60 protein-coding genes (1 of these 60 running past the window's edge) are annotated in these 56066 nt (G+C 70.8%); 23 read left to right on the top strand and 37 right to left on the bottom strand.

The window, feature by feature from the left end:
• The 9 genes from BKD30_RS12610 to BKD30_RS16970 form a co-directional block, all read right to left on the bottom strand.
• Positions 1–442, bottom strand: partial view of an NADH-quinone oxidoreductase subunit N gene (locus BKD30_RS12610; protein WP_235861689.1) — the start only. It extends 968 nt beyond the left edge of the window; the window shows 442 of its 1410 coding nt (coding positions 1–442); its start codon is at positions 440–442; its stop codon lies beyond the left edge, outside the window.
• Between the two features lie 4 nt (positions 443–446).
• The gene (locus BKD30_RS12605; protein ID WP_235861688.1) at positions 447–1943 is read right to left on the bottom strand and encodes a complex I subunit 4 family protein; all 1497 of its coding nucleotides are present in this window, start codon (positions 1941–1943) and stop codon (positions 447–449) included.
• Positions 1940–3841 carry a proton-conducting transporter transmembrane domain-containing protein gene (locus tag BKD30_RS12600; RefSeq protein WP_076705104.1) on the bottom strand — a complete coding sequence of 634 codons (1902 nt, stop codon included), beginning with the start codon at positions 3839–3841 and terminating at the stop codon, positions 1940–1942. Before BKD30_RS12600 ends, BKD30_RS12605 begins: the two co-directional genes overlap by 4 nt.
• A complete protein-coding gene (locus BKD30_RS12595) occupies positions 3838–4140 on the bottom strand; it encodes an NADH-quinone oxidoreductase subunit NuoK (RefSeq protein ID WP_076705102.1) in 303 nt (100 codons plus the stop codon). The genes BKD30_RS12600 and BKD30_RS12595 overlap by 4 nt, the downstream gene beginning before the upstream one ends.
• Positions 4137–4733: an NADH-quinone oxidoreductase subunit J gene (locus BKD30_RS12590; RefSeq protein ID WP_083956449.1), complete on the bottom strand. Its 597-nt coding sequence runs from the start codon at positions 4731–4733 to the stop codon at positions 4137–4139. The genes BKD30_RS12595 and BKD30_RS12590 overlap by 4 nt, the downstream gene beginning before the upstream one ends.
• Positions 4734–4779: 46 nt before the next feature.
• On the bottom strand, positions 4780–5781 hold the full coding sequence (locus BKD30_RS12585; RefSeq protein WP_083956447.1) for an NADH-quinone oxidoreductase subunit H: 1002 nt from the start codon (positions 5779–5781) through the stop codon (positions 4780–4782).
• A complete protein-coding gene (locus tag BKD30_RS12580; protein ID WP_076705100.1) occupies positions 5778–7064 on the bottom strand; it encodes a hypothetical protein in 1287 nt (428 codons plus the stop codon). Before BKD30_RS12580 ends, BKD30_RS12585 begins: the two co-directional genes overlap by 4 nt.
• Entirely contained in the window at positions 7055–7399 is a 345-nt protein-coding gene (locus BKD30_RS12575; protein ID WP_076705098.1) for an NADH-quinone oxidoreductase subunit A, read from the bottom strand. Before BKD30_RS12575 ends, BKD30_RS12580 begins: the two co-directional genes overlap by 10 nt.
• Before the next feature lie 126 nt (positions 7400–7525).
• Positions 7526–7945, bottom strand: coding sequence for a DUF305 domain-containing protein (locus tag BKD30_RS16970; protein WP_328586914.1), 420 nt, complete (start codon positions 7943–7945; stop codon positions 7526–7528).
• On the opposite strand from BKD30_RS16970, the gene BKD30_RS16965 reads away from it, so the two are divergent.
• Positions 7944–8258 (top strand): hypothetical protein, encoded by a 315-nt coding sequence (locus tag BKD30_RS16965; protein WP_328586913.1) that lies wholly within the window; start codon positions 7944–7946, stop codon positions 8256–8258. The two genes, BKD30_RS16970 and BKD30_RS16965, sit on opposite strands and share 2 nt — an antisense overlap.
• Positions 8259–8291: 33 nt before the next feature.
• On the opposite strand, the gene BKD30_RS12565 is transcribed toward BKD30_RS16965, so the two are convergent.
• From BKD30_RS12565 to BKD30_RS12520, 10 genes are all read right to left on the bottom strand, one after another.
• On the bottom strand, positions 8292–8810 hold the full coding sequence (locus BKD30_RS12565) for a hypothetical protein (RefSeq protein WP_143588192.1): 519 nt from the start codon (positions 8808–8810) through the stop codon (positions 8292–8294).
• 130 nt (positions 8811–8940) lie between these two features.
• On the bottom strand, positions 8941–9573 hold the full coding sequence (locus BKD30_RS12560) for a PadR family transcriptional regulator (RefSeq protein WP_076705092.1): 633 nt from the start codon (positions 9571–9573) through the stop codon (positions 8941–8943).
• 128 nt (positions 9574–9701) lie between these two features.
• Complete coding sequence (locus tag BKD30_RS12555) at positions 9702–10253, bottom strand: 8-oxo-dGTP diphosphatase (RefSeq protein ID WP_408033383.1); 552 nt, start codon at positions 10251–10253, stop codon at positions 9702–9704.
• Between the two features lie 34 nt (positions 10254–10287).
• The gene (xerD, locus tag BKD30_RS12550) at positions 10288–11319 is read right to left on the bottom strand and encodes a site-specific tyrosine recombinase XerD (protein ID WP_083956461.1); all 1032 of its coding nucleotides are present in this window, start codon (positions 11317–11319) and stop codon (positions 10288–10290) included.
• A 14-nt stretch (positions 11320–11333) separates the two neighbouring features.
• Positions 11334–11993 (bottom strand): NUDIX domain-containing protein, encoded by a 660-nt coding sequence (locus BKD30_RS12545; protein WP_076705088.1) that lies wholly within the window; start codon positions 11991–11993, stop codon positions 11334–11336.
• Between the two features lie 3 nt (positions 11994–11996).
• Entirely contained in the window at positions 11997–13718 is a 1722-nt protein-coding gene (locus BKD30_RS12540; RefSeq protein WP_076705086.1) for a CTP synthase, read from the bottom strand.
• Positions 13715–15433: a DNA repair protein RecN gene (gene recN, locus BKD30_RS12535; protein WP_076705084.1), complete on the bottom strand. Its 1719-nt coding sequence runs from the start codon at positions 15431–15433 to the stop codon at positions 13715–13717. Before recN ends, BKD30_RS12540 begins: the two co-directional genes overlap by 4 nt.
• Complete coding sequence (locus tag BKD30_RS12530) at positions 15430–16452, bottom strand: NAD kinase (protein WP_076705082.1); 1023 nt, start codon at positions 16450–16452, stop codon at positions 15430–15432. The genes recN and BKD30_RS12530 overlap by 4 nt, the downstream gene beginning before the upstream one ends.
• Positions 16453–16476: 24 nt before the next feature.
• Entirely contained in the window at positions 16477–17232 is a 756-nt protein-coding gene (locus BKD30_RS12525) for a TlyA family RNA methyltransferase (protein ID WP_076705146.1), read from the bottom strand.
• An 8-nt stretch (positions 17233–17240) separates the two neighbouring features.
• Complete coding sequence (locus BKD30_RS12520; RefSeq protein ID WP_076705080.1) at positions 17241–17459, bottom strand: hypothetical protein; 219 nt, start codon at positions 17457–17459, stop codon at positions 17241–17243.
• Positions 17460–17532: 73 nt separating this feature from the next.
• On the opposite strand from BKD30_RS12520, the gene BKD30_RS12515 reads away from it, so the two are divergent.
• The 3 genes from BKD30_RS12515 (at position 17533) to BKD30_RS12505 (ending at position 20338) form a co-directional block, all read left to right on the top strand.
• On the top strand, positions 17533–18291 hold the full coding sequence (locus BKD30_RS12515; RefSeq protein WP_235861687.1) for an EAL domain-containing protein: 759 nt from the start codon (positions 17533–17535) through the stop codon (positions 18289–18291).
• A 77-nt stretch (positions 18292–18368) separates the two neighbouring features.
• Positions 18369–19322, top strand: coding sequence for a carbohydrate ABC transporter permease (locus BKD30_RS12510; RefSeq protein ID WP_076705076.1), 954 nt, complete (start codon positions 18369–18371; stop codon positions 19320–19322).
• A gap of 113 nt (positions 19323–19435) precedes the next feature.
• Positions 19436–20338, top strand: a complete 903-nt coding sequence (locus BKD30_RS12505) for a carbohydrate ABC transporter permease (protein ID WP_076705143.1) — start codon at positions 19436–19438, stop codon at positions 20336–20338.
• 136 nt (positions 20339–20474) lie between these two features.
• On the opposite strand, the gene BKD30_RS12500 is transcribed toward BKD30_RS12505, so the two are convergent.
• The 6 genes from BKD30_RS12500 to BKD30_RS12480 form a co-directional block, all read right to left on the bottom strand.
• Complete coding sequence (locus BKD30_RS12500) at positions 20475–21851, bottom strand: ABC transporter substrate-binding protein (protein WP_076705074.1); 1377 nt, start codon at positions 21849–21851, stop codon at positions 20475–20477.
• A 379-nt stretch (positions 21852–22230) separates the two neighbouring features.
• A complete protein-coding gene (locus BKD30_RS12495) occupies positions 22231–23217 on the bottom strand; it encodes an HAD-IIA family hydrolase (RefSeq protein WP_173893130.1) in 987 nt (328 codons plus the stop codon).
• Positions 23214–24155, bottom strand: coding sequence for an ICP22 family protein (locus BKD30_RS12490; RefSeq protein WP_235861684.1), 942 nt, complete (start codon positions 24153–24155; stop codon positions 23214–23216). Before BKD30_RS12490 ends, BKD30_RS12495 begins: the two co-directional genes overlap by 4 nt.
• Positions 24089–24718: a hypothetical protein gene (locus BKD30_RS16770; protein WP_235861683.1), complete on the bottom strand. Its 630-nt coding sequence runs from the start codon at positions 24716–24718 to the stop codon at positions 24089–24091. The genes BKD30_RS12490 and BKD30_RS16770 overlap by 67 nt, the downstream gene beginning before the upstream one ends.
• 158 nt (positions 24719–24876) lie before the next feature.
• Positions 24877–25377, bottom strand: coding sequence for an SRPBCC family protein (locus tag BKD30_RS12485; protein WP_076705072.1), 501 nt, complete (start codon positions 25375–25377; stop codon positions 24877–24879).
• Between the two features lie 14 nt (positions 25378–25391).
• On the bottom strand, positions 25392–25637 hold the full coding sequence (locus BKD30_RS12480) for a DUF2630 family protein (RefSeq protein ID WP_076705070.1): 246 nt from the start codon (positions 25635–25637) through the stop codon (positions 25392–25394).
• 103 nt (positions 25638–25740) lie between these two features.
• Here BKD30_RS12480 and BKD30_RS12475 point away from each other — a divergent pair, with 103 nt between their 5' ends.
• The 4 genes from BKD30_RS12475 to BKD30_RS12460 all read left to right on the top strand — a co-directional run bounded on the left by BKD30_RS12475 (position 25741) and on the right by BKD30_RS12460 (position 28438).
• The gene (locus BKD30_RS12475) at positions 25741–26019 is read left to right on the top strand and encodes a mycoredoxin (RefSeq protein ID WP_076705068.1); all 279 of its coding nucleotides are present in this window, start codon (positions 25741–25743) and stop codon (positions 26017–26019) included.
• A gap of 51 nt (positions 26020–26070) precedes the next feature.
• Complete coding sequence (locus BKD30_RS16155) at positions 26071–26652, top strand: hypothetical protein (RefSeq protein WP_076705066.1); 582 nt, start codon at positions 26071–26073, stop codon at positions 26650–26652.
• Between the two features lie 74 nt (positions 26653–26726).
• Complete coding sequence (locus BKD30_RS12465; RefSeq protein WP_076705064.1) at positions 26727–27812, top strand: S-(hydroxymethyl)mycothiol dehydrogenase; 1086 nt, start codon at positions 26727–26729, stop codon at positions 27810–27812.
• A complete protein-coding gene (locus BKD30_RS12460; RefSeq protein WP_076705062.1) occupies positions 27809–28438 on the top strand; it encodes an MBL fold metallo-hydrolase in 630 nt (209 codons plus the stop codon). The genes BKD30_RS12465 and BKD30_RS12460 overlap by 4 nt, the downstream gene beginning before the upstream one ends.
• A 21-nt stretch (positions 28439–28459) precedes the next feature.
• Here BKD30_RS12460 and BKD30_RS12455 read toward each other — a convergent pair whose 3' ends face one another.
• Both BKD30_RS12455 and BKD30_RS12450 read right to left on the bottom strand, forming a co-directional pair.
• Positions 28460–29272: a thioesterase family protein gene (locus tag BKD30_RS12455; protein WP_235861682.1), complete on the bottom strand. Its 813-nt coding sequence runs from the start codon at positions 29270–29272 to the stop codon at positions 28460–28462.
• Between the two features lie 62 nt (positions 29273–29334).
• Positions 29335–30051 (bottom strand): lipoyl protein ligase domain-containing protein, encoded by a 717-nt coding sequence (locus BKD30_RS12450; RefSeq protein WP_235861680.1) that lies wholly within the window; start codon positions 30049–30051, stop codon positions 29335–29337.
• Positions 30052–30140: 89 nt separating this feature from the next.
• Between BKD30_RS12450 and BKD30_RS12445 the strand changes: the two genes are divergently transcribed.
• A complete protein-coding gene (locus BKD30_RS12445) occupies positions 30141–30782 on the top strand; it encodes an HhH-GDP family DNA glycosylase (RefSeq protein WP_076705056.1) in 642 nt (213 codons plus the stop codon).
• On the opposite strand, the gene BKD30_RS12440 is transcribed toward BKD30_RS12445, so the two are convergent.
• On the bottom strand, positions 30769–31767 hold the full coding sequence (locus BKD30_RS12440) for a DNA topoisomerase IB (RefSeq protein ID WP_076705054.1): 999 nt from the start codon (positions 31765–31767) through the stop codon (positions 30769–30771). The genes BKD30_RS12445 and BKD30_RS12440 overlap by 14 nt on opposite strands.
• A gap of 1 nt (position 31768) precedes the next feature.
• Positions 31769–32617 carry an SDR family oxidoreductase gene (locus tag BKD30_RS12435; protein WP_076705052.1) on the bottom strand — a complete coding sequence of 283 codons (849 nt, stop codon included), beginning with the start codon at positions 32615–32617 and terminating at the stop codon, positions 31769–31771.
• An 85-nt stretch (positions 32618–32702) separates the two neighbouring features.
• Between BKD30_RS12435 and BKD30_RS12430 the strand changes: the two genes are divergently transcribed.
• Positions 32703–32993, top strand: a complete 291-nt coding sequence (locus tag BKD30_RS12430; protein WP_076705050.1) for a DUF6480 family protein — start codon at positions 32703–32705, stop codon at positions 32991–32993.
• 8 nt (positions 32994–33001) lie between these two features.
• Here BKD30_RS12430 and BKD30_RS15665 read toward each other — a convergent pair whose 3' ends face one another.
• On the bottom strand, positions 33002–33808 hold the full coding sequence (locus BKD30_RS15665; RefSeq protein ID WP_083956445.1) for a hypothetical protein: 807 nt from the start codon (positions 33806–33808) through the stop codon (positions 33002–33004).
• 142 nt (positions 33809–33950) lie between these two features.
• The gene (locus tag BKD30_RS15965; protein ID WP_143588191.1) at positions 33951–34643 is read right to left on the bottom strand and encodes a DUF6318 family protein; all 693 of its coding nucleotides are present in this window, start codon (positions 34641–34643) and stop codon (positions 33951–33953) included.
• 312 nt (positions 34644–34955) lie between these two features.
• Between BKD30_RS15965 and BKD30_RS12420 the strand changes: the two genes are divergently transcribed.
• From BKD30_RS12420 to BKD30_RS12410, 3 genes are all read left to right on the top strand, one after another.
• Positions 34956–35129 carry a DUF1059 domain-containing protein gene (locus tag BKD30_RS12420; RefSeq protein WP_076705139.1) on the top strand — a complete coding sequence of 58 codons (174 nt, stop codon included), beginning with the start codon at positions 34956–34958 and terminating at the stop codon, positions 35127–35129.
• On the top strand, positions 35126–36301 hold the full coding sequence (locus tag BKD30_RS12415; protein ID WP_076705138.1) for an EAL domain-containing protein: 1176 nt from the start codon (positions 35126–35128) through the stop codon (positions 36299–36301). Before BKD30_RS12420 ends, BKD30_RS12415 begins: the two co-directional genes overlap by 4 nt.
• 63 nt (positions 36302–36364) lie before the next feature.
• A complete protein-coding gene (locus BKD30_RS12410) occupies positions 36365–36781 on the top strand; it encodes a pyridoxamine 5'-phosphate oxidase family protein (protein ID WP_076705049.1) in 417 nt (138 codons plus the stop codon).
• Positions 36782–36852: 71 nt separating this feature from the next.
• On the opposite strand, the gene BKD30_RS12405 is transcribed toward BKD30_RS12410, so the two are convergent.
• Both BKD30_RS12405 and BKD30_RS12400 read right to left on the bottom strand, forming a co-directional pair.
• Positions 36853–37224, bottom strand: coding sequence for an RNA-binding S4 domain-containing protein (locus BKD30_RS12405; RefSeq protein WP_235861678.1), 372 nt, complete (start codon positions 37222–37224; stop codon positions 36853–36855).
• Positions 37225–37226: 2 nt separating this feature from the next.
• The gene (locus BKD30_RS12400; RefSeq protein ID WP_076705047.1) at positions 37227–38624 is read right to left on the bottom strand and encodes an MFS transporter; all 1398 of its coding nucleotides are present in this window, start codon (positions 38622–38624) and stop codon (positions 37227–37229) included.
• A 112-nt stretch (positions 38625–38736) separates the two neighbouring features.
• Between BKD30_RS12400 and BKD30_RS17120 the strand changes: the two genes are divergently transcribed.
• Complete coding sequence (locus tag BKD30_RS17120) at positions 38737–38982, top strand: type II toxin-antitoxin system Phd/YefM family antitoxin (protein ID WP_076705135.1); 246 nt, start codon at positions 38737–38739, stop codon at positions 38980–38982.
• 115 nt (positions 38983–39097) lie between these two features.
• On the opposite strand, the gene BKD30_RS12390 is transcribed toward BKD30_RS17120, so the two are convergent.
• A complete protein-coding gene (locus BKD30_RS12390) occupies positions 39098–40975 on the bottom strand; it encodes an HNH endonuclease signature motif containing protein (protein ID WP_159440579.1) in 1878 nt (625 codons plus the stop codon).
• Between the two features lie 182 nt (positions 40976–41157).
• Between BKD30_RS12390 and BKD30_RS12385 the strand changes: the two genes are divergently transcribed.
• The 3 genes from BKD30_RS12385 to BKD30_RS12375 all read left to right on the top strand — a co-directional run bounded on the left by BKD30_RS12385 (position 41158) and on the right by BKD30_RS12375 (position 42840).
• Complete coding sequence (locus BKD30_RS12385) at positions 41158–42051, top strand: ribonuclease Z (protein ID WP_076705042.1); 894 nt, start codon at positions 41158–41160, stop codon at positions 42049–42051.
• Between the two features lie 151 nt (positions 42052–42202).
• A complete protein-coding gene (locus BKD30_RS12380; RefSeq protein WP_076705133.1) occupies positions 42203–42448 on the top strand; it encodes a type II toxin-antitoxin system Phd/YefM family antitoxin in 246 nt (81 codons plus the stop codon).
• Positions 42445–42840, top strand: a complete 396-nt coding sequence (locus BKD30_RS12375; protein ID WP_076705040.1) for a PIN domain-containing protein — start codon at positions 42445–42447, stop codon at positions 42838–42840. Before BKD30_RS12380 ends, BKD30_RS12375 begins: the two co-directional genes overlap by 4 nt.
• A 5-nt stretch (positions 42841–42845) precedes the next feature.
• Here BKD30_RS12375 and BKD30_RS12370 read toward each other — a convergent pair whose 3' ends face one another.
• The 3 genes from BKD30_RS12370 to BKD30_RS12360 are packed head-to-tail and all read right to left on the bottom strand — an operon-like array spanning position 42846 to position 44716.
• Positions 42846–43214 carry a DUF898 family protein gene (locus BKD30_RS12370; protein ID WP_083956440.1) on the bottom strand — a complete coding sequence of 123 codons (369 nt, stop codon included), beginning with the start codon at positions 43212–43214 and terminating at the stop codon, positions 42846–42848.
• Positions 43215–43274: 60 nt separating this feature from the next.
• The gene (locus BKD30_RS16345) at positions 43275–43916 is read right to left on the bottom strand and encodes a DUF4352 domain-containing protein (protein WP_076705036.1); all 642 of its coding nucleotides are present in this window, start codon (positions 43914–43916) and stop codon (positions 43275–43277) included.
• Positions 43913–44716 (bottom strand): hypothetical protein, encoded by an 804-nt coding sequence (locus BKD30_RS12360; RefSeq protein WP_076705033.1) that lies wholly within the window; start codon positions 44714–44716, stop codon positions 43913–43915. The genes BKD30_RS16345 and BKD30_RS12360 overlap by 4 nt, the downstream gene beginning before the upstream one ends.
• 284 nt (positions 44717–45000) lie before the next feature.
• Here BKD30_RS12360 and BKD30_RS16340 point away from each other — a divergent pair, with 284 nt between their 5' ends.
• The 6 genes from BKD30_RS16340 to BKD30_RS12330 form a co-directional block, all read left to right on the top strand.
• A complete protein-coding gene (locus BKD30_RS16340) occupies positions 45001–47496 on the top strand; it encodes a hypothetical protein (RefSeq protein ID WP_076705031.1) in 2496 nt (831 codons plus the stop codon).
• Positions 47497–47514: 18 nt separating this feature from the next.
• Positions 47515–49116 carry a class I SAM-dependent DNA methyltransferase gene (locus tag BKD30_RS12350; protein WP_218189303.1) on the top strand — a complete coding sequence of 534 codons (1602 nt, stop codon included), beginning with the start codon at positions 47515–47517 and terminating at the stop codon, positions 49114–49116.
• A complete protein-coding gene (locus BKD30_RS12345) occupies positions 49113–50294 on the top strand; it encodes a restriction endonuclease subunit S (RefSeq protein WP_143588190.1) in 1182 nt (393 codons plus the stop codon). The genes BKD30_RS12350 and BKD30_RS12345 overlap by 4 nt, the downstream gene beginning before the upstream one ends.
• Positions 50291–51403, top strand: coding sequence for a PDDEXK nuclease domain-containing protein (locus tag BKD30_RS12340; RefSeq protein WP_143588189.1), 1113 nt, complete (start codon positions 50291–50293; stop codon positions 51401–51403). Before BKD30_RS12345 ends, BKD30_RS12340 begins: the two co-directional genes overlap by 4 nt.
• Before the next feature lie 356 nt (positions 51404–51759).
• Positions 51760–54957 carry a type I restriction endonuclease subunit R gene (locus tag BKD30_RS12335; RefSeq protein ID WP_076705025.1) on the top strand — a complete coding sequence of 1066 codons (3198 nt, stop codon included), beginning with the start codon at positions 51760–51762 and terminating at the stop codon, positions 54955–54957.
• A gap of 192 nt (positions 54958–55149) precedes the next feature.
• A partial coding sequence (locus tag BKD30_RS12330; protein WP_076705022.1) for an IS1380 family transposase occupies positions 55150–56066 on the top strand: 917 nt, incomplete at its 3' end.

Here is a 56066-nt window from a genome sequence, read left to right as displayed (position 1 = left end):
GCATCCCGATCAGCGCGTACAACGGGATGCTGGCCAGCAGAAACCCGACCGCGAGCACCAGCAGGCTCGTGGTACCGGCCAGGACGACGGCGCCGAGGGAGGCCAGCAGGATGAGGGTGTAGGTCTCGCTCTCCCGCTCCGTACCGGCCAACTCGTCGACGCCGAGCCCGATCACCAGCAGCGCCGAGACCGCCACGATGATCCGCCCGGCCGCCGTCAGCCCGTCCGCGGCGTAACTGCCGGTGTACAGGGACAGCACGGGCCCGGCGAACGCCACCACCGCGGCGATTCCCGATCCCACCAGCGCGACGACGGCGATCAACCGGCTGACCCACTGCCGGTCCTGGGCCACGAACGAGCCGGTCAGCAGGCACGCCACCGCTCCGGCCAGCAGCAGCAGCTCCGGCAGCAGGCCGAGAGGATTCATGCTCGGATCGGTCACCGGCTCATCCCCGCAGCACCAGGGTGACGACGTCGGCTGCGGCGGGCGCGATGGTGTCCAGCACCGGCGCCGGGAACAGCCCGAGCGCCACCGAGAGGACCAGCAGGCCACCGGTGGGAACCGCCTCTCCCGGGCGCAGGTCGGCGAAGCCGGCCGAGACGCCCCGCACCGGTCCGGTGAACACCCGCTGGAAGGCGCGCAGGAACAGGGCGGCGGTGATCAGGATGCCGAGCAGGGCGAGCGCGCTGATCGGGACGACGCCGATGCTGCCGGCGAAGATCTGGAACTCGGCGATGAAGCCGCTGAAGCCGGGTAACCCCAGTGAGGCGAACGAGGCGACGGCGAAGAACCCGGCGAAGCGAGGCGCGGAGGCCGCAAGACCGCCGTACGCGGTCAGGTCGTAGGTGCCGGTCCGGCGGGCGAGCACCCCGGCCAGCAGGAACAGGGCCCCGGTGATCAGGCCGTGGCTGACCATCTGGGTGACGGCGCCGACGACGGCGGTCTGCCGGACGGTGTCGTCGGCGCCGCCCGCCGCCCCGGCCGCTCCTACCGCGAGGACGACGTAGCCCATGTGGTTGACCGAGGTGTAGGCGATCATCCGTTTGAGGTTGTTCTGGGCCAACGCCACCAGCGCGCCGTAGAGGACCGAGACGATGCCCACCGCGATGAGCACCGGTGCCCACGCCCGCCACGCCTCGGGCAGCAGCGGCATCGCGATCCGCACGAACCCGTAGGTGCCCATCTTCAGCAGCACGCCCGCGAGCACCGCGGACCCGGTGGCCGGGGCGTCGGTGTGCGCCGGCGGCAGCCAGGTGTGGAACGGCACCGTCGGCGTCTTCACCACCAGGCCCACCACGATGGCCGCGAGCACCCAGCCCGCCCACGGGTTGTCGGCCAGGACGTCGGCGCGCGCCAGTTCGGGGATGTCGAAGGTGTGCGGTTCGGCGGCCAGGTACAGGCCGATGAACCCGACGAGCAGGGCGAGGGAGCCGAGGAAGGTGTAGAGGAAGAATTTCAGGGCCGACCGCGTCTTGTCCCCGTGCCCCCAGCCGGCGATCACGAAGTACATCGCCACGATCGACAGGTCGAAGAACAGGAAGAACAGGATCAGATCCTGGGCCGCGAACAGGCCGACGCAGGTGGCCTCGAGGAAGAGGAACAGGGCGGACCGGGCGCGGGGCCGGTCCGTTTCCCGCCAGTCGTACACGGCGCACGCGGCGAAGATGACCCCGGTCAGGGCCAGCAGCGGCAGGGACAACCCGTCCACTCCGAGGTGATAGCTCACCCCCAGGCCGGGGATCCAGCGCAGCCGTTCCTCCGCCGCCAGCTGGCCGGCCGCCGGGGTTCCCACCGCCAGCCACAGTCCGGCGATCAGCACCACCTCGACGCCGGCGACGACGGCGAACACGACGCGGGCCACGCCGTCGGCGGTACGGGGCAGTGCGCCGAGTACGGCCGACGCCGCCAGCGGCAGCACGATGAGCAGACTGAGCACGGTCACCTCCAGAAGATCAGGACGAGGACGACGACGATGAGCGCCACCGCCGCTTGGGCGTAGTACTGGTGGATCAGGCCGGTCTGGGGTCGGCGGGCGCGCCGGGCGGTACGGCGGACCCCGGCGGCCACGCCGCCCACCGCCGCGTCCACCCGGGCGTCGACGCGGCCGCTGCTGCCCGCGCTCTCCAGCGCGACCGTGGCGGCCCGGTCGACCGCCCGGTCCAGCACCCGGTCGTCGAACGCGGCCAGCCCCCGGGCCAGTGCGAGCACCGGCCGGACGAGGACGACGTCGGCGGCCCGCTCCAGGCCCAGCCACCCGTCCGCGAGCGGCAGTCGGAACGTCACCCGGTACCGCCCCCGCGCCACCACGACGAGGACGAGGACGACGACGGCGATCACGGCGGAGAGGACCAGTTCCGCCGCCTCGGCCCCGGCGCTGCCCGGCAGCAGGGACGGCAATCCGATCGGACGCACCACCAGCAATCCGGCGAACGCCGCCCCGACCGCGAGCAGGACCACCGGCACCTGCTGGCCGGCGCTCACACGTCGCGTGCCCTCCTCCTCCGTGTCGAAACCGGCCTCGGCGTCGGCCGGCTGCGGGAGCCAGAGCAGCGCCACGGCCTTGCCGGCGTAGGCGGCCGAGAGCGCGGCGGCGACCAGCCCGGTCACGTACAGCGGTGTCGAGACGCGCGCGGCGGCGGCGAGGACGTCGTCCTTGGTGGCCCACAGCGAGAGCGGGGCGACGCCGGCCAGCGCCAGGGCCGCGACGGTGGCGGCCACCCCGAGCACCGGCCACCGCCGTCCGGCCCCGACCAACGCCGTCAGACGCTTGGTGCCGAGCGCGGCCAGCCAGGCCCCAGCGGCCAGGAACAGGCCCGACTTGGTCAGCGCGTGCGCCATCAGGTGCGCCGTCCCGCCGGCCACGTCCCCGACCCCGGCGGCGAGGACGATGAAACCGAGCTGTGCGGCGGTGGACGCGGCCAGCAGCAGCTTCAGGTCCTCCTGGGCCAGGGCCACGACGCCGAGCAGCAGGGCGGTGAGCGCACCGGCCCACGCCGTCGTCGCCGGTGCCCAACCGGTCGCGGCCAGCAGCGGCTGCACCCGCAGCAGCAGGTAACCGCCCATGGCGACCATGGCCGCGGAGTGCAGCAGGGCGCTGACCGTGCTCGGACCCGCCATGGCCCGGGCCAACCAGAAACTGAACGGCAGTTGCGCGGCCTTGCCGAGCGCGGCGACCAGGATGCCAGCCGCGGCGAGGTCCCGCCAGCCGGCGGGTAGACCCGGCAGGTCGGCCAAGGTCAAGGAACCACCACCGGCCAGCGCCGCACCGGCGGCCAGGTAGAGCCCGAGGTCGGCGGTGCGGGTGGTGACGAACGCGGTCAGTCCCGCGCTCACCCGATCCGTTTCGCGCCAGGAGAAGCCGATCAACGCCCAGGACGCCGCGCCCATCACCTCCCAGGCCAACAGCAGCGTGACCAGGTTCGTGGCGGTCAAGGTGGTGAGCACCGCGGCGAGGAACAGCAGCATCAGCCCGTGGAAGCGTGCCGGGTCGGTGTGATCACCGGTGTCCTTCCCGCTCCGCGCGTTCTCCGCGACGGCGAACGCCAGCACCAGCAGGGTGACGGCCGCGACGACCGGCAGGATCACCGCCGTCAGCGGGTCCACCACGAGCGCGAACCGGCCGCCCGCGACCGTGGGCAGCAACGGCAGGGCCACTGTCGGCGTCGTGCCGGGCGCCCCGACGGACAGCGGGATCGACAACGGGACGGACAGCACGAGCACGACGACGGCCACGGACACCGACACGGCGCCGGCCACCCGGTCGGCGCGGTGGCCGACCACGCACAGCAGCGCACCGGCGACGGCCGGCAGGCCGATCAGCAGCAGCAGGAGGGCGCTCATCCGGACAGCTCCGTGGCCATGTCGGTCATATCTGTCTCCGCCGAGCGGTGCAGGACGGTGGCCACGGCGAAGCCCATCGCCATCTCCACCGTCATCGCCGTGATCACCACCAGGATCAGCACCTGCCCGTCCGGGGCCGGGGACAGGAACCACCAGAAGCCGGCGGCGGCGAGGATCACACCGTTGAGCATCAGTTCCAGGCCCATCATCACCATCACGACGACCTGCTGGGACAGCGCCCCGAACAGGCCGACGCCGAACAGGGCGGCCGCCGCGACGAGGACCAGGGACAGGCTCACCGTACGTCCTCCCCGCCGTGGCCGCCGTGGCCGCCGGCGTCCGACGTCGTCGTCGTCGCACTCGCCGGGGTGCCGTCGGGGACGCGCGGATACCGCCGGTAGCGGCCGCGCGGGTTGGCCAGCACCAGCGCGGCGACGAGGGTGGCGAACAGGACCGGGCTGACCGTGAGCATCACCAGCATGTTGGAGCCCATCAGCGCCTCCCCCAGCGACGCCGTCAGATCCGCCGCGGGGGCACCGCGCCGCGTGGGCCACGGGACCAGGATCGCGACGGCGGCGAGCAGGACGAACACGACGATGGCGACCACCGCGGAACCGCGCTTGTTGTGCACCATGCTCATCGGCATCAACGCGGGATTCATGCCCATGAACATGATCATGAAGATCGCCATGATCGCCATCTCCATCATCATCATCAAGATGGTGATCACCCCGAGGTAATCGAGGTTGAACAACAGCAGCATCACGCCGACCGCCACGAACGAGACGGCGAGCGCGTAGGTGGCGCGGGCCATCGAGTCGGTGCGGAAGACGATGACACCGGAGACGACGGCGATCACGGCCAGGGCCACGAACACGATCGTGGTGAGCACGCTTCCCTCCCTTCTGCCTCAGCGTTGCAAACTGAGATACGCGAATTCAGCCCTTCGGAATGACGACGACGGCGACGACGAGCACCTGCAGCAGCACCACCGGCAGCGCCACCAGCCACGCCGGGCCCATCAACCGGTCGGGACGGATCAACGGCAGCCGCCGCCGCACGGCCAGCAACACGACCAGCAGCACGAGCGTCTTGACCAGGAACCACACCCAGGCCGGCAGCAGCGGACCGGCGCCACCGCCGAGGAACAATGCCACCCCGAACCCGGAACCGGCGGTCAGCAGTCCGTACCGGCCGGCCTCGAACAGCAGGCGGTCCACCCCGGTCAACTCGCCGAGCACGCCCCCGGTGATGTCGGTCGCCACTGGGGAGACGAACGGGCGGTGCAGGGAGAATCCCAGTACCGCGGCGCAGAACACCACGAACGCCACCGGCATCCAGACCACGAACCAGAGACCGTCCTGAGCTGCGACGATGTCCGCCATCCGCAGGCTGCCCGCGGCCGCCGCCGGTGCGGTGAGCGCGAACATCAGCGGCAGCTCGTAGGCCAGTGCGAGCGCCAGGAACCGGTAGCCGCCCACCAGGCCGGGCACCCCGTTCGCGCCCCACCCCGCCAACCAGGCGAACGCCCAGATGCACACGTCGATCGCGTTGAACCAGACGAGCCCGACCGGCAGGTCCGCCACCACCCACGATCCCACCGGGAGCACGGCCACCATCAACACCGCCGCGACCGGCATGCCGACCACACCGGCGCGCCAGAGCAGGGTGTCGGCGGCGACGGCGCCCCGTCGGCGTTGCCGGAGCAGACGCGCGGCCTCGGCCAGCGGGACGGTCAGCCCGGCTCGGCCTCGTCCGGCTGTGCTTCCACCGGCTGTGCTTCCACCGGCTGTGCTTCCACCGGCTCCGCTTCCTGCGTTTCGGCTTCCGCCGGCCAACACGCCGTCGACCGCGGCGCCGACGAGCGTGACGAGGAGCAGGACGACGGGCACCCCGAGGGCCGCCCACTGGCTCAGCTGGTCCACGTCCGCCGCACTCACGCCGTCACCCTGTCCGGTGCGGGTACGCGTAACGGGTCGAGGTCCAGGCTGGCCACGATGAGCCGCGCTTCCGCAAGATCGCACCCGGGAAGCAACGCGGAGAGGAGGACGAGCTGGTCCTCGCGGGAGGCGCCAGTGCTGGATATCCCTCCGGCGGTGGCAACCGGTACTTCTCCCGTGGCGATCGCGGTGGCGGCCGTCTCGAGCATGCCGAGCAGACGAGACCAGGCATCGGTGCCGGCCGGGTCGCCGGCCTCGTGGTGCGCGAGAGCGGCCGTGGGCTCGTCCCCTTCGATCACCCCGACACCACGCAACGAACGCCGCAGCAGGACGGACCGGCGCAACCGGGCGAGTTCATCGACGAGCAACCCGTGGCAGGTCCGGGGGGACGCGCCGTCGGCCGCGGCGTCCCGGATGGCCCGCGCCCGGGCGGCGGCCGGGTCGGCACCGGCGAGGCCGAGCAACCGGGCCGCGAGATCCGTCTGGTGCACGACGACGTCGTGCGCGGTCGGTGGCCGGTTCCGGTGCCGCGAGGTCCCACTGTCGGACGCACCCAGGAACCGAGCCGTCGCCTCCACGACCAGGTCCCCCTGCAGGCTGCACTCCACCACCAGACCGGCGGGCCACAGCGGCAGCAGCGGTCCGAGCGGCACGCGCAGGACATCCATCTCGAGGCCGTCGCGGTCCGGACCGCCACCGGCCAGCGGTATCCCGCCGGGCATCGGCATGTCCATGTCCATGTTGCCCATGTCCATCTCACCCATGTCCATGCCGCCCATGTCCATGTGCTCCTGGTCCTCGCCGGCGCCCCCGCCGTCGTCGCCGTCCGCGTCGCCGGCCCCGTGCTCGGAGTGATCCATGGCGTCCCGCTCGTCGCCCGCGGCGCCGCCGTGCTCATGATCAACACCGTCGTCGGGGTCGTTCTCCCCGGGCACCTGTCGCGCTTCCTCGCGACCGGTCTGCAGGTCGACGTCGAGCAGTTCCTCGGCGCAGCCGTCGAGCGCGACCGCGGGGTCGTCACCGACGTGCACGTGAGATCGGGCGCGCGGACCCGGCAGCTGATCCCACAGCCGGTCCAGGAGATCGCCGAACTCGGCCGGGTCCGGGGCGGGGCCGCAGGTGAGCAGTGCATCGGCGTCGTTCGGGGAGACGGCCAGCACCCAGCCGCGCCGGCCGAGCTCCCGCTCCGCGGCTATCCGCTCCCGGCCTCCGCCGGGTAGCTCGAGCAGCAGCACGTGCGCGCGCCGGACGGCGGTCGCGGCCAACAGCTTCCTCAGGCCCATCGGAACGCGCCTTCCCGCCACGCCCAGACCACGCCGCACAGCAGCACCCCGAGGAACACGAACATCTCGATCACCGCGTCGACCCCCATCCGGGCGACGACGGCCGCCCACGGGTACATGAAGAGCATCTCGACGTCGAACGCGAGGAAGACGAGGGTCACCGGATAGTACCGGGCGTGGTAGCGGGAGAGCGCGTGCTGTTCGGGCAACCACCCGCTCGTGTAGGGCGGCGTGACCAGTGGGTCGCGGACGACGGCGCTCGCCCGCGACAGAGCGTAGAGACCGACGATGCCCACCAGCGTGACCGCCAGGACGACGAGCATTCCCCAGAACATCGCACCCTCTCTCCGGTTCGGACACCAGCTTCTCACCAGCAGCTTCTCACTGGCGACGAGGTGACGGCCAGCGGCGAACGGCGACGCCCCGCCGGCCGAGAGGCCGGCGGGGCGTACCGCGCGGGGTCAGAGCTTCGTGAGCAGGTCCTTCATCTGCGTCATCTGCTCCTGCTGGCTGCTGACGATGGACTTGGCCAGCGCCACGGCATCGGGGTTGCTGCCGTTGGCCACCTCCTGCTTGGCCATGCTGATCGCGCTGTCATGATGCTGGGTCATCTGCGTCAGGAACAGCTTGGCGGCATCGACGCCCGAGGCGTCCTGCAGCTTCTGCATGTCCCCGCTGCTCATCATCCCGCCCATGGAACCGCCGCCCATGGAACCGCCGCCCATGGAACCGCCGCTCATCGAACCGCTGCTCGTCGACGTCGGATCGCCCCAGGCGTTCAACCACGAGGTCAGGGTCTTGATCTCCGGAGCCTGCTCCGCCTTGATCTTCTGGGCGATATCCCGGACCCGCTGATCGATGCCCTGCTTGGCCAGCAGCATGTCACTCATCTCGATGGCCTGCTGGTGGTGCGGAATCATCATCTGGGCGAACATCGTGTCCGCGGCATTGCGTACCGACGTGCCGGCCGAGCCGGACGCGCTGGCGGAGTCCGAAGCGCTGGGCGAGCTCGGCGGCGTCGTGCTGGAATTGTCCATGCCGGGCATCCCGGACGTGCTGGAGTCGCTGGAACCACCGCTCGAGGTGGAGGCGCCGCAGCCGGCCACTGCCAGGGTGACCGTGACGGCGGCGGCGGAAATTAGTAGTGATCGTTTCATGGTGAGTGTGTCCTTCGTGCTGAACGTGAGTGGGTGACGTCGGGTGCGGGCGCGTGGCGCCGCACCAGCGTCACGTCCTGCTGATGCTCAGTTCATGCAACGAAGGGCGCCGCACCTCGGGGGGTTGCGCGGTCAGTGCGTCCACCGGCCGACCCGGGTCGTGGAGCGCCGGAGTCGTCCCGGCCTCATCTCCGGCCCCGACCGTGGTGGGGACGCCGGGCCGGTCAGGAACGCAGGGCCCTGACATCGCGGCGCACTCCTGGGCGGATCCACACATCGAGTCGGAGCCACCCGTGGCTGTCGGGCCCCCTCCAGCGACGTTCATCGCGGTTGTGCCGGGCGTGACGACGTCGGCCGCGGTGCTGACCGGCATGACGCCGCCGGCAGGCGCACCGGGGTACCCCGCCCGGTGTTCACCGTCCGCGATCGGACCACTGAGGGCGGACGGGGAACCGACCGCATGACCACTCTGGCGGTTGCCGCCCAGCACGTGCATGCCGATCAGGCCGACGACGACGGCGAGCAGAACCGCGAGGGCGATCAGTCTGTTGCCGGGGAGGCGCACGACGGCGGCCGAGGATCGCGTCATCGTCGTCACCTCCTCCAGCTTCCGGGAACGGATCGGACCGCGCAGGCGATCCGTAGCCTGCAGCGGCACAACGCCAGCGTAGCCCGGCGTGTTCCCGTTGCGTTGCACGATGAGGTCGGCGTCACACGACCTATTCCTCCTCGGCGAGGATGCGGTAGATCGCGCGGCGGGCGGCGTCCACCTCCTTGATCGCGGCCCGCTGCTGCGCCTCGGTCGCGCTGCGCAACTGCCGCGCGGCCTTGGCGAGCTCGGCGATGCTGCTGAACAACTCGATCGTCTCGGCGCCGGGCCACGGGCCGTGCGACGGGGCGGTGTCCCACACGGAGTCGATCCGCTCCCGGTGCTCCTCGACCCAGGTCCGCCCCTCCTCGGTCAACGCGTACTCGACGCTGCGGCCCTGCCCCTCCCCGGCGATCAGGCCCTCGTCGACGAGTTGGGACAGGAGCGGATACACGGAGCCGGCGCTCGGGGCCCAGGCGTCCTCGGTGCGCGCGGCGATCGTCTTCATCACCCCGTACCCGTTGGACGGTGCCTCGGCCAGCACGGCGAGAACGGCGAGCCGGATGTCGCCGCGGCCCGCGCGTCGTCGTCCGCCGGGTCCGCCCCAGCCCCGCGGCCCGAAACTGCCCAGACCACCGAACCAGGCGGCCGGATCTCCGCCGGGCCACGGTGGCCGACCGCCGCCTCCGCCGAAGCCGCTCCGGCCCGGGTCAGCGGGCGAGCCGTGGTCGTCATATCCGTCGTAACCATGGTGGTGTCGCATCACGCGACCTCCTGAACTCGTGCTGCCGCGAACCGGCCTGCCGGCCCGCCCGCCTCGGGTCGATTCCCGATAGCGTAAGTCAACGATATATCGCGTTATAGCGATCAACAAGGGGGTGGCCGCTAGATTCACGACGGCGACCGGTCGGTGAGCGGAACGCTCCAGGTCGCGCGGACCGTGGTGTTGTCGTCGGCGAGGACGACGACGGTGTGCTGTCGCTGGCCGGCCAGCATCCGGTGCAGCCAGTGTTCGGCGTCGGCCCACATCTGCGCCACGGGCAGGTGCGCGTGGGGGAACCAGGCGGGGGCGATCTCGTCGGTCTCCCCTTCGGTCCCGCTCCACCGGCGGGGGATGAACAGCGACGTCGCCATGGACCATTCCGGCCGCGCGGGGAAGTGGAAGTCGACGACGCCGGCGAGGTCGACGTCGTCCGGCGTGGTCACCAGACCGGACTCCTCGCCCAGTTCCCGGCACGCCGCCTCGGCGGCGTTCTCCCCCGGTTCGAGATGTCCGCCCAGACCCACCATGCGGCCGGCCCCGAATCCCGTCTTCTTCAACCCGAGGAGCACCTCGGGTACGCCGTGACGCTCGCGCAGCGGGAAGCACAGGGCGATCGGCGTCAGGGTGGCCCGATCCGGCAGGTCGGGCAGGTCGGCGGCGGGAACGGGCGGGGTCGGCACGTGCTCAGCGTAATGCGACGCCAGGCCCCGCCCCCTAGCCCAGCGCCCGCGGGTGGGCGGCGGCGTAGACCTCCCGGAGGGTGTCGGCGGTGACGAGGGTGTAGACCTGGGTCGTCGTGACCGAGGCGTGGCCGAGCAGCTCCTGGACGACGCGGACGTCGGCACCGCCCTCGAGCAGGTGGGTGGCGAACGAGTGGCGCAGCGTGTGCGGCGACACCTCCCGGGTGATCTGCGCCTTCTCGGCGGCGGCCTTGATGATGCTCCATGCACTCTGCCGGCTCAGCCGTCCCCCGCGGGCGTTGAGGAACAGGCCGGCGTCACCATGCCCCTTCGCGGCCAGCGCCGGCCGGCCGCGCACCAGGTAGGCGTCCACGGACCGGACCGCGTACGAGCCCAGCGGCACCACCCGCTCCTTGGAGCCCTTGCCGAACAGCCGGACCACGTCGGTCAGCTCACCTGTCTCGGGAACCGCCTCGGGACCCGCCTCGGGAGAATCGGACCGCAGCGCGTCCGTCGAGGAGGCGAGGAACACGTCGTCGACGTCCAGGCCCACCGCCTCGCTGATCCGTGCCCCCGTCGCGTACAGGAACTCGAGCAGGGCCCGGTCCCGCAGCCCGGTGGCGGTGTCCGACCCGGCCGCGCGGAGGATCCGGTCCACCTCGTCGACGCTGATCGCCTTCGGCAGCCGCTTGCCGGGCATCGGCGGGTGCACCTCGGCGGCCGGGTCGGTCCGGGTGAGGCCCTCCAGCGCCCAGTACCGGTGCAACCCGCGGACGGCGACGACGGTGCGGGCCGCGGATCGGACGCTCAGCGCGGCCCCGCCGTCGGCGCCGTCGCCGAGGGCCTGGGCGAAGGACGTCACGTCGGCCCGGACGATGTCGTCGGGTCGGCCGACGGCCCGGGAGGCCAGGAACAGCAGGTAACGCCGCAGGTCACGCCGGTAGGCGGCGAGCGTGTTACCCGCCAGTCCCCGTTCGACGCTCACGTGCACCAGGTACTCGGCGGCGGCCCGGCCCACCGCGGTGGCCCGGAACGGGTCGTCCGCCACGGGGGCAGCAGCGGCCACGGAACCGGACACGCTCAGCTGCGGTCGCGCCGTGCGTCGTCCGGTCGGCGGGGATCCTCCGGGAAGGGCGCGTCGGCGGGCCGGAGGTGCTCGAACCCGGTAGCCTGAGCGCTCGCGGCGGCCAGGACGCCGACGACGGCGGAAGGGCTGTGCAGCCGGCCCGCCAGGATCGCGGTCACCGCGTCGGCGACGTCGAACCAGCCGACCTCGATCTCGGCCTCCTCGTCGGTGCGCTGGTGCCGGTCGGCGTCGGGCACGGGTCGCAGCCCGCGGGCGAGGTAGACGCGCTGCACCTCGGAGGAGGAACCGGGCGAGTTGTGGAAGTCGACGAGCACGTTCCACCGCTCGGCGATCAGGTCCGCCTCCTCGGCCAGCTCCCGGGCGGCCGCGGCCGGCAGGTCCTCACCCTCGACGTCGAGCAGGCCGGCTGGGATCTCCCACAGGTTCATCTTCACGGCGTGCCGGTACTGGTTGATCAGCAGCACCTGACCGTCGTCGTTCAGGGCCACGATCGAGACGGCGCCGGTGTGCTTGATGTACTCGCGGGTGATCGTGTCCCCGTCCTCGGTCAGGGAGAACCGGTCCGAGAGCACGTTCCAGATCTTGCCCTCGAACACGACGTCCGAGCTACGGGTGAACCGCTCCCGGTGCGTGTCCTGCAGTGACTTCGCCATCGTTCAGTCCACCTCCACCAGACGGCCGTCCCGCTGGCGTTGCAGGGCGGCCTGCACGAGACCGGAGAACAGGGGGTGCGGGCGGGTCGGGCGCGAGGAGAGCTCCGGATGCGCCTGCGTGCCCACGTAGTAGGGGTGCACGTCGCGCGGCAGCTCGACGTACTCGACCAGTTCCCGGTCCGGGGACAGACCGGAGAAGACGAGCCCGGCGTCGGCGATCTGCTGCCGGAACTCGTTGTTCACCTCGTACCGGTGCCGGTGCCGCTCGGAGGCCGACGTCGACCCGTACACCGCCGAGACGATGGACCCCTCGGTCAGGTGCGCCGGGTACAGCCCGAGTCGCATGGTGCCGCCCATGTCGCCCTGACCGGCGACGATGCTCTTCTGCTCGGCCATGGTGGCGATCACCGGGTGCGTCGAGTCGGATTCGAACTCGCTGGAGGACGCGTCCGCCCAGCCGACCACGTTCCGGGCGTACTCGATCACCATGCACTGCAGGCCCAGGCACAGCCCGAGCGCGGGCACCTGGTTCTCGCGGGCGTACCGCAGGGCCCCGAGCTTGCCCTCCAGGCCGCGGATGCCGAAGCCGCCGGGCACGCAGATCGCGTCGGCGCCCTCCAGCGCGCGGCGGGCGCCGTCGGGGGTCGCGCACTCGTCCGAGCGGACCCACCGCAGGGTCACCTTCGCGTCCGTGGCGAATCCGCCGGCGCGCAGGGCCTCGGTGACCGAGAGGTAGGCGTCGGGCAGATCGATGTACTTGCCGACGAGGGCGATCTCGACGTCGTGCCGGGGGTGGTGCACGGCCTCGAGCAGCCGGTCCCAGTCGCCCCAGTCCACGTCCTTGAAGGACAGGCCGAGGTGCCGCACGATGTACGCGTCCAGGCCCTGGGCGTGCAGGGTCTTGGGGATGTCGTAGATGCTCGGCGCGTCCGGGCAGGCGATGACCGCCTCGGGGTCGACGTCGCACGCGCGGCCGATCTTGATCTGCATCGCCTCCGGGACGGGCCGGTCGGCGCGCAGCACGATCGCGTCCGGCTGGATGCCGATGCTGCGCAGCGCCGCGACGGAGTGCTGGGTGGGTTTGGTCTTCATCTCCTGGGACGGGCCGATGTACGGCACCAGGGACACGTGCAGGAAGAACACGTTGGCCCGGCCGACGTCCTGCCGGACCTGCCGGGCGGCCTCGAGGAAGGGCTGCGACTCGATGTCACCGACGGTGCCGCCGATCTCGGTGATGATGATGTCCGGCGCGTGGGGGCCGGTGGCGGCGAACCGCATCCGGCTCTTGATCTCGTCCGTGATGTGCGGGATGACCTGGACGGTGTCGCCGAGGTACTCGCCGCGCCGCTCCTTCGCGATGACGGACGAGTACACCTGCCCGGTGGTCACGTTGGAGGAGGCGTTGAGGTTCTCGTCGAGGAACCGCTCGTAGTGCCCGATGTCCAGGTCGGTCTCGGCGCCGTCGTCGGTGACGAACACCTCACCGTGCTGGAACGGGTTCATGGTGCCCGGGTCCACGTTCAGGTACGGATCGAGCTTCTGCATGGTCACGGACAGGCCGCGCTTGCGCAGCAGGTGACCGAGGCTGGAGGCGGTCAAACCCTTGCCGAGGGAGGACGCCACACCCCCCGTCACGAAGATGTGACGCGTCATCGTGGACGAGCCGCCGGTCGGGGTTCCGCTGTGTGTATTCGTTCGCTGCACCACGGGGTTCGAGCCTATCAGGCGCGCGCGGCCTGGAGCAGTTCCCGGGCGTGCGCGCGCGCCGTCTCGGACTGCTCCTGCCCGGCGAGCATGCGGGCCAGTTCGACGACGCGGTCCTCGTCGGCGAGCACGGAGACGTCGCTGGTGGTCACCCCGGCGCCCGGGTCGGAGGTCTTGAGCACCCGGACGTGCCGGTCGGCGAAGGCGGCCACCTGCGGCAGGTGGGTGACGACGATCACCTGCACGTGCCGGGCGAGTCGGGCGAGCCGGCGGCCGATCTCGACGGCGGCCTTGCCGCCGACGCCGGCGTCGACCTCGTCGAACACGAAGGTCGGCACGGGGTCCGCTTCGGCGAGCACGACCTCCAGCGCCAGCATCACGCGGGAGAGCTCACCGCCGGAGGCGCCCTTGCCGAGCGGCCGGGGGGCGGACCCGGCGTGGGGCTGGAGCAGCAGGGCGATTTCGTCGGCGCCGTGCGGACCCGGCTGCCCGCCGCCCTCGACCCGGACGACGAGGGTCGCATCCTTCATCGCCAGGGCGGTCAGTTCGGTGGTGACGGCGCCGGCCAGGCGGTCCGCGGCGGCGGTGCGCAGCTCGGTGACCCGGGCGGCCTGCGCGGTCACGGTCCCGGCCGCCTCGGCGACCTCGGCCCGCAGCGCTTCGATCCGGCTGCTGTCGTCGGTCAGCTCGTCGAGCCGGGCACGGGAGGTCGCCGCCCACGCCAGCACCTCGTCGATGGTGGACCCGTACCGGCGGGTCAGGGTGGTCAGGGCGGCGCGCCGGTCCTCGACCTCGGCGAGCCGGGCCGGGCCGCTCTCGTCCAGCCGGGCGGAATAACCGGCCAGGTCGGAGGCGATGTCGGCGACCAGGTACCCCACCTCGGCGACGCGTTTCGCGGCGGCGGCGATCTCCTCGTCGTCCCCGGACTCCGCGTCCAGGGCCCGGCGGGCCGCGTCGACCAGCCGGGCGACGTCGGGCGCGTCGTCGGCCCCGTCGGAGACGAGCGCCTGGTGCGCGGTGAGCGCGGCGACGCGCAGCTGTTCGATGTTGCCGAGCTTGAGGGATTCCGCGCGCAGCGCCTCGTCCTCCCCCGGCTGCGGGTCGGTGGTGTCGATCTCCTCGAGCGCGGTCTGCAGGTTCTCGGCCTCGCGCAGCCGTTCCCGCTGGTGCTCGGTCACCTCGGTCAGGGCCGCCGCGGCGGCGGCGTGCCGGCGCCACGTGCGCCGGTACTCCCCCAGGGCGGCCGCGAGCTCGGGCCCGGCGAACGCGTCGAGCGCGGTGCGCTGCGCGGCCGGGGACGCCAGGCGCAACTGGTCGGACTGCCCGTGCACGGCGACCAGGTGGTTGCCCATCCCGGCGAGGACGCCGATGGGCACGGTCCGGCCGCCGGCGTGCGCGCGGCTGCGGCCCTCCGCGCTGACCGTGCGCGCGATCAGCAGCTCCAGCCCGTCACCGGTGTCCTCGACGGCGGCGCCGGCGTCGTCGGCGGCGGCGCTGATCGCGTCGGTCGCTGCGGTGCCGGGGGCGAGCCGGACGGTGGACTCGACGACGGCGGAACCGGCACCGGCCCGCACCGCACCGGGGTCGGCGCGGGCACCGAGCAGCAGGCCCAGCGCCGTGACGACCATGGTCTTGCCCGCGCCGGTCTCGCCGGTGACGACGGTCAGACCGGGACCGAGCGGCAGGGTCGCCTCGGTGATCACCCCGAGGTCACGGATCCGGATCTCCTCGATCATCGGGGCGCCTCCGAGGTATCCGCGGCAGCGCCCGGAACAGCGCCAGCAGTGCTCGCGTCGTCGCCCGCGGCGGCAACCGGATCCAGCACGACCGGCACCTGTCCCGTCCCCGGGTGGGTGACCATCGGCCCACGCCAGCCACTCGTGGGCAGCGAGAACTTGCGCACCAGCCGCTCGGAGAACGGCGCGGGGTGGGTGCGGGCGAGCCGGACCGGTGTCGCGGAGCGGGTCACCTCGATCCGGGAACCGGTGGGGACCTCGGTCGCGCGCCGGCCGTCGCACCAGAGCACCCCGGAGGCGTCGGTGCGGTCGAGCACCTCGACCGCCAGCGTGGAGGTGGGGGCGACGACGAGCGGCTTGGCGAACAACGCGTGGGCGCTCAGCGGCACCATCAGCAGCGCCTCCACCTCGGGCCACACCACGGGTCCGCCGGCGGAGAACGCGTACGCGGTGGACCCGGTCGGGGTCGCCATCACCACACCGTCGCACCCGAACGTGCTGATCGGGCGGCCGTCGACCTCCATCACGACCTCGATCATCCGCGCCCGGTCGGACTTCTCCACGCTGGCCTCGTTCAGGGCCCAGTTGTGGTCCACCTGCCGACCGTCACGCCAGACCACGACGTCGATGGTCATCCGCTCCTCGATGTCGTAGGCGCGTTCGACGACCAGGCGGATGCTCTCGGCCAGGTCCGTGCGGTCGCTCTCGGCGAGGAAGCCGACGTGCCCGAGGTTGACCCCGAGCAACGGAACGGCCGAGTGCCGGACCAGTTCGGCGGACCGCAGGATCGTCCCGTCCCCGCCGAGCACCATGCCCAGTTCGATCTCGGCCAGGCTGACGTGTTCGTTGAGGATCTCACTGCAGTCGACCGTCACGCCGACGTCGGCCAGGGCGTCGTGATCCGTGCGGGTGAGCACCGCGGCGAGCCCGGCCTCGCGCAGCTGCTGGGCCGCGGTCACCGTCGCGTCGATGGCGTCGGGGCGTCCGGTGTGCGGCAACAGCAGGATGCGACGGGTCATGTTCCGATGGTAGGCGCAGCCGCCTCAGGCGCCGGCGCGGGCGCCGAGCCAGAGGAAGAACTCGACGTTGCCGTCCTGGCCGGGCAGCGGGCTGGTCGCCTCGCCGCGGAGGGTGAGTCCGGCGTCCCGCGCGGCGGCGGCGACGCCGTCGACCGCCTCCCGTCGGTCCGTGGCCGAGACGACGACGCCGCCCTTGCCGAGCCGGGACCGGCCCACCTCGAACTGCGGTTTGACCATGAGCAACAGGTCCCCGCCCGGCCCGGTGGCGGCCGCGAGCGGCTCGACGACCAGGCGCAGCGAGATGAAGGACAGGTCGGCCACGGTCAGCTCCACCGGGCCCCCGATGTCCTCGGGCGTGAGCCGGCGGATGTTCAGGCCCTCGACGACGCGCACCCGGGGGTCGGCGCGCAACTGCGGCACCAGCTGGCCGTGCCCGACGTCGACGGCGGCCACCTCCCGGGCGCCGGCCCGCAGCAGCACGTCGGTGAAGCCGCCGGTGGAGGCACCGGCGTCCAGGCAGCGCCGGCCCCGGACCTGCACGTCGGGGAAGGCGCGCAGCGCGCCGGCGAGCTTGCGCCCGGCCCGGCTGACGTACTCCTCCGCGGTGGCGCTGACGGTCACGTCGTCGCCCGCACCGATCCCGGCGGAGGGTTTCCTCGCGGGTGTCCCGTTGACGGTGACCCGGCCCGCACGGACCAGGCCGGCGGCGTGGGTCCGGGAACGGGCCAGGCCACGGGCGACCAGCTCGACGTCGAGCCGGTTCAGGAGGCCGCGGTTCACGAGCCGGTTCACGAGGGGGACGGGCGCGGGCCCTCGGGGGCATCGAGTTCGGCGGTGAGCGCGGCGTGCAGGCCCTGGTAGAGGTCGGCGGGGTCCTCTGCGGCGCCGGTGCGGACGTCGTCGAGCCGCTCGAGGATGCCGCGGACGGCGTCGTCCCGGATCGCCGGGTCGTCCACCTCCGGTAGGTCGGGCCAGCCGTCCCGATCACTCTCGTCGCGCTCGTTCACGCTCGCCAGTCTAGAAGGCCCGCGTTCCGCGCGGCGCCGGGCGTGCGCCGACCTGGACCGCTATTCTCACCGGGTGAGTGGCTCCCGAGGTGCATGCGGCGGATGCCGGAGCGGCGACGCGTCGGACATCGCCTTCTCCATGGCGTTCCAGCCGATCGTCGACGTCGTCACGTCCGCTCCATTCGCCTACGAGGCGCTGGTGCGCGGACCCGAGGGCCAGGGGGCGATGACGGTCCTGGGCCAGGTGACCGACGGCAACCGTTACGGCTTCGACCAGGCCTGCCGGGTGACGGCGATCCGCACGGCGATGGCCGCGGGGATCGCCGACACGGGCGCCCGGCTGTCCATCAACTTCCTGCCCAACGCCGTGTACTCCCCCACGGCGTGCATCCAGCTGACCCTGCGCACGGCCGCGGAACACGCCTTCCCGCTCGACCGGCTGATCTTCGAATTCACCGAGAACGAGCAGATGGTCTCGCCCGATCACATCGAGGCGATCATCAGCACCTACCGCGACTTCGGGTTCGCCGTGGCCGTCGACGACTTCGGCGCCGGGCACTCCGGGCTGGACCTGTTCGCCCGCTTCGCCACCGACATGGTGAAGCTGGACATGGACCTGATCCGCGGCATCGACACCGACCCACGGCGGCGAGCGGTGGTCCGGGCCGTGCTCGGCCTGTGCGAGGAGCTCGGCACGCTGCTGATCGCCGAGGGCATCGAGACGGCGGCGGAGGCACGGACGCTGCGCGACCTCGGGATCCGGTACATGCAGGGCTTCCTGTTCGCCCGGCCCGCGTTCGAGCGCCTTCCCGACATCGACGTCGTGTTCTGACGGCGAACGACGACGACGATCCGCGCGGCGTCGCGCCCGGCGTGACGGCGCCGTCGTCAGTAAGTACGCTTCACGACATGAACGCTACTTCGCTGACGACGCGGTCGCGGACGGGCGAGCGTCCTCGGATGTCCCGGCTGCGGCGCCGCGAGGCGATCGCCGGTTACCTGTTCATCTCGCCGTGGATCGTCGGCTTCCTCGTCTTCACCGTCGGGGCGATGGCGTACAGCCTCGTGATCTCGTTCAGCCGCTACAACCTGGCCACGAACATCGCGCGCCCGGTCGGCACCCGCAACTACGAACTGCTCTTCGCCGACCCGAAGGTCGCCACGTCGCTGGCGAACACCCTGTACTACGCGATCATGGCGGTGCCGCTGGAGATCTGCTTCGCCCTCCTGCTGGCCCTGGTGCTGTCCCGGGTCGGCCGCGGCGCCGGGTTCTTCCGGTCGGTGTTCTACCTGCCGAAGATGACGCCGGCGGTCGCGACGGCGTCGGTGTTCCTGCTGCTGCTCAACGGCAACACGGGGGCGATCAACCAGGCGCTCGGCGTGTTCGGCATCCCGGGTCCGCAGTGGCTGGTGGACCCGACGTGGGTCAAGCCCTCGATCGTGTTGATGACGCTGTGGGGCGTCTCGGGCACCATGGTGATCTTCCTGGCGGCGCTGAAGGCCGTGCCGACGGACCTGTACGAGGCCGCCGAGCTGGACGGCGCCGGCCCGGTACGGCGGTTCTTCGCCATCACCGTGCCGATGATCTCCCCCACCATCTTCTTCAACGTCATCGTCCTGACCATCGCGGCGCTGCAGGTGTTCGACTCGGCCTACCTGCTGTTCTGGCGGGACCAGTCGAACGCGTCCCCCGAGGCGTCCCTGTTCTACGCCATCTACCTGTTCCAGCAGGCGTTCCGGGACTTCAACTTCGGCTTCGCCTCGGCGATGGCGTGGCTGCTGTTCGTCATCATCATGCTGATCAGCCTGATCCAGACCCGGCTCGCGAAACGCTGGGTCTACTACGAGGGAGGCGCACAGTGAGCGAGCGGACAGAATCCCGGCGGCAGCAGCGTGTCGCCTCCGGAGCCGTCGTCGGCGGCACGACGGCGACGACCGACGCCGGAGTCGGCACCGGCGGACACGTACCCTCCTCCGTGCTCGTCGCGGCACCGGGCGGAGCGCCGGTCGAGCGGCCCGACCGAACCCGGGAACGGCGCCGCGTCCGACCGGCCACCGTCCTCCTGTGGGTGCTGCTCGCGGCGTTCAGCGCCCTGTTCCTCTACCCGCTGGTGTGGCTGCTCGCGGCGAGCCTGAAGCCGCGCGGGGAGGTGTTCGACAACCGCCTGATCCCTCAGACGTTCACCCCGGAGAACTACGTGCAGGTGTGGCAGCAACTGCCCCTGCTCAGCTGGCTGCTCAACAGCGTGCTGATCGCGGTGCTCGCGGCGGGCCTGGTCACCATCTCCAGCGCCGTCGTCGCCTTCGGCTTCGCCTACTTCCGCTTCCCCGGCCGGAACCTGCTGTTCGGGCTGGTCCTGGCGACCATGATGCTGCCCGGCGCCGTCACCATGGTGCCGCAGTACCTGATCTGGAAGAACCTCGGGGTGCTGGGCACCTGGATCCCGTTGTTCGGCATGAACCTGTTCGGGTCGGCGTTCTACATCTTCCTGCAGCGCCAGTTCTTCCTCGGCCTGCCGCGGGACCTGTTCGAGGCCGCGAGGATCGACGGCGCGAGTTACGTCGGCATGTTCCGCCGGATCGCGCTGCCGCTGTCGATCCCGTCGCTGGTGATCATCTTCATCTTCGAGTTCCAGGCCAGCTGGAACAACCTGCAGGCCGCGCTGATCTACCTCAACGCGGGCACCGCCGAGGGGTACACGGTGCCGCTGGGCATCGCCCGGGCGATGACGATGTACTCCCCGACCAACGGCGGCCACGGCGACTACCAGTTCGTCATGGTGGCGGCGCTGGTGGTCACCGTGCCGATGCTGCTGTTGTTCTCGTTCGCGCAGCGCTACTTCATCGAAGGTGTGGCCACCCAGGGCCGGAAGGGCTGAGCCCTCCCGCCTGAGTTAGCAGGTTCCGCCCGAACTCCGGGCTCTTCGAGCACATCCTTCGGGCGGGACCCGCTGACTCACCGACCCTTGCCAGCCGTCCGGCCCGGTGCCGTCGTGTCGAGCGTCGATCTACTGGTCAGCCCTGCGCGTCCTGGTTGTAGGAACGCATCGCGGCGGCCTGGGCGTCGGCGAGGGCCTGCTGCGCGGACTTCTGCCCGAGCAGCGCCGAGGTGATGGCGTTCTTCAGCTCGTTCTTGATCGCCTCGCCGGCGGGTGAGACGCCGATCGACCTGCCCTTGTCGACGACGTCGTAGTAGGTGCTGATCGCCTGGTCGAACCCGGTGTTGCCGCTGGGCTTGACGTACTTCTGCCGGATCGCCGTGTCCGCGGCCGGGGAACCGGTGAACAAGCCGGTGTTGATCGCGCCGGGCGTCTTGGCGAGCGTCTCGGACCGGGCCTTCGCGGCGGCGTCCCACGCCTGCTGGGTGACCAGGCTGAGGGCCCACGCGCACGCGGCGTCCGGGTTCTTCGCGGTGGCGGGGATGACGAAGGCGCTGCCGCCGGCGTAGGTGACGGGCTGACCGTCGCTGCCCTTGAACGGCACCGCCGAGATCTTCTCCTGCGCCACGTACGGGGACAGCACGTTCAGGTACCACTGGGCGTTGGCCTGCGCGCCCACCTGGTCCTTGACGAACTGGTTGTTCTTGCCGAAGGTGTCGAACGAGTCGGAGAAGCTCTTGATCTTCGCGTGACCGCCCTGGGCGTCGGAGATCTTCTTCAGGGTCTCGACGGCGGTGACGTTCATCGGGTCGTCCAGGGCCGGTTTACCGGTGTCGTCCATCAGCCTGCCGCCGCCGGCGATCAGCCACAGCTCGGGCTGCCCGGTGGCGACCGGGTCGAAACCGAGCCGGGTCGGTTTGCCCCCGCTGGCCTGGTACATCTTCTTCGCCGCGGCCACGAGCTGGTCGGGCTTGGAGGTGTCGATCTGGTCGGCCTTCACACCCGCCGCGTCCATCACCCGGGTGTTCGTGATGATGGCGGCGGGCTGGTAGAACTGCGGCACCGCCCACAGCTGGTTCTTGTACGTCACCGAGTCGGTGACGGCCGGGTAGAACTGCTTCGACGCGTCCACGTTCTGCGCGGCGTAGCACTGGTCCAGCGGCTTGATCAGGCCCTGCGCGGCGTAGGTGCCGACCAGCGCACGATCCATCTGCACGACGTCGGGCAGGTCGCCGGAGGCGGCGCGGGTGGTGAACTTCTGGGAGTCGAACGACGTCTGGTCCAGCTTGACCTGGACGCCGTTCAGCTGGCTCTGGGCGTAGGCCAGCCGGGCCTTGCCGACGTCGTCGGCGTTGTCGAAGGCCCAGGCGTTCAGGGTGCCCGAGGCGCTCGCTCCGAACGAGGGCGTGTCCGCGGCGTTCCCGCCGGACTGGCCACCGCCACCACCGCAGGCGGTCAGGGCGAGAGCGGACACCAGCAGTACGGCCGAGGCGGGCCGGACGGGGAACGACATCCTTGTCCTCCGATGTTCGGGCGGCAGACCGCCGGAGCGAGTGCGCAAAATCATCAGCACGTTGATGAGATGAAACGTAGACCAGCTCCCACGGGCCAGCAACTCACGCGGCGACTCGGCGCGTCACCTCGGCACAGGGCGTCGCCACAGCACGTCGCCACACCAGTCGGCACGGCGTCCGGTCTGGCGTCCGGTTTTTAGCGCCGCTGATCGCCGCAGGTCAAACGGACGGGAGGCATTGAAATCGCGAACGCGCCCTCCCTAGAGTGGCAAGCGGGTGGTCGGGCCTACTGGGGAGGCCCGGCCACCCCGGTCATCAGCCCGGCGTGGTGCGGACCGAGCGCGCGGGCCGGCCCGGTGGGTCAACCGAACCGCTGGGTCAACCGAACCGCAGGTCGGGCGTCGCGGCGTCCTGCGGGTGCGCCGCCCACCAGGCCGCACAGGCGGCGCGCCAGGCGTCGAGATCATCGTCGTCGCCGTCGACCAGCACGGCGTCACCGTCCACGCGGGCCCGAGCGGACCCGCACCGGAACCCGCCGTCGTCGGGCGTCGCCTCGGCCACGGGTCCGAACAGGTCGCGCAGGTCTGCCAGCAGCAGGTCGGGCCGCTGACCGGGGACGGCGGCGATGGCGGTCGTCGCGGAGTCGACCCCGGTCAGGACCAGGGCCGTGGTGAGGTCGGCGTTGTTGCCGCCGAGGATGTCGGTGTCCAGCCGGTCGCCGACGACCAGCGGTGCCGAGATCTCGAGTTCGGCCGCCGCCGCCCGGAACAGCGGCGCCTCGGGCTTTCCGGCCACCAGGGGGTCGACGTGCACGGCGGCCCGGACGGCGGCGACGAGAGTCCCGTTGCCGGGCGCGATGCCGCGGTCGCGCGGGATGGTCAGATCGGTGTTGGTGGCCACCCACAGTGCCCCGGCGTTGACGGCGTAGGCGGCTTCGGCGAGCTGGGTCCACCCGACCTGCGGGTCGAAACCCTGGATCACGGCGCTGGGTCGGTCCGTGGCCGAGGTCACGGGCACCAGTCCGACCCGCCGCACCTCCTCGGCCAGGTAGTCGCTGCCGGTGATCAGCACGATGTCCCCCGGCGCGAGCTTCTCCGCCAGCAAGCGCGCACCGGCCTGTGCGGAGGTGACGACGGTGCGCTCGCTGGCCGGTGCGCCCAGGTCGGTCAGGTGAGCGGCGACATCGTCCGGCGAGCGGGAGGCATTGTTGGTGACGTATCCGACCGCCACGCCCTCCTCGACGAGCCGGGTGAGGGATTCGACGGCGTGCGGGAGGGCGTTCGGACCGGCGTAGACGACGCCGTCCAGGTCGCACAGCACCCCGTCGAACCGGTCGATCAGCCGACCGCTGCGGTCACCGCTCACGCCATTGGCCCCGCATCCCGGTCAGGCCCGTTGCCCTGGTCGGTCGGTGCGTCGTTGGCCGAGCTGTCCGGGTCACCGACGCCGGCCGCGTTTTCGGCACCGGGATCGCTGTCCTCGGAGTCGGGCTCGGCGTCGGGCGCGCTGTCTTCGGAATCGCCGCCGGTGTCCTCGAAGTCGGCAGCGGCGTCGGGCGCGTCGGTGTCCGACGCATCGGCATCGCCGCCGGGCCCGCTGTCCGCGGAGTCGCCACCCGGCCCGGACTCGACGTCCCTCCGGTCGCCGTCGTACCGGTCGCGACGGGGTCTCTCCTCCGGCTCGTCCTCACCCAGATCGATGATGTCGGGCTCGGCGAAATCGCCGACACCGAGCGCCTGCTCGGCCCGCTCGGACTGCAGGCGCCAGCGCTCGGACTCCCCGGTCCGTCCGACGGCGTCGAGCGCATCGGCATAGGCCAGGAAGAGCCGGGGACTGAACGAGAAGGCGCGGTTGATGTCCAGTTGCGGGATCTCCAGCGTGGCCAGTGCTTCCTCCGACCGACCGAGATCGGCGTACGCGCCGGAGACGACCATGGCGACCTCCACCCGGGTGGCAGCGTCGAACGAGCCCACGTCCACGCTCCCGGCCAACTCGATCGCCTTCTCCGGCCGGCCGAGGCCACGTTCGCAGTCGGCCATCAGCGCGAGGTGCTCGTTCGAGCCGCTGATCCGACGGAACGTGCGCAACTCACGCAGCGCCTCCGCGAAGTCACCGGCCTCGTAGGCGGTGATGCCGACGGCCTCCCGGACCGCGGCGATCCGGCCGCCGCGCCGGCTTGCCGCCAGGGCGTGCGCGAACGCCAGTGCGGGGTCGACGTCGAGATACCGGCCGGCCATCACGAGGTGCTTGGCGACCCACTCCGCATTGGTCGACTCGAGCGTTCGCAGCTGGGCGCGGACCACCTTGTCCAGTTCGCTGCCGGTGACGTCCGGGTCGATGTCGGGCGACTTCGCCCGGTCCGGCTGGTTGGATCGCCGCAGGTCATGACGCGGAGCCTGCTGCTCACTGCCAGCCCGGTCGTCCCGACGGGGCCGGTCCCCACCCGCACGGTCATCGCGCCGAGGGCGGTCTTCCCACTGCCGACGGGGCCGGTCACTACCGGCACGGTCATCGCGCCGAGGGCGGTCTTCCCACTGCCGACGAGGCCGGTCACCGCCAGCACGGTCGTCCCGGCGCGGCCGGTCGCCACCAGCCCGGTCATCGCGCCGCGGCCGATCTTCCCACTGCCGCCGCGGACGGTCCCCACCAGCAGGGCCATCGCGCCGCGGACGGTCACTACCGGCCCGGTCATCGCGCCGGGGTCGGTCTTCCCACTGCCGACGAGGCCGGTCACTACCGGAACGATCATCCCGCCGCGGCCGATCTTCCCACTGCCGACGAGGCCGATCCCCACCGGCCCGGTCGTCCCGCCGTCCCCCGGAAGCGCCCGACCGATCGGACCCGCCAGGTCCGCGTCGAGGGCCACGCCCGGGTCGCTCGTCGTCGCCTGTGCCGTCAGCCATGTGTGTGTTCCATCCTTCGCGTTCGGCCTCGGCGCCCGTGGGCGGACCGCTCCCCTGATGCACGTGTGGTCGACCGCGGCCCGCGGAGTGGTGCGAGGGCCGCCGACGTCGACACCCGAGTCTAGTCGAGGTCCAGCCGGCCGCCGAGGAAGCGCACCAAGCGTTCGAAGGCGTCCGACCACGCGGCACTGGGTTGCCCGTCCTCCACCCGCCAGTTGACGGCGGTGCCCGTCGCCCCGCTCGGGAGCGCCGCATCGCCGAGCTCGACGAGGAGGGTCGAAGCCTGAAGGACGGGCGCGTCCGGCGACCAGTCGAGTTCGATCCACCGGTCCTGCTGCCAGCCGAGCGCCTGCGCCCACAGCGCCGTCTCGTTGCGGGGGCTGGTTTCCACCAACGCATCACCGTCGAACTCGAGATAGGTGTCCTCACCCCACGTGCTCACGTCGGTCAGGGGCCACCACAGGTGGATACTGTCCGTCATCGCCCGGAAGGCCACGTCGGCGGGGGCCGCGATCACGGCCGCCAGTTCGAGCGTCGGACGGCGCCCCGGGACGGGCGTCGGTTCGGCGGCCGGGGCGTGGGAGAACGGGGAGAAGACGGTCGGCTCGTCAGGGTCCGGCATCGGGTCCGGTCCGCTCAGTTCCGGTAGTTCTCCACCTCGGCAGCGGGACGCACGTGCGCCTGACCGGGGTCCTCCCCGAACTCGGCCTTGCCGCGCCGCTGCCGGAGCAGGTCCCAGCACTGGTCCAGCTCGGCCTCGACGGATCGGAGCCGCTGCTGGTTCTCGGCGGACTTGTCCGGGTTGTTGCGCAAGGCGTGTTCCTCCTCCATCAGTGCGTTGATGGAGGAGTTGATGGACGCGGTGCTGCTCTGGTCAGCCATGGGCCGAATCTAGCACCGGCCGCCCGCGGACGGCACCGGGAATGCCATCCCAGGGAAGTCCGTTGTCCACGACGAAACCGATCTCTCCCGGAAGGACACCCCGATGGCGCAGACCGCCGACATCACCGCGTACACCCCCGACGCCGGCTCGATCACCATGTTCTCGACGTCGTGGTGCGGGTACTGCCGTCGGCTGAAGTCCCAGCTCAGCGCCGACGGGATCGGCTTCACCGAGGTCAACATCGAGGAGACCCCCGGCACCGCCGAGCTGGTCGAAGCGATCAACAACGGCAATCAGACCGTCCCGACCGTGATCTTCCCGGACGGCACCAACGCGACGAATCCCTCCGCCAAGGAGGTCAAGGCCCGGTTGGCAGGCTGACCGTGCCGGCACCGGCCTGGATCCGAACCGAACTCCTGCCGGGTCAGGGCTATGCGGGTCACCGTCCGCTGTGCGTCGGATTCGGTACTCACGCACCGCGGCGCGCAGCTCAGGGAATCGGGCCTCCCACAGCTCGCGAGCACGCCGCGGCAACAACAGTTCACGCCACACCGCGACGAGCCGGTCGCGATTCAGGATGGCCACCTGGTCAACAACGGTTCCCTCCGCCACGGCCACCCGGTAGGCCAAGCCGACGCCGCCCTCCTCGTCCAGGTCGACCGTGCCGCCACCGGGCGCCCACAGCACCGCGTGAGACAGCTCGATGACGCCGCCCGCCGGACCCCTCAGCTCGTCCAGGCTCTGGGGAACCTCGTAGGGCTTCACGTCGCGGAAGAACACGCGACGCTCGGCCGGTGCCGCGCGGCGTTCACCAGCGTTCAGCAGCTCGACCCGTGCGGCGTCGATGACGTGCGCCAACCGGGCGCGGGCGTCCGAGACGGTCAACTCTGCCATGTGGATATCAAAGAACCTTCGAGCGACGTGTACAACAGCGCCGTGGAGACGTTGCACCACCTCGGCCAGCAGGCTTCCCACGCCGTGCCGGACCCGTCGACTCCCGCCCGGTCATCTTGAGCACGGTGCTCCGGGTCTTCCCTAGGATGGGCCGGACAGCGCACGCCATCGTCGTTCAGTGAGGAAGTCGCAGCATGGTTCACCGGGTCAAGGGCATCGTCGTCATGGGCAAGAACGAGCCGGTCTCCCTGCAGACCGTCCTGGTGCCGGATCCCGGCCCGGGTGAGGCGCTCGTCGACATCATCACCTGCGGAGTGTGCCACACCGATCTGCACTACAAGCTCGGCGGCATCAGCGACGACTACCCGTTCCTGCTCGGCCACGAGGCCACCGGCCGGGTGGCCGCGGTCGGTGAGGGCGTCACCGAGGTGGCCGCCGGGGACCGGGTGATCCTCAACTGGCGGGCCGTGTGCGGAGAATGCCGCGCGTGCCGCAAGGGCCAGCCGCAGTACTGCTTCAACACCCACAACGCGACCCAGAAGATGACCCTGGAGGACGGCACCGAACTGTCCCCCGCACTCGGCATCGGGGCGTTCATCGAGAAGACGCTGGTCGCCGCCGGGCAGTGCACGAAGATCGACGAGGAGTCCGACGCCGCCGCGGTGGGCCTGCTCGGCTGCGGCATCATGGCCGGCATCGGTGCGGCCATCAACACCGGCGCCGTCCAGCGCGGCGAGTCGGTGGCCGTGATCGGGTGCGGCGGCGTCGGCTGCGCCGCGATCGCCGGGGCGGCACTGGCCGGGGCGACGACGATCATCGCCGTCGACATCGACCCGCAGAAGCTCGCCAGGGCCGAGCAGCTCGGCGCCACGCACACCGTCAACTCGTCCGAGACGGGCCCGGTCGAGGCGATCCGGGCGCTGACCGGCGGGTTCGGGGCCGACGTCGTGATCGAGGCGGTCGGCCGGCCCGAGACCTACACCCAGGCCTTCTACGCGCGGGACCTGGCCGGCCGCGTCGTCCTCGTCGGCGTCCCGACCCCGGAGATGACGCTCGAGCTGCCGCTGCTGGACGTGTTCGGTCGCGGCGGGGCGCTCAAATCCTCCTGGTACGGCGACTGCCTGCCCTCGCGCGATTTCCCCATGCTGGTCGACCAGTACAAGCTCGGCCGGCTCGACCTCGACGCGTTCGTCACCGAGCGGATCGGCCTGGGCGACATCGAGTCGGCATTCGAGAAGATGCACGCCGGCACGGTGCTGCGCTCGGTGGTGGAACTGTGAGCGCCCGGATCGACAGCCTGGTCACCAGCGGCACGTTCTCCCTCGACGGCGGCACCTGGGACGTGGAGAACAACGTCTACCTGATCGGCGACGACGCCGAGTGCGTCGTCATCGACCCCGCGCACGACGCCGACGCGGTCGAGCGGGCGGTCGGCGCCCGCAGGGTGACCGCCATCCTGCTCACCCACGGGCACGACGACCACATCCGGCAGGTCGCCGACGTCAAGGCCCGGGTGGACGCCCCGGTGTACCTGCACGCGGACGACGCGGTGCTGTGGGAGCAGGTCTTCCCGGACGTCGCTCCTGATCACACGATCGAGGACGGGCAGCGGTTCACCGTCGCCGGCGCGACCCTGGAGGCGATCCACACGCCCGGCCACTCCCCCGGCTCGACCTGCTTCTCCTGGCCGGACGGCGCCGTGCTGTTCAGTGGGGACACCCTGTTCCAGGGCGGTCCCGGGGCGACGGGCCGGTCCTACAGCGACTTCGGCACCATCGTCGACTCCATCACGAACCGGCTGCTGACCCTGCCGCCGCAGACCCGGGTGCTGACCGGGCACGGCCCGGCGACGACGATCGGGGACGAGGCACCGCACCGGCAGGAGTGGATCGACCGCGGTCACTGACGTCGGTGACGAGCGAGCCTCTCAGGGGGTGGGCTGGTCCGCCCCGGGCACCTCGCGCAGCGTGAGGATCTGCAGGGACCGGCCGAAGGGCCCGTCCTCGTCGTGCAGCACGGTGGAGGTGACCCCGACGCCGTCGGGACCGAAGTCGACGGAGACGTCCAGCCCGAGCCAGCGGCCGGCCGGTTCGCGGAACAGGTGCAGCTGCAGGTCGACGTTGGGGAACACCCAGCCGCCGGCCGGGTGCACGCGGGTGGCGACCCCGTTCGCGGCGTCGGCCATGCCGACCAGGTGCTCCAGCGCGGTCGGCTCCTCGCCCTCCACCAGCGACAGGTCGGTGGTCAGCCAGACCCGGCCGCGGCCCGGGGCGTGATCGGGCAGCACCCGGCCGGTCAGGGACTCGATGAACCCGCCGCCCCACTTCTCCGTCATCGAGTACGGCTTGGCCTCGTCGGGGCCGGGCAGGGGTGGGACGGTCAGGCCGGCGACGGCGGCCGAATCGGTCGTCGCCAGCCGCCAGCCGGTGACCCGGACGACGGGCCGGCCGTTGGCGATCATCTCGGCCTGCACCAGTTCGATGGTGCGCCCGGGCCGCAGCGTCGTCGTCGTGATGGTGAACTCGCCGGCCGGGATCAGCCCGAGGATCTCGCACCCGATCCGCGCCAACCGCAGCCCCGGCCGGGGCTCGTGCCGCAGCAGTGCCCGGGTGAGCAGACCGGTGACCGGGGCCATGTGCTGCTCGTGGTCGTTCCAGGCGCCCTGCGCGGCCCGCGTGGACTCCCAGCGCCCGTCCCCGAGGTCGCGGTAGTAGCTGGTGGGGTTCTTCGACGCATTCACGCTGGTCACCGTACCAAGCCGACGTCGCGCCTCGCCGCGCGCACCTCGGTGGGACCCGATCCTCACCGCACGGTCAGGTCGGTGCGCTGCCCGTAGGCCCAGACGAGGTGCTCGAGGAACGCGTCCGGGGTCAGGGCCGGTACGAAGTCGGTGGCGGCGCCGATCGTGCCCGGATCCAGGTCCAGCTCCAGGTCCCGGTACACGTCGGTGATCAGGGTGCGCAGGGACGCGGTGTCCTCGATGCTGACCACCGCACTGATCAGCCACGCCCCCGCGACCACGCGCTGGGCGATCCCGACCAGTTTGGCCCGGTGCAGACCGTCGGTGCCGAACACGCTGTGCTCCCCGGCGCAGTACTCCCCGGGCAGTTCGCCGATGCCGGTGGTGACCCCGGCGTGCCCGAGGGCGGCGGCGATGACGCCGGAGAAGTCCTGATAGCGCTGCTGGGAGCCGACGATGGCGTCACCGTGGGGCTCGACGTGGTCGATCACGACGGCGCCGCGGTCGTACAGGGCGGCCCGGCCGCCGGATCTGCGGACCAGGGGGGCGTACCCGGCGTCCCGGCAGCGGTCCCGGGCCGCCGCGTACCCGGGCAGGCGCACGTCCCGCTGCCCGAATGCCGCCGTCGGCTGCGGCCGGTAGATCCGCACGGTGGGGGCGACGGCGCCGTCGCGCGCGGCGGAGAGCAGGTGCAGCGCGTAGTCGAGGTCCTCGCGCGCCCCGAAGGAGATGTCCTGCACGACGACGTCCAGGTGCTGGGTGAAGAGGCCGTCAGCCACGTCGGATCCTCCCGCCCTCGCCCGCATGCATGTCCACAGGATGCCACGCCCCCCTGTCCCGGCGGCCGAAGGCGCGACATCATGGGGGCATGGCCAGTCACGCGAGAACGGTCGACGCGCTCCTGGACACGTGCGGGACGACGTTCGCCGAGGAGGCGGGCATCACCCTGAAGGACACGCCGGCCCCGCTGTACCAGTTGCTCGTGCTCGCCACGCTGCTGTCCACGCGGATCAAGGCGGACATTGCGGTGGCGGCGGCCCGGGAGTTGTTCGAGGCGGGCTGGACGACGCCGGAGCACCTGCGGGAGTCGACGTGGCAGCAGCGGGTCGACGCCCTGGGCCGGGCGCACTACCGGCGGTACGATGAGGGCACGGCCACCCGGCTGGCCGAGGGCGCGGACCTGCTGCTGGACCGGTGGCACGGGGACCTGCGCCGGCTGCGGGACGAGGCCGAGGACACGGCGGGCGTGCTCCGCGCCCTGCAGGAGTTCCCCGGCATCGGCCCCACCGGCGCGGCGATCTTCTGCCGGGAGGCGCAGGGCGTGTGGCCGATGCTGGCCCCCTTCGCGGACCGCCGCGTCGCGGACGGCGCGAAGAAACTCGGCCTGCCCACGGACGAGCAGGAGCTCGCGGCGCTCGTCTCCGCCGAGGACCTGCCCGCCCTGGTCGCCGCCTGTGTGCGGGTAGCGCTCGACGACGACCTGGCCGAGCAGGTGCTCACCGCCGGCTGAGCAGCTGCACCGTCGCCCGGTCCGGGCTGATTCCCGTCTCGATCGTCCGGCCGCGGCGGAACCGGTTGACCACCCGCGGGTCGACGTAGCTGGAGCGCGCCATCGCCGGGGTGTTGTGCAGGGCCTCGGCGGTCTCCCGCATGGCCCGGGAGACGGCGCGGGCCTTGGCGCTGTCGGAGGAGGCCGCGCCGACCGTCTGCCCCGCGGCGGCGAGGCTGAGGGCCGCCGTCACCGTCCCCTTCCAGGTGCGGAAGTCCTTGGCGGTGAACTCGCCGCCGGCGATGTCGGCGATGTACCGGTTGATGTCCTCGCTGGTCAGCCCGACCCGCTTGCGCCCGACCCGGTAGGAGAGGAACCGCTTGTCCCCGCCCTGACCGCCGCGGTCGCGGGCGTAGTCGGCCAGCTGGTCGTCGTCGATCAGCAGGTCCCACTCCTTGCCGGACTTGCCCCGGAACTTCAGCCGCACGGTGTCAGTGTTCTCCTCCACCGACACGTGCCGGGCGAGCAGGGTGGACACCCCGTAGGACTTGTTGTCGCGGGCGTACTTCGAGCCGCCGATCCGCAGGGAGCCGTGGTCGAACAGCCTGACCGCCGCGGCCAGGCAGCGCAGCCGCTCGTCCTCACGCTGAGCGATGTCCCTCGAGACGGCGCGGCGGACCCGACTCATCCGGGAACCGAGGTCCAGGGAACGCTCGTACTTCTCGCTGGCGCGCCGGTCGGCCCACCGCTCGTGGTAGATGTACTGGCGCCGGCCGGCGGCGTCGGTGCCGATCGCCTGGATGTGCTCGCGGTCGGTCGGGGCGATCCACACGTCCTTCCAGGCCGGGGGGATGGCCAGAGCGTCGAACCGGGCCTTGAGCGCGTCGTCGGTGACGTTCGCGCCGTTCCAGTCGAGGTACTCGAAGCCCTTGCCGCGGCCCTTGCGGATGTAGCCGGGACCGTTCGGCCGGGCACGCTTCAGGCGAGGGGTGGTTGTTCCGGCCACCTCAGGCGTCGCGCCAGTCGTCACTGGTCAGGTGGGAGCCCGCCTGGGGGCCCATCAGCAGCATGCCGCCGTCGACCGGCCAGGATGCGCCGGTGACGTAGCTCGCGGCGGGCGAGGCGAGGAAGGCGACGACGGCGGCGATCTCGTCGGGACTGCCGGGCCGGCCGAGCGGGATCCCGGGGCGCTTCTCGCGGAAGGCGTCCTGCGCCTCGGCGTCGTTCATCGGCGTGGCGATCTCGCCGGGCGCGACGGCGTTGACGGTGATGTCGTGTCGGCCCAGTTCCAGGGCCATGGTCTTGACCAGGCCGCCGAGGCCGTGCTTGGAGACGTCGTAGGCGGTCGCCCCCACGCGTGGCTGGGTCTCGTGCACGCTGGTGATGACGACGATCCGGCCGCCCTCACCGCCGTCGGCCATCCGCCGAGCAGCGCGCTGCAGACAGACGAAGGCGCCGGTGAGATTGGTGTCGACGGTGCTGCGCCAGGTGTCCAGGGTCAGGTCGAGGAAGGGGACGCCGTCGCCCGTGCCGGAGTTGTTGACGAACACGTCCAGGCCGCCCAGGTCGTCGGCGAGGGCGTCGATGACGTCCCCGACGCTCAAGAGGTCACTGGTGTCGAGCTGCCGGACGGCGGCCTGCCGACCGGCGTCGCGGACGGCCTTCGCGGTCGCCTCGGCGCCGTCCTGGTCGGAGTGCCACGTGATACCGACGTCCATGCCCGCGCGGGCCAGGGCGATGGCCGTCGATCGGCCGATGCCCGAATCGGATCCGGTGACGATGGCTCGGCGCGGGGTGAAGGGCACGGCATGCTCCTGGGGGTCGACGACGACGCCGACCGGACGGCCGCGCCTCATCAGTATGCTTTCGAACCGGAGACGATCGTGCAAGAGTGGACGGGACGATCAGCATGGACGCTCCCCTGCATGTGGAGGTTATCCGGTGAGCAACAACCCCGACCCGGAGGAACAACGCCTCCCCGGACTCGAGCCGGGCGGCGGTGTGCCCCCGGGTGAGACGCCGCCCGCCGCGGACAGCATGAGCGGCGACCTCGGCCACGAGGAAGGTGGGGGCAAGAACAATCTGGCGTTCAACACGACGTGGCTCGTGGTGATCGGCGTGGTCGTCGCGCTGGTGCTGCTCTTCTTCATCGGCCGCGCGGTCGGCCTGTTCGGTGCGACGAGCGGCTCCGGCACGGTGCTGGTCCCGGGAGTCGCCGAGCTGCTTCGGTAGATCCGTGGTCAGCGGGTCGGCATGCCGCAGGCCCAGCCGGTCGGGTTGGCGGCACAGTCGTCGGCGACGTTGGCCGCCTTCGCCCGCCAGACCGTGAGGCCGACCGGAGCGCTGTCCACGCTGATGGTCCCCGCGATCGGCTGGTAGGGAAGCCCGTTGTAGGTGTATTCGCCGCGGTAGATCGTGGTGACCGTGACCCCGACGGTGCCGGTCGCCCGGTAGATGTGGCTGGTCGCGGTCTTCGTCCCCCACTGGGCCCGCGCCACGGGCCCTCCAGGATTCTCGACCGGGCCGAGGCTGCTGCCGTCGCCGTAGTGGAACGTGTAGGCGACGGGAGTGGCCCGGATGGTGATGTCGAAGTTCTGGATCCGGGTGGCGAACGTCTGTGTCCGGCCGACGGCGTAGACGTTGGTCTCGGCGCCGCGCAGGGTATGCGGCGAGGGCTGCACCACGCTCGAGGCCGCCAGCACGTTCATCCGGCGCAGGTCCGCCACGGTGACCGTCGGCGAGGTGACCTTGACCGGCTTGCCGTTGGGTGCGGCGAGCACGGGTAGGCCGTCCAGGGTGCAGTAGACGCCTCCGATCGCCTCCCAGCTACCCACCTTGCCGTTCATCGTCGGTCGGACCGAGGCCCGGAAGCCGGCATCGCCGGGCCGGGTCGCACAGATCGCGTCGGACACGCATGACTGGTTCGGGTTCGCCCCGCTGCAAATGTTCTCGTACCGGATCTCGTACGTCACCTTCGGCCCGACCTGCCCAACGGTGATGATCGGCTTGCCGGCAGGGATCGCAGTGCCGTCGACAGATCGGGTCACATCGCCCGCTTTAGCCAGAGTGAATTGATTCGTCGCGTCGTTAGAGTTCCCTCGGATATCCTTCACAGGCGGCGCGTCATCTGCAACTGCGGCGGCCGCCCCCCCGACGAGGCTAGCTACTAGAAGAACGGTCGCGATGACGCTACGACTTGACCGGATCATAATTGATCAAACTCCACGATGTGCCGCGATACTCGATCGCGAGAAGAAAAAATAAGTCGTTTACGCCGCTACTTCGGGAGGCGATCTTTCCCGAACTCGTGTACGTCACGTATGGCGCCTGGTCGATCCTAACAATCACCACATACTGCCCATTTATATCGGGAACGAACCCATCCCGCAATTGCAAATGATTAGAAAGTTTTCCGCCAGCGGCCCACCCGCCTGCCGGCACATTGGTGTCAATCGAGTCGTATAGACTAATGCAGTCGACGCACTCCTTGTTCGAGACACTTCGAACGGGCTTCGTGTCGTTGTTCTCGTACGCATATGACAAAGCCTGAACCCAGTACCCCGCGTACGCCCGAAGCCCCGCCTCTGTCTTCTGCTTCGCAGCCGCCGGCATCGTCGGCTTGGGCAGGTTCCGGGCAGGACCCTTGGCGCTGCCGGCCGTCGGTCTCGGATCCGCGGACGGCGTCGGGCTGGTCGAGGGAGATCCGGCCGAAGGCGAGCTAGCCGAAGGCGAACCGGACACCACCGGCGTCGCGCCCGGGCCGCTGGAGGCCCCACCGGAGACCGACGAGCTGCCCGATGCCCCCGGCGTGTCCGTCGCCGAGGCCTCACCGGTGCAGCCGGACAGGGCGAGCGTGCCCGTCATCAGCACCGCCGCCGTCATGGTGGCCGTCCGCCACCGTCGTCCCGCTGTCACCATGTGTCCCCCGCTCGGTCAGCACGATCGACCAGACCCGGTCGACCGACGTCACCCCTGCGCACACCGCCACGCTCGTGGCCACAGCGTACCCGACCGTGTGCCCAGTGCACAGAGTTGTCCACAGGTCCAGGAGACCATCAGCCGCCGATCGGCACCCGTCCCGCCTTTCCCCCGACACCCACCCTGCCGATAGTGACCTCCGTATCTGTCACACGAGGTGACAGATGCGCGGCCGACACGGATGCGGCCGCTGATTCGTCCGACAAGGGAGTGTCCATGAAGTCCTTCGCCTGTGGTGACGTGGTGCCGGGTTGCCAGGCCCGCTGGGTGTGCAGCACCGACGAGGAGATCCTGTTCCAGGTCGCCCAGCACGCCCGTGCCAGCCACGGCCTGACCGAGGTCCCCGCCACCCTGGTCCAGTCCGTGCGCGACGCCATCGTCATCCACTGAGCGAGCCAGCGCCGGACGCCGCCGTCTGGGCCGACCGGTTCGACGACGTCCTCTCCGGCGCGGCCCTGGCCCGCGGCGCCATCGACACCGCCTACCAGCCGATCGTCGACATCGCACGCGGCACTGTCGTCGGCTACGAGGCGCTGGCCAGGTTTCCCGGTTTCGCCGAGCGCAATCCCGAGCAGTGGTTCGCCAACGCCCGCGGTCACGGCTGCGCCGCCGAGCTGGAGGCCGCGGCGCTGCGCTGCGCCCTACGGCACCGGCGCACCCTGCCGGCGAACTGCTTCCTCACCGTCAACGTCTCGCCCGACCTACTGGTCAGCGAGCCGGTCCGCGCGGTCTGGCGGGAGGAAGCGGGCCGCAGCGGTGACCTCGGCGGGCTGGTCGTCGAGCTGACCGAGCAGGCCCCGATCGACTCCTACGCCGAGCTGGAGGCCGATCTGAACGTGCTGCGGTCCGCCGGCGCGCTGATCGCCGTCGACGACGCCGGTGCCGGGTACGCCGGGCTGCAACACCTGGTCCGGCTGCGGCCCTCCCTGATCAAGATCGACCGCGCGCTGATCCAGGACGTCGACATCGACGAGACCAAACGCGCTCTGGTGGAGCTGGTCGGCACGTTCGCCAGCCGGATCGACGCGTGGGTGCTCGCCGAGGGGATCGAACGGGCCGAGGAGCTGGCCACCCTCGCCGACCTCGGGGTGCCGCTCGCGCAGGGCTACCACCTGGCCCGACCCGGGCCGCCCTGGGCGGGCATCAAACCGGCCGTCGCCCTGCGCCTCGCGGTCACCGCCCACCCGCACCGCACGACGGACCGGGAGAACGACGTCGGTGCGCGGACCGTGCGCGCCGCCCTGGAACCGGTCCCGACCGTCACCGACCTCGCCGAGGCGCCGGGCAGGTTCACCGACGGACCCCACCTGAACGCCGTCGTGCTGCTGGACGAGCTGGACCGGCCCGTCGCCGTGCTCGAGTCGACGGTCGACCTGTATGCGCTGGCCCCCGGGATGCGAGTCAACGTGCACACCCCGCTGCCGGAGGCCCTTGAGCGGGCGGTCACCCGGCCCGGCGCCCAGCGGTTCGAGCCGCTGCTGGTGACGGACGCGGCGGGCCGTTACGTCGGCATCGCCCGGATCGAACGGCTGATCACCGCGCTGACGCGTCTGATGGACTGACCAGTCGGGCCCGCTCCGTGAAGGTGGGCCCGTTCTTCGCGGTCTCCGACCTACACTGACGACATGAGCGCGCAACCGGAGCACGGGACCGTCCAGAACCTGAGCCAACACGACTGCTGGGAAGCGATGCGCGCCGCCGACGTCGGCCGTCTGGGCGTCATCATCGACGGGCACCCGGAGATCTTCCCGGTCAACTTCGTGGTCGACCACGGCACCGTGGTGTTCCGCAGCGCGGAGGGCAGCAAGGTCGACGGCGCCCTGTCCGGTCAGCCGCTGGCCTTCGAGGCGGACGGGGTGGACGACGGGCGGGCGTGGAGCGTGCTGGTCAAGGGGTACGCCGAGTGGCCGCACGACGTCGACGACGCCATCTCCGTCGTCGCGCTGCCCCTGTTCCCGTGGCAGGCCGGGGAGAAGAACCGGTTCGTCCGGGTGGTGCCGACCGAGATCACCGGCCGCCGGTTCCCCGTCCAGACGCGCTGAACTGCGTCACCGGCGCGTTCGATGACGGCGCTTCGTCACCCACCCCGCAGGCGCCGCCCACCCCGCAGTCGTCACCCACCCCGCAGGCGCTCCATGTCGCGGCGGTCCTTTTTTGTGGGGCGCCCGGTCCCGCGGTCCCGGACGGGAACCTGTGGGATCGCGACCCGGCGCCGTTCCGGGGTGCGGTCGATGTAGCACTGCTGGGCGGCGGGGGCCCCGACACGCTTGGCGATCAGGCGCGTGACCTCGAGGATGCGGTCGAAGCCGTTCTGCCGCACGCGCACAGTCGTGCCGGGCACCACGGTCTGGGCCGCCTTGGCGGGATTGCCGTCGATCCGCACGTGCCCGGCCCGGCAGGCCGCCGTCGCCGCGGACCGGGTCTTGTAGAGCCGGACCGCCCACAGCCAGGCGTCCACCCGAACGGATCCGCCGTCGTCGGGCACGGTCAGCGCCGTTCCAGCACCGGGAGGGCGCCGGTCTCGGGGATCTGGGTGCCGCGCAGGGAAGCGCCGGCGGTCTCCTTGAAGCACGGCATCGCGATCAGGCCGATCACGCACGCCGCCATCATGTAGAGAGCCGGGAACAGGTCGAAGCCGGTGCCCTGGATGACGGCGTCGCTGACCAGGGGCGCCGTGCCGCCGAAGGCCGCCGTCGCCACGTTGTAGGAGATCGCGAAGCCGGCGTAGCGCACCTGGGTGGGGAACATGGCCGGGAAGGTCGCCGAGATGGTGGACAGCTGCGGCAGGTACAGGATGCCGAGCACGGCGAACGCGACGATGGCCCAGCCGAACCCCTGGCGCATCAGCAGGAACAGCGGGATGGACAGGACCAGCAGCCCGATCAGCGACGTCAACCACATCGGCTTGCGACCGACCCGGTCCGAGAGGGCTCCGCTGAACGGGATGAGCGCCATCATCACCAGCTCTCCGATCAGGATGGTGGCCGTCGCTGCGGACGGGTCCAGCCCGATGGTGGTCTGCAGGTACGTCGGCAGATAGGTCAGCAGGGTGTAGTTGGCGACGTTGAGGGCGATCACCATGGCGAACATGGTCAGGATCGGGCGCCAGTACTGGGCCAGGAGTTCCTTCAGACCGCCGAACGCGGAACTCTCGGCCTTCTCCTCGGGCTCGATCTCCTGGAACACGGGGGTCTCGGCGAGCCGGGTCCGCAGGTAGAAGCCGACCAGGCCGAGCGGCAGGGCGATGAAGAAGGGCAGGCGCCAGCCCCAGCCGGCCATCGCGTCCTCACTGAGCAGCAGCTCGAGGACGAGCACGACGGCGGATCCGGCCGCGAAGCCGGCCAGGGTGCCGAACTCGAGGAAGCTGCCCCGGCGGCCGCGCTGCCGGTCAGGGGCGTACTCGGCCATGAAGGTCGCCGCTCCCCCGTACTCGCCGCCGGTGGAGAAGCCCTGGATGACACGGAGGGTGATCAACAGGATGGGTGCCCAGACGCCGATCGTGTCGACACTGGGGATAAGGCCCATGCAGAAGGTGGCGCCGGCCATCAGGACGATGGTGGTGGCCAGGACGGTCTTGCGGCCCAGCTTGTCGCCGAGGGGCCCCCAGATGAAGCCACCGAGGGGACGGAGCACGAAGGAGACGGCGAAGCCGAGCATCGTGCCGATGCTCCCGAGCTCGCCGGGGAAGAAGTTCAGCGTGATGTAGGTGGTGAGGGTGGCGTAGACGCCGTAGTCGAACCACTCGGTGGCGTTGCCCAGGGCGGAGGCGGTGATCGCCTTCCGGAGGGTGCTGCGGCCTTCGGCCGTATCGGGGTCAGGGGCGCCGTACGCGGCGCTCGCGTTCTCGGTGTTTCCGGCGTTCTCGGGGGTCGCTGCGGAAGTCACAGTCCTCGTTCCCGGCGCGCCGGTTGACCCGCTGACGCCGTCGTCGATCGGTTTTGTGCGTGTCCACCCTACGCCAGTCGTCGCAGCAGGTCAGGTCGGTAGTGTGGTGACCATGGGTGTCATCCCGTTGCAGGAGCTCTGCGAGCACGGTGCGGAGGTACTCCGGAAGGTTGAGGCCGGAGAGGATTTCACGGTCGTCGTTGACGGGCGGCCGGTCGCCGAACTCGTCCCCGTGGGGCCACGCCGATGGGTGAAGGGGCCTGAGCTGGCGCGGGTCTGGGACGCTTCCCCGGCGCAACATGCGGGAGACGGACCCGAACCGTTGGGCGCCGAACTCGTCGATCCGTTGAGACCCTGACAGCCAGCGGCCCGTATCCGCCGACGCTCAACGGCTACGCCGATGCTCGACAGTCACTACGGTGCGGGCAGCCTGCAGCGGCCGTGACCTCGTGCGGCCGGCGTCGGCCCTTACCTCAGAAGGGCGGCGGCTCCGGCTCGGAGACGTACCGCCGACCGGCCGGGGACGTCCAGATCAGCCGATCTGACCCGTCGGTACCGACCCCGGCACCGGTGTCCGGAGACTCCGCCTCGACGGACCACCCGGAGTGGTGCTTGAGCACGTGGTGTTTCCGGCATGCGTGTCCCAGATTCTGCGGCGTGGTCTCGCCGCCGTCGGCCCAGGGCACCACATGGTCGATGTCGCAGGTGGCGGCCGAGCGTCGGCAGCCCGGGAATCGACAGGTGCCGTCCCGGATCTGCAGCGCGTTGCGCAATCGATCGGGGATCCGGTACTGCCGACCGTTGGTGAGCACCACCGGGACGACCCGCGCCGCGTCGCCCGGTGCCGGGCCGGGTGCATCGATCTGATCGGCGATGACGGCGATCATGAAGGAGGCTGCTCGGGCGGCAAGGTCACGCGCGTCGGACGCTGCGATCGGGCCGAAGGCGCCGAGGATCGCGGGGCCGTCAGCGGCCTCGTCGCGGCCATCCTCGTCAGTTTCGGCATCTCTCGATCGCAGTAACGTGGCGGCCGGAACCGTGAGAAGGATGCGGGGCGCTGCCGGCTCGTCGGCGATGTAGCCGGTCCTGCTCGAACCGGCCCCTCCGGCCCACCGGACGCGACCGGTGCGGGTGGAGCCGCGAGCCACGCCGGTTCCGGTCCCGGTCCTGCCGGAACCGGCCCCGCCGGTCCTGGTCGAACCGACCCCGCCGGTGGTGGTCGAACCGGCTCCGCCGGCTCCCTCGGTGACAATGTCGGCGTCCGTGCTGGCCCCGTCGGCGACCGCGTCCTCCGTGCTGGCCCCGTCTCCTCCGGCACCGTCGGCGGCCTCATCGGCAGCCCCATCGGCGTCCGTGCCGGCGTCCATGAGGCTCCACTTGGACAGGAGGTCAGCGAGCACATCGGCACGAAGCTGCCCGATCGTCCGTGGCGGGGGAACCGGGCGGACGAACCCGGCGCCGGTGCCATCCCCGAGCCCGCCACCACCTCGCCCCGCCGGCGTATCGCCCTGCTCGGTGAATCCACCAGCGCCAGCCGTGCCCGTTCCGGTCCCGCCGTCGGGAACTGCCGACCGCGCCGCGTCGCTCTCCTGAAGTCGCCGGGCCATGGCGGAGAGCCGGCCGTCGATGCGCCAGGCCACAGCCGCTGGCAGCAACGCCGACAGTCGCGCCATGCCATCGCGGTCCGGCGAGATCCGCACATAGCGCTCGGCCCGGGCCTCCTGGTGCCGCTGTGCGAACGAGGTCGGATGGCACTGCTCCCGCAGCCGGCGCGCCCGGACGCTCAACTGGCCCGTGGTGTTGCCGCGCATCGCTGGGCTCAGCAGTCCGGCCTCCGTCAGCGCCAGGGCGCGGGAGAAGGGCTCGGCCTGCTGCTCGGAGATGCTGGCTTCAACATCGCAGACGTACTCCTGCGTCTCGTCGACGATGAGCGCGGCGGCAGAGGCCGTCACGTGCCCGCCCCGCAACGCGGCGTCGGTCGCCGGCAGTTGCCCGGCCAGGATTTCCGCGCGCCTGAGCAGGTGAAAGGCCGCGCCTTCGCAGAGTTGCAGCGCACCGGCGATCTCCGAGATGCCCGTCCGCTCGCCGATCGCGATCTGGTCGGCGCGGGACAGCCCGCGTCGACCCGCAACGGACGCAGGGTCGGCGTCGTCGTCGTCGAACGCGCGGTACTCATCCACCCAGCGATGCTGATCCTCCCGAGCCGCACGCATGGTGGACACGACCAGCCGATGCTTCGTCCAGGTGAGCCAGGACTCGAGCCGGCGCACGTCCTCCAGCGCCGCCGCGGCCGTTTCCAGGCTCAGGGTCTCGCTCACCTCCGCCAGCCGCCCGACGGCATCGGTGGGCACGATAGCAGGAAGTCCTGGCACCACCGGACCGGCAGCGCCGTCACCGAACAGGTCGGCCGACAGTGGCGGCTGCTCCGGTGCCGAAGACTTCTTCTTCATGTCTCCACTACACCAACCACCACCCACAGAACTCGTCGAATCGGGTCGCCTGTGGATAACTCTGACAGTGGCACACTCGACCCATGCGTGAACTCGTCGTCCTCGGCACCGCCTCCCAGGTGCCCACGAGGGACCGCAACCACAACGGGTACCTACTGCGCTGGGACGGCGACGGTCTGCTGTTCGACCCCGGCGAGGGCACCCAGCGGCAGATGATCGGCGCCGGCGTCTCAGCCACCCAGATCACGCGCATCTGCCTGACCCACGTGCACGGTGACCATTGCTACGGGCTGCCCGGTGTCCTCTCGCGGATGGCCCTCGACCGTGTCCCGCACCCCGTTCACCTGCACTTTCCCGCCTCGGGCGAGGTGGTCGTCCGTGCGCTGGTCGCCCTGGCGACCCCCGGCGTCGACCTCCGGTTGCACCCGCACGACGACGGCGGGGAGGTCGCCCCGGGCCTGCACGTGCGGCCCCTGGACCACCGCATCGAGGCCTACGGCTACCGCCTGGTCGAACCCGACGGTCGCACGATGCTGCCCGCGCGGCTGCAGGCGGCCGGCATCGAGGGGCCCGACGTCGGGCGGCTCCAGCGGGAGGGCCGGCTCGGCGGCGTGCGGCTGGACGACGTGAGCGTGACCCGACCCGGACAGAGGTTCGCCTTCGTCATGGACACCGCCCCGTGCGCCGGGGCCGAGGAGCTGGTCGACGGCGCGGACGTGCTGGTGGCTGAGGCGACGTTCGCCGACGACGACGCCGACCTGGCCGCGCGGTACCGGCACCTCACGGCCGGGCAGGCGGGCGAACTGGCCCGTCGTGGCGGTGTGGGCACCCTCGTCCTGACCCATTTCTCTGCCCGGTACGGCGACGTCGCTCCCCTGGCCGAGCAGGCCCGGGCGCGGTCCGGGGACGCAACCGTCATCGCCGCCAACGACCTGGACCGGATCGGGTTTCCCGGTCGGCGCGCGCGACGTGCGTAGTGGCTAGTGGCGCGAGGTAAGGGACAAGATGGCCGGATTCGCCGCTGTGGAGCCGCGTGGAGCCATGCGTCGGCACCGAGTAGAAGATTATCTCCGGCGGCTCCAAGGGCCCTGATTCCACCGCCGTAGCAGAACTGCTACCTTGGTGGGCATGGGCGTGATCCCGCAGAAAGAACTCCGCAACCACGTGGGCGAGGTGCTTCGCCGCGTCGAGTCCGGCGAGGTGTTGACCGTGACCGTCGCCGGCAGGCCGGTAGCGGAGCTGCATCCGGCGTCCCGGCGCCGTTGGGTCAGTGGTCCATCCCTGACGAAGGTCTGGCAGGAGCCCGCACCTCAAACCCTCGAGGCCGACCTGACCCAGCTCGACGCCGGTTTGGCGGACCCCTTCACGTCATGAGAGTCGTCCTCGACACGTCGGTGCTCATCGCGAACGACGCGCCCGTCGACGTCGAAGCCGCCATCAGCGTCGTCTCGCTCACCGAGCTTCACTTCGGTGTCCTGGTAGCCACCGACGACGACGAGCGGGCCCGCCGCACCGTTCGACTGGCCACCGTCGAAGCGGCCTTCGAACCAATCCCGATCACACTTGAGATCGCGCGGACGTGGGGGCGACTGGCCGCCGCGGTACGGCAACGAGGCGGCCAGCCACGGCGCCGCCAGATCGATCTCGCCATCGCCGCGACGGCCGCCGTCGAGCGCGTGCCTCTACTCACCCACAATCTCGCCGACTTCGCGTTGATCAACGATTTGGTCGACGTCCGGCGCCCTCCGACAGCGTCAGCCGGCTGAGCCGATCAGGCGAGCACCGTGTTCTCGGTGCGCCACTTCATCATTCGCGGAGCCACCCAGAACGAGTAGATCCCCAGCGTGATCAGGCACAGCAGGAACCACTTGACCCAGAGACCGAACATGGCGCTACCGCTGCCGACGAACTTGAGTTGGTGACCGTTCAGGTAGGTGTTCTCGGCACGCCAACGCTCCGACATGACGATGGCGTACGGGTAACCGAAGCCGAGCGTGAAGACGATGAGCAGTGCGCCGACGAGTTCGGTGGCGAACCAGGTGCCGGCACCCCCGCGGAACTCGTAGAGCGAGCCGGCGCCGTGCGCCACGGGCCCCCTGACGGGCGCGTACTGCGCGTTGGTAGACAGTGACTGGGTCATGGTGTTCCCCCGATGATGCGAGCGATGAAGGGGCCGGAAGCCCAACGGTAAGGGACGCCTTCACACCTTGACCGGCACCCGGGCCGCCTCCTGTAGCAGCTGGTCGGTGACGATGACCGTCGTCGGGCCCTTCGCGATGTCGAAGGCGACCACGCCGCGGGTCTTGTCCCCCGCCGGCACTTCACCGGATCCGAGCTGGCCGTCCGCCCCGAGGATTGTGTCCGACTTCCGTCCTTGCGCGTCCTTGGCCGCGAAGTAGAGCGGGTTCGACGTCGTCGTGCCCTTCTCCGTCTCCCAGAGCACGTCGAGGACGAGGTAGCCGCCCTTGGTCGGCGCGGGCGCGAACTGGCCGACCGACCCCGTGCTGTACTTCGCCGACACGATGGTGATCCGGGCGACGTTCCCCTTGCCCATGTCCGCGGTGAAGGGCTTGCCGACGACGGGACCGGCCGGTGTGGCATCGGCGGCAGCGGCGGACGACGGTGCGGCAGAGGATACTGCCGAGGAAGCTGCAGCCGTGGAATCGGAGTCCGCCGCCGTCGTGCTGGATCCGCAGGCCGCGAGGCTGCCGGCCAGGGCGAGCCCGGTGGTGACGGTGCCGATGCGGCGCAACGAGCTGCGGGACAGGGTGGTGCGGAACATGGTGATCTCCTGACTGATGGTGTGGCTGGCGCTGTGACTGGTGGTGATGGTGGCGTTCACTGCTTCTCCCAGGACCCGCAGCGCTGGGTGCTGAAGTCCTGGCCGGCGGCGAGGGTGACGACGGGGCGGCCCCCACCCGGGAGGTCGTTCTCGATGATGTCGCCGCCGTTGGACCCGCTGGCGTAGATGCCCCAGTAGCAGGTGCTGCCCACGGCCGCGGTGGTCCGGTACGTGCCCGGCGCGAGGTCGGTCCCGACCGTCCAGGTGCCGTCCGAGACGGTGTTGGCTGCCTTGGTCTGCTCCGTCTTGGTGACGGCGGCCTCGCGTTTCTTGACCGCCGCTTCGGCGTCCTTGACGGTGCCCTCGGCCTTCGCCACGGCGGTCTCCCGGGCCGCGACGTCCGTCTCCCGGCCCGAGATCCCGTTCTCGAGGACCAGGTACTTCTCGCGCTCGGCCGTGTACTTCTCCTGCTCGGCCGCGTAGTCGGTGCGCAGCTGGTCGCGCTCCCCCTCGACGGCCTGCTTGTCCCGGGTGAGGCTCTGGTACGCCTCCGACGTCGTCGGGTCGGCAATGGCGCCGCCGACGACGACGCCGCTCAACAGCGCGGTGACAGCCACGGCACTCGCGATCCACACGGCACGCGACGGACGCCGGCGCGACCGGGTGGCGACGGGCTCGGTCGGCGTCGGGTCGACGCCTTCGGGGTCAGCCGAGTCCGGGTGAGCCAGGTCGGGTCCGGTGGCCGCGTCCGCGTCCTGATGGAGCTCGGCCGGGTCGAGATGGCGGGTTGCGGGGTCGATTGCGCCCGGCTCGGGCGTCTCCGGGTCGTTCGGGCCGGACGTCCACGGGTTCCGGTTCATGGTTCACTCCTGCGATGGGTGCTGATGAGGTCGACGACGGCGGGGCCATCCCCCCTGACGCGTGACCCCGCCGTCCGCGGCACCGTCATCCGGCGTCGCAGGTCAGACGCTAGGAGTCGGCGCGTGTTCAATGGCCGGATCGACCCGATAACCCCTCTTATCGGCGGATCGCGCATTTCGTCGGCGGGGACCGATAGCCTGCCGGTGAGGCAGCGGCCGGGCACGGTGGCGGTGGAAGAGCAAGCCGGTGGGAGCGTCGGCCGGTCGAAGAGCGGAGGGCGGGGATGACGACGGACGGGCGGCTGTGCTTGTCCCTGCCCGACATCGCCGCGCTCACCCGGGTCAAGCGACCGGTCGTGACCGTGTGGCGGACCCGCAGCCGCGGCACCGCCACCCCGTTCCCGACACCGCTGCCGGCCTCGAACGGTGATCAGCAGGAGCGGTTCGACCTCGACGACGTCGTCGCCTGGCTGTCCGCCACCGGCCGCGGCAACAACCCGGCGGCCACCATCGAGGCCGTCCTGCACGCCCGACCGCTCGGCACGGCCGAGGACCGCCGCCGCCACACCGACACCCTGACGGCCCTGCTCGCACTCAGCGCCGCCCTCGGCACTCCCCTGACCGGCCTGACCCGCGCCGACCTGCTCGACGCTGCCGACGCCGAGGACCCCGACGACGCCTGCCTCTACCGGGAGATCGCCGCGCTCGACGGCGGTGTCGGCGGTGGCGCGTCCGGTGACGGCGAGCAGGATGCCGGTGGTGCCCCTGCCGACGTAATTAGTCGTGCCGCCGCTGGCACGGACGGCGACACAGCCAATCGTGTGAACTACTGGACCGATCTGGCCGACCGGACCGCGGATGCTGCCTGGAACGCCGCCGACGCCGTCGAGCTACTGGTCGGCGGCTCGACAGCCGGCGGTTCATCGGCCGGTGGTTCGCTGACCGGCGGCCCCTTGCTCGGTCATTCGCTGCTCGGCGGCTCGCGGCTGACTCCGGTGGCGCATCGGCTGCTCGCCGCACTGGCCGCGGAGCTGGCCCTTCAGCTGACTGCTCGACTGAGCGAGGATGCCGACGAGTTGAGCACCGGGCCGGCCGGGCAACTCAGAGCAGGCTCGACCGGTGATCCACGTACCGGGCCGATCGCGCACGAACTGAAGCCGGTGCTGGTCGATCATTCACCGGGCGGCAGCGACGCGCTGCTCGCCGTCCTGGAGCGGCTCGATGAGGTGATCTACCCGGTCGTGCGCCTGGTCGACGAGAGCGAGGACACCGGCGTCGGCAGCGCCGTCGGTCCCGCCGCCACCGAGGACACCAGCGCCAGTAGCACCGACGGCACGCCCAACGCCGGCGGTGCCGCAGCCACCGCCACCACCGATACCGCAGCCACCGGGCGGCTCACACGCCGTCGACTGTGCGCCCAGCGCCGGCCCTGGGTGTCGTACCGGACCGGTGAGCCGTTACCGACGGCGGCCCTGCACCTGCTGCAGCTGTCCACCAGCACCAGCGCCAGCACCACCGCCGCCACCGACATGCTGGCGGCCGTCGACGCGCTCGCCCTCGAGCTGACCGACGCCGACCGGGCCCTGATCCTCGGACCCGCCGCCGTCCTGACCGACGCCCGGCCGGACGCCGCCGAGACCACCCTGCGCGCCGGCGTCCTGCGCTCGGGCCGGGTGCGCTGCGTGATCCGGCTGCCGGCGGGGCTGCTGCCGGGTCGGCCGCGGGAGGCCCAGGCCCTCTGGGTGCTCGGGCCGGCGTCGTCGTGGCCGGACACGCTCCCCGAGACGGACCAGCGCTACACCCTCGTCGCCGACCTCTCCGCCGGCACCCTGGACGACGTCGTTGTCGGCGATCTGGTCTCCGACATCACCGCGACCCTCGCCGGCGCCGACGGTGACCGCGGCCAGTTCGCCGCTCGCGCCTTCCGGTTCGGCCGGCTGGTGCCGACCCGCACGCTGACCGCCTCCAACGGCGCCCTGGTCGGCGTGGTGACAGGTGCGGAGAAGGAGAAGGGCCCGGCAACGGGCGCCGACAACGGCTCAGGAAGCGGCACGAGGAACGGCGCCACACCGCTCCGGCGCACCACCACCGCATCGCCGGCCGAGCACGCCGTCGCCCTCGAGGCGCTACTGAACGCCGTCGCCGCACCCCTGCCCGGGCTGTCGGGGATCACCGCCACCGCGGTCGCACACGAACCGGTACCGGCCCGGGTGAGCATCGGCGCCGCCATCGACGCCGGCCACCTGCGCTGCCTACCGGGGACAAGATTGAAAGGTGAGACGGAGAGCGACACCGGCACCCCGGTGCTCGGCCCGCCGGAACTGAGTGCCCCGCCACCGGAGACCCGCCACGTCGACCTGCTCGCCTTCACCCGGGACCACCCGGCGGCGCGGCTAACCGAGCCCGGCGACGTCGTCTTCGCCGCTACGCCCCGTCCGGCCGCCGTCGTCGACGTCCACGGTGGCGCCGTCGTCGCCTTCCCCGCCCGGATCCTGCGGATCGACGCCACCGACCCCGGCGGGCTGAGCGCCCACCTGCTCGCCGCGGCCATCAACGCCCAGGAACCCGGGGAACGACGGTGGCGGCAGTGGCGGGTGCCCCGGGTCCCGGAGCCGGAGTCGGCGGCCCTGGCCGCGGCGCTGACCCGCCTGCAGGAGCTGCAACGCCGCACCCGGGAACGCGCCGCCGACCTGCAGCGCCTCGCCGACGACCTGGCCACCGGCGTCGCCGTCGGACGCATTAGCCTGAATCCATCCACCCCCAGCGAACGGAAGCACTGAATGCCGCGCAAGGCCGTCATGGACGCAACTGTCAAAGATGCGTCCACCGTCAAGGAGCTCAAGGACACCCTGTGGAAGGCCGCGGACAAGCTGCGCGGCTCCATGGACGCCTCCCAGTACAAGGACGTGATCCTGGGGCTGGTGTTCCTCAAGTACGTCTCGGACGCGTTCGAGGAGCGGCGGCGGCAGATTCGCGACGAGCTGATCGCAGACGGGGTGAGCGAGGCGCGGGTCGAGGGATTCCTGGACGACGTCGACGAGTACGTCGGGCGCGGGGTGTTCTGGGTGCCCGAGACCGCGCGCTGGGGATATCTGGCGGAGAACGCGAAGGGTCGGCCGGCGCTGGAGGGACAGCCGCCGCAGTCGATCGGGGAGCTGGTCGACGGGGCGATGGAGCACATCATGGGCTCGAACCCGACGCTGGCCGGGACGCTGCCGCGGATCTTCAACCGGGACAACGTGGACCAGCGGCGCCTGGGTGAGCTGATCGACCTGTTCAACTCGGCGCGGTTCACCGGCCAGGGCGGGAGCCGGGCGCGGGACCTGCTCGGGGAGGTCTACGAGTACTTCCTGGAGAAGTTCGCCCGCGCGGAGGGCAAGCGCGGCGGCGAGTTCTACACGCCGGCCAGCGTGGTCCGCGTGCTGGTCGAGGTGCTCGAGCCGACCCGCGGTCGGGTGTACGACCCGTGCTGCGGCTCCGGCGGCATGTTCGTGCAGACGGAGAAGTTCCTGGACGCGCACGAGACGGACCGGACGGCGATCTCCGTGTTCGGTCAGGAACTGAACGAGCGCACGTGGCGGATGGCGAAAATGAACCTCGCCATCCACGGCCTGACGGCGAACCTGGCCTCGCGGTGGGGCGACACGTTCGCGCGGGACCAGCACCCGGACCTGCAGGCCGACTTCGTGATGGCGAACCCGCCGTTCAACATCAAGGACTGGGCCCGGTCCGAGTCGGACCCCCGGTGGGTCTACGGGGTGCCGCCCGCGGGGAACGCGAACTACGCGTGGATGCAGCACATCCTGGCAAAGCTGGCGCCGGGCGGGTCGGCCGGCGTGGTGATGGCAAACGGGTCCATGTCGTCCAACTCCGGCGGTGAGGGCGCGATCCGCGCGCAGCTGGTGGAGGCCGACGTGGTCTCCTGCATGGTCGCGCTGCCGACCCAGCTCTTCCGCTCCACCGGCATCCCGGTGTGCGTGTGGTTCTTCGCGAAGGACAAGACGGCGGGCGAGGGCGGCTCGGTGGACCGGACCGGTCAGGTGCTGTTCATCGACGCCCGGAATCTGGGCCACATGGTGGACCGGGCGGAGCGGTCACTGTCCGACGACGACATCGCCCGGATCGCGGGCACGTATCACGCCTGGCGCGGGTCGCCTTCGGCTGCCGGTGCGGTCTATTCCGACGAGCCCGGCTTCTGCTACTCGGCCTCGCTGGCGGAGATCAAGGCGGCCGACTACGCCCTGACCCCGGGCCGGTACGTCGGTGCGGCAGAAGTGGCCGACGACGGCGAGCCGATCGGGGAGAAGATCGCCCGGTTGATGACGGAGCTGTATGCGCAGTTCGACGAGTCGGAGCGGTTGGCCCGTGTCGTGCGGGAGCAGCTGGGGAGGGTGTCGTGACGGGGCTGAGGACGACTCTCGGCGCCTTAATGCGCGACGGCCACCTGTACTTCAACGATGGTTACCGCACGAAGCGCAGCGAGCACGCGGACGACGGCTTCCGCATCATTCGGGCTGGCGACGTAGCAGACGGATCCATCAGCTTGGATGGATCTGACTTCGTGTCCGCGCAGTTCGTATCGGCCATCGGCGAGAAGGTCGGCGCAGCTGGCGATATCGTCCTCACCACCAAGGGGTCAGTCGGTCGCGTCGGCGTGATGCCTGCGACCAGCGAGCGGGCGGTCTACAGCCCGCAGCTGTGCTTCTTCCGTGTACGAGACCAAGCAGCGATTGACGCAGGGTTTCTGCGTTACTGGTTCCAGAGTGAGGATTTCCTCCGTCAAGCAGCCGACCGCATGAACAACACCGACATGGCGGCCTACATCAACCTGGCTGACATTCGCTCGCTTCAGATCAGCCTTCCGGCTATCAGCGAGCAGCGAGCCATCGCGGAAGTGCTGGGCTCGCTCAACGACAAGATAGCCGCGAATGTGAAGCTGACCCAATCGGCGGACCGTCTCCGCCTGATTCGGTACGGAGCCCTGAAGAAGCCCGACTCACGACCGCTGTCGAGTCTGGCACGGTTTGTGAACGGTAGGGCCTTCACCAAGGGAGCGAGCGGAACGGGACGCGTCGTGGTCCGCATTGCCGAGCTGAACTCCGGAATCGGAGGTTCAACCGTTTTCAGCGACGCTGAGGTCGCGGCCGATCACGAAGCCAACCCTGGCGATCTTCTCTTCGCTTGGTCCGGATCTCTCACGCTTCACCGCTGGTATCGCGATCAAGCGATCGTCAATCAGCACATCTTCAAGGTGGCGGCTGACCAGGGGTATCCACTCTGGCTCGTCGCGGCCGCTATCGATACCCAGATGGAGTATTTTCGTGGCATCGCTGCCGACAAAGCCACCACGATGGGTCATATTCAGCGACGCCATCTCGATGAACTCGTCACCATCCCGTCGGACGAGACCGTCCGGGCGGAGGACGAAGCTATGCACGCGTTGTGGGACGCCGCTCTCTCCGCGGAACGCGAGAACGCCACTCTCGCCGCCACACGCGACGCGCTCCTCCCCCAGCTCATGTCGGGGAAGCTGCACGTCAAGGAGGCCGAGAAGGTGCTGGAGGAAGCGGGCGTATGAACGAGAACCAGGGCGGCGCGGCCGAGCCGAGCGCGGAGATGGCAGCGTCCTTCCCGAGCACGCCGGCTCGGTCGGCCATGCCGTCCTGGTACCCGGAACTCCTCACGTCGGTTGTGCAGCGGGTCTCCTCCGGACAGCGCAGAGCTGTCACCGCGGTCAACCGGGAAGTGCTGGCGACCTACTGGGCCATCGGGCGCGAGATCCTGAACCGTCAGGACCAAGAGGGCTGGGGCACCAGGGTGATCGATCGGCTCGCCGCCGACATTCGTGACCAGTTCCCCGACGCCCGGGGCTTTTCGGCCCGGAACCTGAAGTACATGCGGGCGTTCGCCCAGGCTTGGGATGCGGACGCAATAGTGCAACGCAGCGTTGCACAATTGCCGTGGCGCCACCAGATCGCCCTGATCGAAAAGCTCGACGACACCGAAGCTCGCCTCTGGTACGCCGCGGCCGCCGTCGAGCACGGCTGGTCCCGCGACGTTCTCACTCACCACATCCGGACACGCCTGCGTGAGCGCAGCGGCAAGGCGATCACCAACTTCGCCGCGACCCTGCCACCGTCGGAGTCGGACCTCGCGCAGCAGTCCACGAAGGATCCTTACCTGTTCGACTTCCTCGACCTCACCGACCGGCACAACGAACGGGGACTCGAGAGCCAGCTGGTGGCGCACGTCGAGAAGTTCCTGCTCGAACTCGGGCAAGGATTCGCCTTCGTCGGGCGGCAGGTGCGGCTGGTGGTCGGCGACGACGAGTTCTTCGCCGACCTGCTGTTCTACCACCTGAAGCTGCGCCGCTTCGTGGTCATCGAACTCAAGGCCGTACGGTTCGACCCCGCATTCCTGGGCCAGCTCGGCATGTACATGTCCGCCGTCGACGACCTGCTCGCCCACGACGACGACCAGCCCACGATCGGGCTGCTGCTGTGCGCGTCGAAGAACAACGTCGTCGCCGAGTACGCGCTGCGCGGCTACGCGACGCCGATCGGTGTGGCCGAGTGGACGACCACGCTCACCGAGTCGTTGCCGACCGAGTTCGCCGCCAGCCTGCCGAGCATCGACGAGCTCGAAGCCGAACTGTCCGGTCCATCGGGCACGGATGGCACCGAATGATCCAGGCGGCCCGTTGCTTATCCGCAATACCGCCCGCGTCATTGCACATATGCAATGGACCGGCGAGGCCGTGCCGCGCATCGGCCTGCCAATCGTGCAAGCGTCGCTTGCAACATTGCTCAGGCCGCTCTTCCCGGCAATCTTGCAACGGGCGGTTGCAACATTGGCCTCACGGCGACACGCCCAGCGCATGTGCAACGGTGCGTTGCACAATTCCCACCTCGGCGCTCGCTGCGAGGCGCACGGCCGGCCCTGCACGCCAACCCATCGAACCTCGATGAACCCGCCTACCGACCGCGGCCCTGAGGGAGGCGCCGCTACAGTATGAACCAGGTCTCACTACCCGGGGGAACACCATGAGTCTGCACGCATTTCCCGTCGTCAACGAGGCGGCGTGGGAGAGCGACGCCGTCGAGCACCTGGCCGAACTCGGCTGGGAGCCGCTCACCGGCGAGGCGATCGCCCCCGGCACCGACCAGCGCGACCGCTGGGACGACCCCCTGATCCGGCCCCGGCTGCTGGACGCCATGCGGAGGCTCAACCCGTCCGTGCCGATGCCGTACCTGCAGCAGGCCCTCGCCGAGATCGCCACCCCCACGTCGCAGGACGCGATCACCGAGAACCACCGCATCCACCGCTACCTGGTCGAGGGCTACCGGCTGACCTACCTGGACAGCGACGGCGTCGAGGTCACCCCCACCATCCGGCTGATCGGCGCCCGCCGCGAGGACAACGACTGGCTCGCCGTCAACCAGGTCACCGTCCGCGACCGCGACCACCAACGCCGCTTCGACGTCGTGCTCTACTGCAACGGCATGCCGGTCAGCGTGATCGAACTGAAGGACGCCGGCAGCCTCTACGCCACCGTCGACGCGGCCCACGCCCAGCTGCGCACCTACCTGCGCGAGTTCCCCATGGCGTTCCGGTTCTGCGTCTTCACCCTCGCCACCGACGGGATCACCGCCCGCTACGGCACCCCGTTCACCCCGCTGAACCACTTCTCTCCCTGGAACGTCGACGACGACGGCGCCCGGGTGGAGTCCGCCGTCGACGTCGGCCGCGGGGAGGTTCCGCAGCTGGACACCGCCCTCGACGGGCTCTACGACCAGGACCGGTTCCTGCAGCTGCTGACCGGGTTCACCGCCTTCGCGGAGGGCGCGGACGGGCTGGTCAAGCGGATCGCCAAGCCGCACCAGTTCTTCGCCGTCACCCGCGCCGTCGAGAGCACCGTGCGGGCGGTGCGCACCAACGGCAAGGCCGGCATCGTCTGGCACACCCAGGGCTCGGGGAAGTCGATGGAGATGGAGCTCTACGCCAACGCCGTCGCCCGCCGGCCCGAGCTGAAGAACCCGACCATCGTCGTCGTGACCGACCGGAACGAACTCGACGGGCAGCTCTTCGAGACCTTCGACCACAGCCTGCTGCTGGCCGAGAAGCCCCGGCAGGTGCAGCGCCGCGCCGAGCTGCGGGCCGAGCTGAACAACCGCACCACCGGCGGCATCTACTTCACCACCCTGCAGAAGTTCGGACTCACTCAGGCCGAGCGCGACGCCGGGCTCGAGCACCCCGTGCTCACCGACCGGAGCAACGTCATCGTTATCGTCGACGAGGCGCACCGCTCCCACTACGACGACATCGACGGATACGCCGCGCACCTGAAGCGGGCCCTGCCGAACGCCACCCTGATCGCGTTCACCGGCACCCCGATCTCCTGCGACGAGCGGAACACGCAGGCCGTGTTCGGCGACTACATCGACGTCTACGACCTCACCCGCGCGGTCCAGGACGGCGCGACCGTGCCGGTCTCTTTCGAGCCGCGGCTGATCAAGGTCCGGCTCGCCGAGGGGGTCACGGAGGAGACGCTCGACGACGCCGCCGACGAGGCCACGCTCGGGCTGGACACCACCGAGCGGTCCCGGATGGAGGCCAGCGTCGCGGTGCTGACCGCCGTGTACGGGGCGCCGGAGCGGGTCAGTGCCCTGGCCGCGGATCTGGTGGCCCACTGGGAGGCGCGGCGGACGGCGATGCTGCCGTTTCTCGAGGGTCCGGGCAAGGCGATGGTCGTCGGCGTCACCCGGGAGGTGTGCGCGCGGCTGTATGCGGAAATCGTCAGGCTGCGGCCCGACTGGCACTCCGACGAGCTGGACCGCGGCGTGATCAAGGTGGTCTATTCGGGCAACGCGACCGACCAGCCGCCGGTCTCCGACCACGTGCGGCGGGAATCGGAGAACGCGACCATCAAGCGGCGGCTGAAGGATCCCGACGACGAGCTGCAGCTGGTGATCGTCAAGGACATGATGCTCACCGGGTTCGACGCCCCGCCGCTGCACACGCTGTATCTGGACCGGCCGCTCAAGGGCGCGCTGCTGATGCAGACCCTCGCGCGGGTGAACCGGACGTTCCGCGGCAAGCCTGACGGGCTGCTGGTGGCGTACGCGCCGCTGGCGGAGAACCTGAACAAGGCGCTGGCGGAGTACACGAAGAGCGACCAGGCGAACCGGCCGGTGGGGCGCAACGTCGACGAGGCGGTGGCCCTGGCTCATTCGTTGGTCGGCCAGATCCGGGAGCTGCTGACCGGGCACGACTGGCGGTCTCAGGCGGCCCGGGGTGGGCCGCGGGGGTACATCAACGCGATCCTCGGGGCGGTGAACTACCTGCGGTCACCGTCGACTCCTGGCAACCAGACTTCCTCCTCCTCCTCTGGTTCGGAGACCCTGATGTCGCGGTTCCGGGCATTCACCGGGCAGCTGTCCCGGGCGTGGGCGCTGGCCTGCGGCCGGGAGACGCTCGCGCCACTGCTCGGGGAGATCAAGGCATACGAGCAGATGCGGGTCTGGATGGCCAAGTTCGACGCGCAGGAGCGGCAGGACAGCGGCCAACCGGTGCCGGCCGACATCGCGCGGCTGCTCGCCGGGCTGATCGACGACGCGACGGCGACCGGTGAGGTGCTCGACATCTACGCCGCCGCCGGGCTGCCGAAGCCGTCCTTGGAGGACCTGACGCCAGAGTTCCTGGCCAAGGCGCAGGCGGCCCGGAACCCGTCGCTGGCAATCGAGGCACTGCGGAAGCTGATATCCGAGGAGACCGCGCGGACCACCCGGAACAACACCATCCGGCAGCGGGCGTTCTCGGAGCGGATCACCGAGCTGATGACGAAGTACGCCAACCAGCAGCTCTCCTCGGCGGAGGTGATGGCCGAGATGCTGGAATTGGCCCGGGAAGCGCTGCGCGAGGCGGACCGCGGCAAGCGGTTCACTCCCCCGTTGGCCTCGGATGAGCTGGCCTTCTACGATGCGGTTTCTCAGAACGATTCGGCGGTGGAGCTGCAGGGTGAGGGGGTGCTGGCGGACATCGCCCGAGAACTGGTCACGGTGATGCGCCGGGACGTGCGGACGGACTGGACCGTGCGCGACGACGTCCGGGCGAAGCTACGCTCGTCGATCAAGCGGCTGCTGGCCAAGCACGACTACCCGCCGGACAAGGAGCCGACGGCGATCCTGCTGGTGATGGAGCAAATGGAAGCGATGGCGGCGCGGTGGGGGGAAGTGGCATGAACGCATACCTATCACCACTGCGGGCGCACCAAACACCGAGTGCCTATTTGTTCAGGCCTTTGATGACCTTCTAACCTCGGCCTTTCATGAGGGTGGGTCCGAGGGGGTGTCTGAACGGGGAAAGGTGCTCCTGAACTGGGAAGATGTTGTTACCACACGACATTTTCTACAGATTCAGGGAGCACCCTTCTGGTGAGCAACTCTACCGCCCTGTACCCATCCGTGCGCGTCGATGGCGCAGGTGCCGGGATCGTGTCCGAGGCTGGGGGGCTTCTGCTGACCCGCACTGTCCAGGCCTCGGGTCTCGGTGCGGGGCTGTCCGCCGTGCTCGGACCGTGGCGGAAACCGCTGGCCGTGCATGATCCGGGCAAGATCGTCACCGATCTGGCCCTGTCTCTGGCGATGGGTGGGGACTGCCTTGCCGACGTGGACCGGCTCCGCGCCCAGCCGGCTGTGTTCGGGCCGGTGGCATCGGATCCGACCGTGAGCCGCTTGGTCCGAGCCCTGTCCACGGCGGCGCCGGCGAAGACCCTGAGTGCGATCAACGCCGCCCGCGCCGCGGCCCGGGCCCACGTGTGGTCCCTGGCCGGGAAGCAGTCCCCGATCCACGGTGCGACCGCGGGGGACCCGCTCATCGTGGACCTGGACGCCACCCTCATCACGGCGCACTCGGACAAGGAAGACGCCCGTCCCACCTGGAAGAAGGGCTATGGCTTCCACCCGCTGTGCGCCTTCGTGGACCACGGCGGTGCGGGCACCGGTGAGCCCCTCGCCGTGCTGCTGCGCCCCGGCAACGCCGGGTCGAACACCGCGACGGACCACATCACGGTCACCGGGGACGCGCTGAAGCAGCTGCCGGCCGGGTTCCGGTCGGGGCGGAAGGTCATGGTCCGCACTGACTCGGCCGGGGGCACGCAGGAGTTCGTGCACTGGCTCGCCGCACCCAGGAGGAACCTGGCCTACTCGGTGGGGTTCCCCATCCACGGCGCACTCGACAGGGCCCTGCCGCTCGTCCCGGCTCAGGCGTGGGCGCGGGCCTACAACTCCGACGGGCACGAACGCGACGGGGCCTGGGTCGCCGACGTGACCGGGATGCTGGACCTGTCCGC

Source organism: Tersicoccus phoenicis (assembly GCF_001968835.1).
GTDB classification, from domain to species: domain Bacteria; phylum Actinomycetota; class Actinomycetes; order Actinomycetales; family Micrococcaceae; genus Tersicoccus; species Tersicoccus phoenicis.
Note: the sequence above shows the minus strand (reverse complement) of the source record. Positions and strands in the feature narration are given on the sequence as shown.

What these genes read in the sequence shown, in the direction of transcription:
- BKD30_RS12420 (WP_076705139.1), top strand. Translation starts at nt 34,956, where the DNA reads ATGAAGTCCTTCGCCTGTGGTGACGTGGTGCCGGGTTGCCAGGCCCGC.
- BKD30_RS17120 (WP_076705135.1), top strand. Translation starts at nt 38,737, where the DNA reads ATGGGTGTCATCCCGTTGCAGGAGCTCTGCGAGCACGGTGCGGAGGTA.
- BKD30_RS12350 (WP_218189303.1), top strand. Translation starts at nt 47,515, where the DNA reads ATGGACGCAACTGTCAAAGATGCGTCCACCGTCAAGGAGCTCAAGGAC.
- BKD30_RS12485 (WP_076705072.1), bottom strand. Translation starts at nt 25,377, where the DNA reads ATGCCGGACCCTGACGAGCCGACCGTCTTCTCCCCGTTCTCCCACGCC.
- BKD30_RS12370 (WP_083956440.1), bottom strand. Translation starts at nt 43,214, where the DNA reads ATGACCCAGTCACTGTCTACCAACGCGCAGTACGCGCCCGTCAGGGGG.
- BKD30_RS12580 (WP_076705100.1), bottom strand. Translation starts at nt 7,064, where the DNA reads ATGGGCCTGAGGAAGCTGTTGGCCGCGACCGCCGTCCGGCGCGCGCAC.
- BKD30_RS16155 (WP_076705066.1), top strand. Translation starts at nt 26,071, where the DNA reads ATGCGGGTCACCGTCCGCTGTGCGTCGGATTCGGTACTCACGCACCGC.
- recN (WP_076705084.1), bottom strand. Translation starts at nt 15,433, where the DNA reads ATGATCGAGGAGATCCGGATCCGTGACCTCGGGGTGATCACCGAGGCG.
- BKD30_RS12435 (WP_076705052.1), bottom strand. Translation starts at nt 32,617, where the DNA reads ATGAGGCGCGGCCGTCCGGTCGGCGTCGTCGTCGACCCCCAGGAGCAT.
- BKD30_RS12500 (WP_076705074.1), bottom strand. Translation starts at nt 21,851, where the DNA reads ATGTCGTTCCCCGTCCGGCCCGCCTCGGCCGTACTGCTGGTGTCCGCT.
- BKD30_RS15965 (WP_143588191.1), bottom strand. Translation starts at nt 34,643, where the DNA reads ATGACGGCGGCGGTGCTGATGACGGGCACGCTCGCCCTGTCCGGCTGC.
- BKD30_RS12565 (WP_143588192.1), bottom strand. Translation starts at nt 8,810, where the DNA reads ATGACGCGATCCTCGGCCGCCGTCGTGCGCCTCCCCGGCAACAGACTG.
- BKD30_RS12545 (WP_076705088.1), bottom strand. Translation starts at nt 11,993, where the DNA reads ATGGCGAAGTCACTGCAGGACACGCACCGGGAGCGGTTCACCCGTAGC.
- BKD30_RS16970 (WP_328586914.1), bottom strand. Translation starts at nt 7,945, where the DNA reads ATGCTGCTGGCCAAGCAGGGCATCGATCAGCGGGTCCGGGATATCGCC.
- BKD30_RS12480 (WP_076705070.1), bottom strand. Translation starts at nt 25,637, where the DNA reads ATGGCTGACCAGAGCAGCACCGCGTCCATCAACTCCTCCATCAACGCA.
- BKD30_RS12385 (WP_076705042.1), top strand. Translation starts at nt 41,158, where the DNA reads ATGCGTGAACTCGTCGTCCTCGGCACCGCCTCCCAGGTGCCCACGAGG.
- BKD30_RS12360 (WP_076705033.1), bottom strand. Translation starts at nt 44,716, where the DNA reads ATGAACCGGAACCCGTGGACGTCCGGCCCGAACGACCCGGAGACGCCC.
- BKD30_RS12410 (WP_076705049.1), top strand. Translation starts at nt 36,365, where the DNA reads ATGAGCGCGCAACCGGAGCACGGGACCGTCCAGAACCTGAGCCAACAC.
- BKD30_RS12375 (WP_076705040.1), top strand. Translation starts at nt 42,445, where the DNA reads ATGAGAGTCGTCCTCGACACGTCGGTGCTCATCGCGAACGACGCGCCC.
- BKD30_RS12335 (WP_076705025.1), top strand. Translation starts at nt 51,760, where the DNA reads ATGAGTCTGCACGCATTTCCCGTCGTCAACGAGGCGGCGTGGGAGAGC.
- BKD30_RS12560 (WP_076705092.1), bottom strand. Translation starts at nt 9,573, where the DNA reads ATGCGACACCACCATGGTTACGACGGATATGACGACCACGGCTCGCCC.
- BKD30_RS12340 (WP_143588189.1), top strand. Translation starts at nt 50,291, where the DNA reads ATGAACGAGAACCAGGGCGGCGCGGCCGAGCCGAGCGCGGAGATGGCA.
- BKD30_RS12575 (WP_076705098.1), bottom strand. Translation starts at nt 7,399, where the DNA reads ATGTTCTGGGGAATGCTCGTCGTCCTGGCGGTCACGCTGGTGGGCATC.
- BKD30_RS12530 (WP_076705082.1), bottom strand. Translation starts at nt 16,452, where the DNA reads ATGACCCGTCGCATCCTGCTGTTGCCGCACACCGGACGCCCCGACGCC.
- BKD30_RS16340 (WP_076705031.1), top strand. Translation starts at nt 45,001, where the DNA reads ATGACGACGGACGGGCGGCTGTGCTTGTCCCTGCCCGACATCGCCGCG.
- BKD30_RS12445 (WP_076705056.1), top strand. Translation starts at nt 30,141, where the DNA reads ATGGCCAGTCACGCGAGAACGGTCGACGCGCTCCTGGACACGTGCGGG.
- BKD30_RS12600 (WP_076705104.1), bottom strand. Translation starts at nt 3,841, where the DNA reads ATGAGCGCCCTCCTGCTGCTGCTGATCGGCCTGCCGGCCGTCGCCGGT.
- BKD30_RS12380 (WP_076705133.1), top strand. Translation starts at nt 42,203, where the DNA reads ATGGGCGTGATCCCGCAGAAAGAACTCCGCAACCACGTGGGCGAGGTG.
- BKD30_RS16965 (WP_328586913.1), top strand. Translation starts at nt 7,944, where the DNA reads ATGTCACTCATCTCGATGGCCTGCTGGTGGTGCGGAATCATCATCTGG.
- BKD30_RS12465 (WP_076705064.1), top strand. Translation starts at nt 26,727, where the DNA reads ATGGTTCACCGGGTCAAGGGCATCGTCGTCATGGGCAAGAACGAGCCG.
- BKD30_RS12510 (WP_076705076.1), top strand. Translation starts at nt 18,369, where the DNA reads ATGAACGCTACTTCGCTGACGACGCGGTCGCGGACGGGCGAGCGTCCT.
- BKD30_RS12475 (WP_076705068.1), top strand. Translation starts at nt 25,741, where the DNA reads ATGGCGCAGACCGCCGACATCACCGCGTACACCCCCGACGCCGGCTCG.